Origin of the sequence: Caballeronia sp. LZ028, from assembly GCF_031451415.1 — a bacterium.
Lineage (GTDB): Bacteria > Pseudomonadota > Gammaproteobacteria > Burkholderiales > Burkholderiaceae > Caballeronia > Caballeronia zhejiangensis.
Window position 1 is genome coordinate 1,070,921 of sequence record NZ_JARUXN010000001.1, and the last position, 55,284, is coordinate 1,126,204.

The window sequence follows — 55,284 nt, forward strand, 5'->3', positions numbered from 1 at the left end:
CGCTCAACGTCATCATCGCGACGATTCCGGCCATCGCGCTCGGTCTCCTGCTCGAAAAGCACATCAAGGCGGTGCTGTTCTCGCCGGTGCCGGTGTCGGTCGCGCTGATCGTCGGCGGCATCGTCATTCTCTGGGCGGAGTCGCGCCAGCGCGAGCGGGGCGTCATCACGCGCGTGCATTCCGTCGACGATCTTTCCTATGGGGATGCCTTCAAGGTCGGCCTCGCGCAATGTTTCGCGCTGATTCCGGGCACCTCGCGTTCGGGTGCGACGATCATCGGCGGCATGTTGTTCGGGCTCGAACGGCGCGTGGCGACGGAGTTCTCGTTCTTCCTCGCCATTCCGATCATCTTCGGCGCGACGCTCTACGAAATGGCCAAGTACTGGCGCACGCTGACCGTGAACGATATCGGGCTGTTCGTCATCGGGCTCGTCGCGGCTTTCGTCAGCGCGTTCGTCTGCGTGCGCTGGCTGCTGCGCTACGTCGCGTCGCACGATTTCACGGCGTTCGCGTGGTATCGCATCGGCTTCGGCTTGCTGATCCTGATCGTCGGATACAGCGGCGGATTGAGCTGGGCCGACTGATCCCGCTCTCGCCACGCAAAGCAAAACGCCACGGCTTGCCGTGGCGTTTTGCTTTCTGGGCGATGCCGTTCAGCGGCGGCGGAACATCAGATCCCAGACGCCGTGGCCGAGCCGCAGGCCGCGCCGCTCGAACTTCGTGACCGGGCGGAAATCGGGGCGCGGCGCGTAGCCGTCGGCGGTGTTTTCGAGCGCCGGTTCCGCCGACAGCACTTCGAGCATCTGCTCGGCATAGTTCTGCCAGTCGGTCGCCAGATGGATATAGCCGCCCGGCTTCATGCGCGACACGAGCAGCGCGACGAACTTCGGCTGAATCAGGCGGCGCTTGTGATGGCGCGCCTTGTGCCACGGATCCGGAAAGTAGATGTGCACGCCGTCGAGACTGTCCGGCGCGATCATGTGTTCGAGCACTTCCACGGCGTCGTGCTGGAGGATGCGGATATTGCCGAGCCCTTGCTCGCCGATCAGCTTCAGCAGCGCGCCGACGCCCGGCTCGTGCACTTCGACGCCGATGAAGTCATCGCCCGGACGCGCGGCCGCGATTTCCGCCGTCGTCGCGCCCATGCCGAAACCGATTTCGAGCACGCGCGGCGCGTGGCGGCCGAAGTGCGCGTCCCAGTCGGCGAGCTGCGGCGTGTAGGGCACGACGTAGCGCGGGCCGAGATCGTCGATCGCGCGCTGCTGGCCCGGCGATACGCGCCCCGCGCGCGTGACGAAGCTGCGGATGCGCCGATGCCGCAGCGTGGCGTTTTCGTTGACGTCGGACGGGTGCGTGCCGTTGTCGTCGGCTTCGTCTTGGGGATCGTGGCTCATGAGGCGATGCTGGAACGGATGCGCGAAACTAAAAAGCCGCCCAAACGTGACTTGGGGCGGCTTTCGCTGGGATTCTGGAGCGGGCGATGGGAATCGAACCCACGTCTGTAGCTTGGGAAGCTACGGTAATAGCCATTATACGACGCCCGCAAGAGCCGGCTATTGTAAGCGCAACGCGTCCCGAGGCGCAATTGCGCGCGGGTTTCAGATGCCGAAGAGCGTCATCGAGACGGCGACGCGCGTCACGACCATCAGCAGCACCTGGACGATCACGAAGAGCAGAATCGGCGAAAGATCGATGCCGCCGAGTCGCGGCAGGATGCGCCGCAGCGGATCGAGAAACGGCGCGGTGATCTGATACAGCAGCGGCATCGCCGGCGACTGCGGATTGAGCCACGACAGGAGCGCCATCAGGATCGTCACCCAGATAATCAGGTTCAGCGCCCATTTGACGACGGTCAGCAACGCGACGAGCAGAAGGGTCGGCGCCATGAGCGTCGGATCGACGCCCGCGAGCACGACCATCAGCGTCACGTAGACAGCCGAGGCGATGAACGCCGCGACGATGCTCGCCCAGTCGATCTTCCCGCCGGGAAGAATCTTGCGCAGCGGCAGCACGAGCCAGTTGGTCGCCTGCATCACGGCGTTCGACACGGGGTTGTAGGGCGGCATCCGCACGACCTGGATCCATGCGCGCAGCAGGAGCGCCGCGCCGAACAGGGTGAAAAGGGTGTTGAGCAGAAAACGGGCGATATCGCCGAACATCTCGGGTCCTCTAGGATGCGTGCGCAGTGTTGCGACGTGCGCCGGGTCGGGTTAAGCGAAAGGTGAAGGGAGACGAAAGGCGCTAGCGGGCGCAGAGCCGCCCGCGAGTGATGTCTGGATGGCGGCCGTCCGCGCGGCGCGAATCTTGAATGCTGAGCTTGATCATTGTTCGTTCTCTGGACTGAGTATCTCGTCGAAGTCATCGCGGCGCGCGGCGCATCATGCGCGTTTGCGCGCCCGTCGCACGCACGCCGTTAGACGAAGCTTCGCGTTTTTCTGTTCTCGGCGATTCGAACTCCCCGCCCAACAGGCTTGCCTGATGGGGCGCCGGACGTCACCTTAACATGGCTTTGCAGCCGCTTGGGGACGTTGTCGCACGCGCCGCGCGCGATTGGTCGGGCGATTGTGTGAAAGGTACGCGAAAGTTAATCGCAGGAGACTCATCCGCATGAAACGCCAGTGTCGGAAAACCCTAGTGTTGCCATTTTGAGACGATCGCGAAAAGCGTATTTCACGCAAAACTGGCAGGATATAAAGACGGAAAGCGAAAGGGCCGAGCGCTTCATCGGGCGGGATTGTTTCCCTTCGAATGACTGGGCGAGAAATCGGACAGGACGAATTTTCCGGCCAAAAAGCATGCTTTTCGCTGAATGTGGTTTAACACACATCAATCGCATATCGACGTGAAGGCTTGGTTTCTTTGCGTACATTGAGGAACGAACAGGGCGCTCGATACTAAAGAGAAGACGATTTCAGCGGGAGCGCAGGCGCGGCGGGATGCGGCCGGCTCTCCCATCAAGGTTTCATTCGCTACGTTCGGAGGTTGCCGTGAGCATTTTCTCTTATAGAAAGCATCTGCGATTTTTGAGCCAAGCCCAACGGCGCCGCTGGTGGGATCAGAAAAAGCGACTGACGCCTCGCGTCGTTATCGGCGCGGCTTATGTGCCGCCGAACGTCACGCGTGAATTCGCTTACGTCAAAGTGGGTTGAACGACGCTTCGAGCTTTTAAGAATCTCGCGCATTACATGAGAAGCCCCGGCGGACGCATTGTCCGTCGGGGCTTTTCCGTTCTTTTGTAAATAGACGTTACGCCGTTTTTTAACTTATGGCGTATATCGAGTCGAGCCACCGCGCGCAGGTCCGCCGAACGGTCGATCGGAGCCTGTTTGCGGCCATCGCCCGGCTTTCGGTCTCCTGGCAGCGTTAAGCATCTTGCAATTTGCAACAAATGACTCCGCCGACCGATCTGCTTTTTCGATAAATTCGACTCATACCGTCGCTCGTGAGCCGCCTGGACCGGCCATCATGCGTAGCGGCGAGGAGAACGAAAGTGAAAAAGCTCGGTGGTTTGTTGGTCGCTGGTGCGCTCGGCGTGGGATTCGTCGGTGCAGCGCAGGCGCATGTATCGGTGGGCGTGGGTATCGGGGTGCCGGCTTACCCGGTGTACGCCGCGCCGCCGGCTCCTGTCTATGTCGCGCCGCCGCAGCCCGTTTATGTGGCGCCGCCGCCTGTCATGTATGCGCCGCCGCCCGCGGTGGTTTATGGCGGCTACGGCGGCTATGGTTACTACGGCCGTCCGTATTACCGGCATCACGGTTACTACCGTCACGGACCGGGCTACTGGCGCCGCTGATCGGCCCGAACGGCTTATTCCGAAGGCGATGCATGCATGCATCGCCTTCTGCGTTTACGGGCCGATTTCTGGATTTTTGCGACGGAACTGGGACAATGATGATCCTCCTCACCTCACGCTCTCACGCCGATGTCCACTCTTCCCGCCCCGACTTTCGATGACGTCGCCGACGCCGCCCGGCGCATCGAAGGATTCGCCCATCGCACGCCCGTCCTGACTTCCCGCACCGCCGACGCCATCGCGGGCGCGTCGCTCTTCTTCAAGTGCGAGAACTTCCAGCGCATGGGCGCGTTCAAGTTCCGCGGCGCCTACAACGCGCTCTCTCATTTCGACGACCGCCAGCGCGCAGCGGGCGTCATCACGTACTCGTCGGGGAATCATGCGCAGGCGATCGCGCTGTCCGCGAAGCTCGCCGGCATCCGCGCGACGATCGTCATGCCGGAAGACGCGCCCGCCGCGAAGATGGAGGCGACGCGCGGCTACGGCGGCGAAGTGATCACCTACGACCGCTACACGCAAAATCGCGAGGAAATCGGCCGCAAGCTCGCCGAGGAACGCGGCATGACGCTGATTCCGCCCTACGACCATCCGCATGTGATCGCGGGGCAGGGCACGGCGGCGAAGGAACTGATCGAGGAAACCGGTCCGCTCGATTATCTGTTCGTGTGTCTGGGCGGCGGCGGGCTCATCGGCGGATGCGCGCTCGCGGCGGCGGCGTTGTCGCCGGACTGCAAGGTGATCGGCGTCGAGCCGGAGGCGGGCAACGACGCGCAGCAATCGCTCGCTCGCGGCGAAATCGTGCATATCGACGTGCCGCGCACGATCGCCGATGGCGCCGCTTCGACGCACGTCGGCGAATACAACTTTCCGATCATCCAGCGTCACGTGGACCGGATCGTCACCGTGAGCGATGCGCAATTGATCGACACGCTGCGCTTCTTCGCGCAGCGCATGAAGATGGTCGTCGAGCCGACCGGCTGCCTCGCGGCGGCCGCCGTGCTGCAGAAGGTCGTGCCGGTCGAAGGCAAGCGCGTCGGCGTGATCGTGTCGGGCGGCAACGTCGATTTGCCGAAGCTGTCGCAGTATCTCGCGTGATGGCGGATCGTCACGACGCTGCGTTGACGATCAGATCGCGGTAGCCGTTCACGATCACGCTGTACGCGAAGTACGCGAACAGCACGGCGGACATCACGTGGCACGCGCGCAGGAGCTGCGTGCCGGCGCGCTTTCGGCCGTGGCTCGCTAGCGTGCAGATGAAGATCGTCCAGCCGAGCCCGCCGCCGAAGAAGCCGATCAGAAACACCGACGCGCTGACGGGACTCGTCGCGCCGGCCTTGGCGATGAGCGCGCCGCCGACCGCCGCAAACCACAATATCGCGCTCGGCGACGACACCGCGAGCAGGCATCCGCGCACGAAGCTTTGCCAATGCTTCGGGCGCGGCACGGTGAGATCCGCTTCGCCTTCGACGGGCGGCGCCGACGCCGGATTGAGCGCTTCACGCGCCATCTTCCAGGTGAGAAAGAGCAGCACGACGGCGCCGCCGATCCACACGACCCAGCGCACGGCGGAGAACTGCAAGAGCGCGGACATGCCCGCGAGCGCGAGCGCCGCATAGAACAGATCGCCGAAGCACGTGCCGAGGCCGAGCACCATCCCCGGCTTGAATCCGTGCGACAGCGCGAGCGAAATGATCGCGACGTTGGCGATCCCGATATCCAGACACAACGACAGCGACAGAAAGAACCCATCCGACAGCAACGACCACGAATGCATGTTGTTATTGATGGTTGTGAAGCGTGAAGCTGACATCGAGACGGCCGGTCGGCACGTTCATCGTGTTGCGTGTGGGCGGATTACGGAAGGCGGCGAGCGCATCGCGCTGTGCTTGCGTGCCGATGCCGAGCGCATCGAGCAGATGGACGACGACCGCGTTCACCACGGCCGTATTGCCGTCCTCGACTTTCACCGCGATGCCGATCGGACCTGTCTCGCGGCGCACGCCGATCGCGTAACTCGCGTCCGCGCCGGTCTTGGCGACGAGCGCGCCGCCGAACGCCTGCATCACCAGCGTGCAGAAGCGGCCTTCGCCCGCGACGAGTTCCGGATGCGACGTCATCGCGCGATGGACGCGTGCGAGCGGCGAGCCGTCCGACGCGGCGGCGATGTTCATATAGAGCCGCGCGAGACGTTCGAGCGGGAAGGCGGGCGTCGGCAGATTGCAGCCGTCGATGGCCCATTGCACTTCGTCATCGGCGAGATCGACGGCGCGCGCCACCGTGCGCTTCACATGCGCCTGCAGCGGATGACCGGGCAAGTGGTAATCGGCGAGTGGCGCGTTCATCGCGCGCGCGCCCGCGAGCATGCCGGCGTGCTTGCCGGAGCAATTGCTGCAGACGGCGGTCGGCGTGAAATCGCGCCGGATCCAGTCCTTGTACACGGCGTCTGAAATCGGCGGATGGCCGCCGCAGCGCAGATCGCTTTCGCTCGCGTTCGACTTCGCGAGCATCGCGAGCGCGCGCTCGATATGACGCGGCTCGCTGCTGTGCGATCCGCACATCAGCGCGAGGTCCTCGTCGGTGAAGCCGAAGCGTTCGAGCGCGCCCGTTTCGATGACGGCGAGCGCCTGCGCGGGCTTCGCGGCCGAGCGCGGCAGCGTCACGCGGCGCGGATCGCCGAAAGAATGGATGAGGCGGCCATCGGCATCGACGACCGCGACATGCGCCGCGTGCGTGTTCTCGATGACATCGCCTCGATAGAGCGTGGCCGCGATCGTCATTTGTCGAGTCCGAGTTCGGTCCAGAGCGTATCGACGCGGCGCTTCACGGCTTCGTCCATGACGATCGGGCGGCCCCATTCGCGATTCGTTTCGCCGGGCCACTTGTTGGTCGCGTCGAGTCCCATCTTCGAGCCGAGACCCGCAACCGGCGACGCGAAATCGAGATAATCGATCGGCGTGCTGTCGACCATCACGGTGTCGCGCGTCGGATCGACCCGCGTCGTGATCGCCCAGATCACTTCCTTCCAGTCGCGCACGTTCACGTCTTCATCCACGACGACGATGAACTTCGTATACATGAATTGCCGCAGGAAGCTCCAGACGCCGAACATCACGCGCTTCGCGTGGCCGGGATAGCTCTTCTTCATCTGCACGATCGCCATGCGATAGCTGCAGCCCTCCGGCGGCAGATAGAAATCGGTGATCTCGGTGAACTGCTTCTGCAACAGCGGCACGAAGACTTCGTTCAGCGCGACGCCGAGCACGGCAGGCTCGTCCGGCGGTTTGCCTGTGTAGGTGGAATGAAACAGCGCGTCGCGGCGCATCGTGATCTTCTCGACGGTGAAGACCGGAAACCATTCCTGCTCGTTGTAATAGCCGGTGTGATCGCCGTACGGGCCTTCGAGCGCGTGCTCGTATTTCGCCGACGCCCCCGCCGACGGACGCGGCGGCGCGCCTGCGGGCGCGGGCGGCGGCGCGCCGTCCTGCGGATAGATGAAACCTTCGAGCACGATTTCCGCGCGTGCCGGCACCTGCAATGCATCGACGCCCGGCGTCAGGCATTTCGCGAGTTCGGTGCGCGATCCGCGCAGGAGACCAGCGAACTGATATTCGGACAACGAATCGGGCACGGGCGTCACTGCGCCGAGAATCGTCGCGGGATCGGCGCCGAGCACGACCGCCACGGGATACGGCTTGCCGGGATTCGCGAGCGCGAACTCACGGAAATCGAGCGCGCCGCCGCGATGCGCGAGCCAGCGCATGATGAGCTTGTTGCGCCCGATCAGCTGTTGCCGATAGATGCCGAGATTCTGACGCGGCTTGTTCGGCCCGCGCGTGACGGTGAGGCCCCAGGTGAGCAGCGGACCGGCGTCGCCGGGCCAGCATGTCTGGATCGGCAGCCGATTGAGATCGACGTCGTTGCCTTCCCACACGATTTCCTGACAGGGCGGCGCGCTGACCGACTTCGGCGCCATGTCCCACACGGCCTTCGCGAGCGAGAGCAGCTTGCCGGCATCCTTCAGGCCCTTCGGCGGCTCGGGCTCCTTGAGCGCGGAAAGCAGCCTGCCGACATCGCGCAACGAACTCAGCGCGGCGACGTCGCTGCCGAGACTCACATCGGAACCGCTTTGCGCGTCCGTCTCGATGCCCATGCCGAGCGCGACGCGCCGCGTCGTGCCGAACAGGTTCGCGAGCACGGGCATCGTGTAACCGGTGGGCGCTTCGAACAGCAGCGCCGGTCCGCCCGCGCGCAACACGCGATCGGAGACTTCGGTGATTTCGAGAACGGGAGAGACGGGCTGCCGAATGCGGCGGAGTTCACCGAGCGCTTCAAGGCGGGCGGCGAAGTCGCGCAGATCTTTGTATTTCATCGATGGTCGGAAGTGGACTCGAAGGCGCCCGGAGGCATAACTCGCCGGGCGGGACGGCTGCGCGCTGAACGATTGTCGATTTTACCTGCGTCGGCGTCCGTGCGTTGGGCGACATTCAGCGAAAACCGCTTGGAATCGCCCGGGAGACGTGGTTTTCGGCTGCTGAACACTGTTCAATATAACTGTAAGTAATTGAAACCAAAGTCTATAGCATTGACGGATCATTAAACCCTGTTAGAATCGCTTGGCATCCATTGCAGGTTTTGAAACTTTTTACCTTAGCCTCAGGTCTGTCAGACGCCAATGCGTCGCCTGCGCCGCTCCTGCCCGGCGATTCATGGCTGTTGGTTGTCATTGCCGGCGTTTCACACGCCGGTTTTTCGCGTGGAAAGCCACGTGCGCGTTCAGGGCATGCAGTTCGTGCCGCGCAACCCGGCGGATTTTTGCCGGATCGGCTTTTCAGACGGCGCTTGCCGTATCCCCGATGCCGCTGACGCTTACCGAGAGTGAGCGGTGTCTGATTTGTCTCTCGAGTACGTGCTTCATTCGTATTCATCTGCGCAAATCATGCAACATTGGGAGTATCGATGAATGCTTCGGTTTGGTGGGGTTCCGACTCCCGCGCCGCGCAGGTTGTGCGCGTAGCGCTACGTCGCGGACGCCGTTTGAGTCACCATCTCTTCGTCGTGGTCGGTTGCGCGGCCGTTGTCAGTGCGCTCGCGCTCTGGCTGGCGCCTTCCTGGCGCACGACGTTCGCCGCAAAGATCATGCCGTTCGTGTCGGCCGCGGTCCAGGCCGGTCCGGCGCGTTTGCTCGCCGGCCAGCCGCTGCCGCCGTTCTCGGCGGTGCATCGCGCGCCCGGCGACGCCGCGCTGCCCGTGAACGTGGCCGCTAACACGGCGGCGCCCGAAATTGCCAAGGCGCCGGCCACCGTGACCCCGTCGCTCGGCGCGGCGGCCAGCGACGACGCCAGCACCCGTCAGCTCACCGGCGGCATCAGCCTGGCCGTGTCGCCCAACGGGCTCGATCCGCGCACGATGCCGTCCGTCGGCATGCTGGCGAACCTGATTCCTGCGCAACGCGTCGTCGCGGATGCGCGCGATGACCGCGTGCTCGTCTCGGCGCGTGAGCAGAAGCTCGTCGCGAATTTCATCGCGCGTCGCTATCGCGTGGCGCAAGAGCCGGTCACGGAACTCGTGCGCGCCGCGTTCGATACGGGTCGCGAAGTCGGCCTCGATCCGCTGCTGCTGCTTTCGGTGATGGCGATCGAATCGGGCTTCAATCCGTATGCGGAAAGCGGCGTCGGCGCGCAGGGCCTCATGCAGGTCATGTCGAAGGTGCATTCCGACAAATTCGAGTACTTCGGCGGCTCGCACGCGGCGCTCGATCCGCTCGCGAACATCAAGGTCGGCGCGCTCGTGCTGAAGGATTGCATCGCGCGCGGCGGCTCGGTGGCGGGCGGCTTGCGCTACTACGTCGGCTCGACGACGCAGGACGACGGCGGTTACGGCGCGAAGGTGCTGGCCGAGCGCTCGCGTCTGCGCGATGTCGCGCGCGGCCGCAATGTGCCGATCAACGCGCCGCAGGCGCCGGTCCAGGCCGCGCCGAAGCAGGTTCTCGCCTCGACGTCCGCGGACAAACGCGTTCACGCGACGATCGAATCGCCGAAGAAATCGCAGGACGATGGCGACGTGGACACGAAGCACGTCGCATCGGCGGAGCTGGGCGCGTAAGGCTTTCGGCAGACGTAAAAAGGAAAGGGCACCCGCGGGTGCCCTTTTTTGTTGCGCGTGCCGTCGCGATTATCGACGGAACAGCGTGCCGAGTCGCTGGACCGCTTCTTCCAGCTTCGCCTGCGACGTCGCATATGACAGCCGGATGTAGCGCTGCGGCGCGTGAAAACCGAAATCCGCGCCCGGCACGAGCACGACGCCCGCGTCGTGGAGCATCGAATGCGTGAGCGCATCGCTGTCGCCGGCGGCGGGGTGGTGAACCGTCGTCGTGTCGGCGTAGACGTAGAACGCGCCGTCCGGCACGACCGGCACGCCGAAACCGAGCGAGCGCAGCGCCGGCACGATGTAATCGCGACGCCGCTTGAACTCCAGTCGCCGTGCTTCGTAGATCCCGATCGTCTCCGGCTCGAAGCACGCGAGCGCCGCATGCTGCGCGAGCGCCGACGCGCAGATGAACAGATTCTGCGACAGCTTTTCGACCGCGCTGACCATCGCGTGCGGCACGACGAGCCAGCCGAGCCGCCAGCCGGTCATGTTGAAGTACTTCGAGAAGCTGTTCACGGTGACGACGTCGTCGCCGAAGGAGAGCGCGGACACGGGTTTCGCGTCGTAACTCAGGCCCTGGTAAATCTCGTCGACGATCGTGAAGCCGCCGCGCGCGCGCACCGTGTCGACGATGCGCCGCAGTTCGTCCGGCTCGATCGACGTGCCCGTCGGATTCGACGGCGACGCGAGCAGCACGCCGCGCGTCTTCTCGCTCCAGTTCTCCTCGACATGCTCGGCCGTCAACTGGAAGCGCTCGGCCGGGCCGCTCGCGATGAGCACCGGCTTGCCATCCGCCGCCGACACGAAATGCCGGTTGCACGGATAGCAGGGATCGGGCATCAGGACTTCGTCGCCGTTATCGACGAGCGCCATGCACGCCAGCAGCAGCGCCGCCGACGCGCCCGCCGTCACGACGATCCGCTCGGGGTCGACGGCCAGGCCGAAGGTATCGCGATAATGCTGCGAAATCGCCTCGCGCAGCGCGTGGATGCCGAGCGCGTTGGTGTACTGCGTCACGCCGCGCTTCAGGGCATCGGCGGCGGCGTTCGTGACCGGCTCCGGCGCGGTGAAATCCGGCTCGCCGATGCTCATGTGGATGATGTCGCGGCCCGCGCGCTCGAGCGCCTGCGCCTCTTTCATCAGCTCCATCACGTAGAACGGCTCGATTGCGTCGACGCGCGACGCCAGCCGCACGAGCGGTTCGGCTGTCTGGTTCATTTATGCTCCGCGGCCGCGCGCCTGCGCTTCGGTGGGCCGCATCACGACGGCGAGCTTGTCCAGCACGCCATTGACGTACTTGTAGCCGTCCGAGCCGCCGAAAGTTTTCGTCAACTCGACCGCTTCGTTGATGACGACGCGATACGGCACGTCGATGTGATGCTTGAACTCGAAGGCGGCAACCAGCAGCACCGCGCGCTCGACCGGCGACAGTTGCTCGATCGGACGATCGAGGCACGGCTGCAACTCGGCCGACAGCGCGTCGGATTCCTTGATCACGCCGTGCAGGATCGCATCGAGATGATCCTTGTCGGCCTTGTCGAAACCTTGAGAATTGCGCAACTGCGCGTCGATTTCGCCGGCGGGCGCGCCCGACAGCAACCACTGGTAAAGCCCTTGCGTCGCGAGTTCGCGCGAACGGCGTCGTGCGCTCTTCATGCGCGGTCCTCGTCTTCTTCGTCTTCGTCTTCATCGTCGCCGCCGAGCTGCTCGAGCGCGACGGACAGATTCGCCATTTCGACCGCCACGCGCGCGGCGTCGCGACCCTTTTCGGTCATGCGGGCGACGGCTTGCTCGTCGTTCTCGGTCGTCAGCACGGCGTTCGCAACCGGAATGCCGAAGTCGAGCGCGATGCGCGAGATGCCCGAGCCGCTTTCGTTCGACACGAGCTCGAAGTGATACGTCTCGCCGCGCACGACGGCGCCGAGCGCGATCAGCGCGTCGAACTGGCCGGATTCCGCGAGCTTTTGCAGCGCGAGCGGAATTTCGAGCGCGCCGGGCACCGTGACGAGCAGCACGTCCTGGCCGATCACGCCGAGGCGTTCCAGCTCCTCGATGCAGGCGTCGGCGAGGCCGTTGCACACCGGTTCGTTGAAGCGCGACTGCACGATGCCGATGCGCAGGCCGTCACCGTCGAGGTTCGGCTGGTATTGTCCGATTTCCATGAATGATTTCCGTTGGTTCAGATTGGGTTTGGCGTTCAGGCCGAGCGCAACTGCGTGATGCTCGTATCGGCGGGCGCGGCGGTGGCGGGGCAGCCGGGCATCGGCACGAAGCCTGTCACTTCCAGGCCGTAGCCCGACATGCTGCCGAGCTTGCGCGGATTCGCGAGCACTTCCATCTTGCCGACGCCGATATCGCGCAGAATTTGCGCGCCGATGCCGTAGGTCTTGAAGTCGATCGGGCGGCGCTTGAGTTCCGCCGCCTTGTCCTTCTGGTCGAACGCGCGGAACACGTCGACGAGATGTTCCTTCGTGTCGCCGCAATTGAGCATGACGATCGCGCCGAGATCGCGCGCGGCGATTTCCTTCATCGCGGCGTCGATGGTCCAAGAGTGCGTCGACGAGTCGATTTCGAGCAGATCCAGCACGGAGAGCGGTTCGTGCACGCGCACCGGCGTGTCGCGATCCGGACGCGGCGTGCCGCGCACGAGCGCGATGTGCGGCGAACCGGTGGGCTCGTCGCGATACAGCAGCGCGCGGAACGGACCGTGCGCGGTCTGCATCGTCCGCTCGCAGACTTTCTCGATGATCGATTCGGTGCGGCTGCGGTAGTGGATCAGATCGGCGATGGTGCCGATCATGATGCCGTGCTGCTGGCCGAACTCGATGAGGTCGGGCAGACGCGCCATTTCGCCGTCGTCCTTGATGATCTCGCAGATCACCGCGGCGGGCGTGAGACCCGCGAGCGCGGTCAGGTCGCAGCCGGCTTCCGTATGGCCCGCACGCACGAGCACGCCGCCCGGCTGCGCCATGATCGGGAAGACGTGGCCCGGCTGAACGATGTGCTCGGCGCGCGCATCGTGCGCGACGGCCGCGGCGATGGTTTTCGCGCGGTCGGCGGCCGAGATGCCGGTCGTCACGCCCTCGGCGGCTTCGATGCTCACCGTGAACGCCGTGCCGTACTGCGTGCCGTTGCGATGCGTCATGAGCGGCAGGTTCAACTGCTTGCAGCGTTCCTGCGTGAGCGTGAGGCAAATGAGGCCGCGGCCGTGCTTCGCCATGAAGTTGATCGCTTCGGGCGTGACGAATTCGGCGGCGACGACGAGATCGCCTTCATTCTCGCGGTCTTCTTCGTCGACGAGGATCACCATCCGGCCGGCTTTCAGTTCAGCGATGATCTCAGGAGTGGAGGCGAGCGACATGATGACGTCCCGAGCGGGCTCTGATTTGGGGAAAGCGCGTATTTTACGCCACGGCTGGTGGAGCGTCGGGGAAATCGACTCTCTTCGAGAGGTGGAGGTTTCCTAAGCCATTCGGACGAATGGCGCGACGGGCAAGCGTTTGGGAAACTGTCCTCACTGTAACTTTAAAGCGGATGGATTTTGTACAATGTTGTGTACATTAAACTTAATGGGGCCGAACATGGCTTATAGGGCAAGGGACATCATTCCGCTCTCTCAGGCGCGTGCAAATCTCTCTGAACTCGTCGACGAGGTTCGCGGCGGCAATGAAAAGATCATCACGAAGAACGGAGAAAGCTATGCCGCGTTGATCAGCGCGGAAAAGCTCGAAGCGTTCTACCGCATGGAGAGGTCCCGCATTCATCTGGTCCTGCTGAACGACGCGTTGACCGCTCTGAAGAGCCTCGACAAGAACGAAACGGAAGATGCCGACGAGTACTTCATCCGTCTGAAAGCGCGTCTGGGAGCGCCGCAAACCGATGACGGAGAGTCGGACCGTGAATGATGAACGCAAGCGCACGACCATCCGAATCTCGAGCGAATTCAATGCCCGACTCACGGATATCGAGCGCTACTGGAACCGCGTTGACCGGCCTGAAAGCTTCCTTCGGCTAGTCGAGGCGATCGAAAAGAAGGTCGTGCCGGTGCTTCGGCGCTTTCCGGCTCTTGGACGACGCCTTCTCAATTCGAAGCCGGATACGGTCGATGCTTTGCTGACGATCGAGGAGATCGTGGACGTCACGAAGTCGGGCGCGCCTCATCAAGGCGAGCTACACGAACATCTGTTCGATGACTACGTGCTGCTCTATCTGTTGTCCGGTGACACGATCACTTTCTTGTCGCTCCGGCGCATGAAAGAGACTTCCTCCGAATTCAGGGATCTGTGGGGTCCGGAGCGCTAGGTCAGGACAACGCGAGCATTCACCCCGCACTCATCATCCGCTCCACATACCGCGCGATCAGATCGATCTCCAGATTGACCTTCGCGCCTTTGGCAAGCGCCTTGAGCGTCGTCACTTCGACGGTATGCGGAATCAGATTGATGGAAAACTCGCAGCCGTCGGCGCTGTCGCTGACGGAATTCACCGTGAGGCTCACCCCGTTCACCGTCACCGAGCCCTTGTAAGCCAGGTACTTGCCGATATCCTTCGGCGCCACGATGCGCAATTCGTGCGATTCGCCCACCGGCTCGAACTTCGACACGACGCCCAGCCCATCGACGTGACCGGATACGAGGTGCCCGCCAAGCCGGTCGTGCGCGCGCAACGCCTTTTCCAGATTCACGCCGGCGCCCGCATCGCCGAGTCCGACGGTCTTGTTGAGACTCTCGCGCGACACTTCGACGTCGAACGTGCCGGCCGATTTCTCGACAACCGTCATGCACGCGCCCTGAATCGCGATGCTGTCGCCGAGCTCGACGTCGGCGAGATCGAGATCGCCCGCGGCGACCGTCAGACGCACGCCCGCTTCCGGCTCGGCACCGAGCGGCGTGACTTTTTCGATTCGGCCCACGGCCGCGACAATTCCTGTGAACATCGGTCGGATTCCTCGATTCGGTGCTGGGTCAGCTCGCCACGTTGGCTTCGGCAAAACGCGCAAGTATGCGCAGATCGTCGCCGAGCCGGTCGATGCGATGAAATTTCAGATGCGGCCGCGCATCCAGCGTGTCGGGCGGCGCGAAGTCGAACATGCCGGGCGCGCTGCCGAGCAGGCTCGGCGCGAGATAGATCAGCAGTTCGTCGACGCAGCCTTCGCGCAGCAGCGAGCCGTTCAGCTTGTGGCCCGCTTCGACATGCAATTCGTTGATTCCGCGATCGGCGAGCGCCGTGAGCATCGCGGGCAGATCGACCTTGCCGTACTCGTTCGACAGCTCGATCAGATCCGCGCCTTTCTCGCGCAACGCGTCGATGCGCGCCGGATCGGCGTCGGCGGAATGGAAAATCCAGGGCGGCGCGCCGTCGAGGATGCGCGCGTGCATCGGCACGTCCAGCCGGCTGTCGATCAGCACGCGTTGCGGCTGGCGCGGCGTGTCGACCGCGCGCACGGTCAGTTGCGGATCGTCCTCGCGCACCGTGCCGATTCCCGTGAGAATCGCGCAGGCGCGGGCGCGCCACGCGTGGCCGTCGGCGCGCGCGTCTTCGCCCGTGATCCACTGACTCTCGCCCGTCGGCAAACCGGTACGGCCGTCCAGCGTGGCCGCGACCTTCATTCGCACCCACGGACGGCGGCGCGTCATACGCGACACGAAGCCGATGTTCATCTCGTGCGCCTCGTTCGCGAGCAGTCCGCAACGCACGTCGATGCCGGCGTCGCGCAGCATCGTCAAGCCGCGGCCGGACACCGACGGGTTCGGATCTTCCATCGCGGCGATTACTTTCTCGACGCGCGCATCGATGAGCGCATGCGCGCACGGCGGCGTGCGGCCGAAGTGACTGCACGGTTCCAGCGACACATACGCGGTCGCGCCGCGCGGATCCTTGCCGCGCGAACGGGCGTCCTTCAGCGCCTGCACTTCGGCGTGATCCTGGCCGGCCGGCTGCGTGTAGCCCATGCCGATCACTTCGCCGTTCTTGACGAGCACGCAGCCGACGCGCGGATTCGGCGTCGTCGTGTACATGCCCTTCGAGGCGAGCGCGAGCGCGCGCTCCATGTGCGTGAAGTCGGTTTGCGAGAACATCGGCGCGGCCCGGAAACGTCAGGCGGCGAGCGACGCGAATGCGCCGCGCGCCGCGTCGATCGTCGCGTCGATGATCGCGTCGTCGTGCGCGCTCGACACGAAGCCCGCTTCGAACGCGGACGGCGCGAAGTACACACCGGCATCGAGCATCGCGTGAAAGAACGCATTGAAGCGCCTCGTGTCGCCTTGCTGGATTTGCGCGAAGCTGCCCGGCACGCTGTCCATGAAATACAGGCCGAACATGCCGCCGATCGAATCGGCGGAGAAGGGCACCTTCGCGTCGCGGGCGGCGCCGGTGAGGCCGTCGACGAGCTTGCGCGTCTGCTTGGCGAGATCGTCGTAGAAACCGGGACGCTGGATCAGTTGCAGCGTCTTCAGGCCCGCGGCCACCGCGATCGGATTGCCCGACAGCGTGCCCGCCTGATAGACGCCGCCGAGCGGCGCGAGATGAGCCATGATGTCGCGGCGTCCACCGAACGCGGCCGCCGGCATGCCGCCGCCGATGACCTTGCCGAGACAGGTGAGATCGGGCTTGATGCCGTAGACCTGCTGCGCGCCGCCGAGCGCCACGCGAAAGCCGCACATGACTTCGTCGAAGATCAGCACGGAGCCGTATTCGTTGCAGCGTTCGCGCAGCGCGTTGAGAAACTCGGGCGTCGCGCGCACGAGATTCATGTTGCCCGCGACCGGCTCGACGATCACCGACGCGATTTCCGGCCCGAATGCCTTGAACGCCTCGTTCAATTGCTCGACGTTGTTGTACTCGAGCACGGTCGTGTGCTTCGCGATGTCGGCGGGCACGCCGGCGGAAGTGGGATTCCCGAACGTGAGCAGACCGGAGCCGGCTTTGACGAGCAGGCTGTCCGCGTGCCCGTGATAGCAACCTTCGAACTTGACGATGCGGCTGCGGTTCGTGAAGCCGCGCGCGAGGCGCAATGCGCTCATCGTCGCTTCGGTGCCGGATGACACCATCCGCACCTGTTCGATCGACGGCACGAGCTTGCAGATTTCCTCGGCGATTTCGATTTCGGCTTCGGTCGGCGCGCCGAACGAGAAGCCGTTCGCGAGCACGCGTTGTACGGCGCCGAGCACTTCCGGATGGACATGGCCGAGAATCATCGGGCCCCACGAGCCGATGTAGTCGATATAGCGCTTGCCATCCGCATCCCAGAAATACGCGCCTTCTGCGCGCTCGATGAAGCGCGGCGTGCCGCCGACCGAGCGGAACGCCCGCACCGGCGAGTTCACGCCGCCGGGAATGGTTCGCTGCGCGCGTTCGAAGAGAGCTTGATTCTTGGACATGGATGGAAGCCTGCACTGAAAAGTGGATGCGGGAGTCGCGAGGACACGCGCCCGGCTGCCGCTGCAACGTCTGCACGGCGCGCGAAACGCGCCGTCCGGCGCGAAAAACGATGCTGAAATTGTACCGGAGTCGTTGCAATGCAACCGTGTCCGGCTAGGGTCGCATCGAGCGCCGTCCGGTGCGTGCGGTCCACAGTTTTTCCAGCGCGCCCTCGGCGATCGGCTTGATGAGCGTGCCGGACATCTGCGCGTCCCACGTCTGCACGGAGAACGGATGCGCGCGCAATTCGTCGCGCGTGACGACGACCTGCTCGCGCGCATCGACGAGCCAGTCATAAACGAAGTCGATGCACAGCCGATAGCCGCGCTTGGCTCCGGCATCCGGCACTTCGTACGGCGCGCGCGTCACCCAGCCCGACGCGAACACGCCCCTGGGTTCCTCCGACACGCGATGCACGAAGACCCGGTCGCCCGGCAAGAGTCCGCGCGCGGTGCCGCAGCCCCATACGTCGGCGACGGCATCGCCTGCGGCGACGCGCCGCGCGAACTCGGGCAAGTCGGGCCACGGCCATTTCTTTGGGCTCCAGATCAGCAGAAAGGCGGTCATGGGTTCGGTCGGACGAGAAGAGAGCGATGAGCTTAACGCAGCGTCGCGACCGGGGCCGGATCGCGGCAAGGGCTCGCGTACAATGTTTGCTCCTTGCGCGGTAAGGATGCCGCGCGGCCTCAACGCTTCCCCGTCTCCCGAACTCCATGTCCGACACCACCCGGCGCCGGCCCGATGGCCGTTTGATCCTTCTGCTCGGCGCGCTCGCCGCGTGCGGCCCGCTGTCGATCGACATGTATCTGCCGAGCCTGCCGTCGCTCGCCGCCGCGTTCGGCACGAGCCCGGCCGCCGCGCAAAGCACGCTGACGAGCTTCATGTTCGGCTTCTCGTTCGGCATGCTGCTCTACGGTCCGATGTCCGACGCCTATGGCCGCCGCCCCGTCCTGCTCGGCGGCATCGCGCTGTACGCGCTCGCGAGCATCGGCTGCGCGGCGGCGTTTTCCATCGACGCGCTCGTCTTCGTGCGCTTCCTGCAGGCGCTCGGCGCGGGCGCGGCGTCGGTGCTCGCGCGCGCGATCGCCCGCGACGCCCACGCGCCGACCGACGCGGCACGCGTCCTGTCGATGCTGTCCATCGTCACGTCGATCGGACCGTTGCTCGCGCCGCTGATCGGCGGGCAATTGCTGCTGCTGGGCAGCTGGCGCGTCGTGTTCGTCGCGCTGACGCTCTTCGGCGTGACATGCGCGGTGACGGCGTATCTGCGCGTGCCGGAGACATGGCCTAAGGAAAGGCGCGCGAGCGCGGCGGTCGGCAAATCGTTCGCCGCTTACGGGCATCTGCTGACCGATCCCGTCACCTGGGGCCACATGATGTGCGGCGGCATGGCTTTCGCGTCGATGTTCGCCTACATCACCGCCACGCCGTTCGTCTATATCGATTACTTCCACGTCAGGCCGCAGTATTACGGGCTGCTGTTCGGCCTGAACATCGTCGGCATCATCGCGGGGAATGTGCTCAACACGAAGTTCGTCGGCCGCGTCGGCGCGATGATGATGATTTCGGCTGCATCGTTCGTGAGCGTCGCGGCGGCGCTCGCGGTCGCGTTCGTGGCGCTGACGGGCTTGGGCGGCCTGTGGTCGATCGTCGTGACGCTGTTCTTCGTGGTCGGCGTGGTCGGACTGCTGTCGGCCAATTGCACGACCGAGCTGATGCATCGGTATCCGCACAACGCGGGCGCGGCCGCCGCGGTTTTCGGCGCGATGCAGCTCGCGCTCGGCGCGCTCGCAAGTCTCGCCGTCGGCTTGTTTCACGATGTTTCGCCGCATGGAATGGGCATCGTGATAGGCGTGTGCGGCGTGCTGACATTCGCCGGGCGCACGCTGGTGCTGCGCTCGCACGCGGCGCCCGTGAAGGTCTGAACGGCGCGCAGAAACAAAAAAGCCTCGCTATGTGGCGAGGCTCAACATTTGATGCTCGTTTTTGCGGTCTCGAATCAGATGTGCCTGGGTCAAAGGTGCTTCCTGGGTCGATCGCAGTTGTTTGTCGATTCGGTAACTTACTGGGTCAAAGTTGTTTACCGGCTCGCTTCGGTCGCAGGGGCAATAGGCATGTTCTCCAGATGAGCGATCAGTGGTGCCTGGGTCAAAGGTGCTTCCTGATCGGGTTCGTGTCGATTCGGTTATTCCTCGTTGCCGTTTCAGCCTTGTCGACGAAGCTGGACTGCATCAAGGAATGAGACGAGTGTAGGCCGTCGTCGAACGACGACATATCGAAGGAATTCGAATCGGTGGGCAAGGCCGCGTGACGGCCGAAACGCGCTGTTGCGCGCCGTGAAACCGATGTTCGCCTAAACCGCGCGCGTGATCGTCGGCATGGGCGGCGCGAGACGAATGCCGCGCGCCGCGAGCGCGGACAGCGTGGCCTCGTTGACATCGGAGATCACGCAGAGCGCGACGATCTCATGCAGGTTCGACGTGACGAAGGCGCGTTCGCCGGCGGCGGCGAACGCATCGGGGTCGAGCGTGAAGCGTGTCGGCGGGATCGGTATCGGCATGACTCGGGAAGCGCATTCGAAGGGTCCAGATCCTGCAGAATGCGTTCGCGCTTCTCGATAGGCATCGACTGAAACGTCCCCGCGTGCTGCTATTCGAGCGGGCCGATCGTTGCCGCGAGAAACGTGAAGGCCGCGGCTTCCGCCTGCGCGACTGCTCCGGGTTCGACGCCCGCGCCGTGCCCGCCGTCGCCGGTCTCCTGATACCAGACGTCGGCGTGGCCTTGCGCCTGCATCTTCGCGGCCATCTTGCGCGCGTGGCCGGGATGCACGCGGTCGTCGCTCGTCGATGACGTGAACAGCGCCGGCGGATACGTCACGTCGGCCTTCACGTTCTGATACGGCGAATACGCCATCAGATGATGAAGATCGCCGGCGTCGTCGGGATCGCCGTATTCGTCGATCCACGATGCGCCTTGCAGCAGCAAGTGAAAGCGCGCCATATCGAGCAGCGGCACTTCGGACAGCACGGCGCCGAAAAGCTCGGGCCGTTGGACCATGCACGCGCCGGTGAGCAGGCCGCCGTTGCTGCCGCCCCGAATGGCGAGCTTCTTCGGCGTCGTGACGCCGCCATCGACGAGCGCTTGCGCCACCGCGGTGAAATCATCGAACGAAATTTGACGGTTCTCGCGCAATGCCGCCTGATGCCACGCCGGGCCGAACTCGCCGCCGCCACGGATATTCGCGACCGCGTACAGCCCGCCGCGTTCGAGCCACGCGATGCCCGTGGTTGCGTCGTAGCCGGGGTCGAGCGCGACTTCGAAGCCGCCGTAGCCGTAGAGCAGGCAAGGGCGCGGTTCGGCGGTGGTCTCGATGTCTCTTCCGATCAGCCAGTAAGGAATGCGCTCCCCGTCCGGCGCGATCGCGTGGCGGCGCACGGCGGCGAGACCGGTTGCGTCGAATTGCGCGGGAAGGCGCGCGAGCAGTCGCCAGGGCGCGTCGCTGGCGAGATCGGCGTGATAGAGCGACGGCGGCAACAGAAAATGCTCGACGTGGATGAGCACGGTGTCGTCGCGTTCGCTGTCGATCGAATCGACCCATGACTGGCTCGCTTCCGGCAGCGCGAATTCGCGCGCCTGCCATGCGTCATCGGGATTCGCGTCCGGGCGCAGCAGCGTGACGCGCGGCGTGCCGTCATCCATCTGCGAAACGATGAGGAACTGCTTCGTGAAGTCGATGCCCGCGAGGACGAGGCGTTCCGACGGCGTGAAAAGCGCCGTGAACCGGCGCGAGCCGGCGAGAAACGCGTCGCGGCGGATGACGGTCAGCGTGCCGGGCGCGTAGCGGCGCCCGCCCGCGTTCCAGAACTTGCGCGGCGTGACGAAGAGCCAGCCGTTCCAGTGCTCGATTTCCGCGTGCGACGGCAGATCGTACTGGCGCCATTCGTTGGCGGTTTCGTCGAGCCAGTAGTTGAGCGTGTCGTAGAACGTGACCGCGCGCGACGCGAGATGCAGCTTCTCGATCGGATCGTAGTCCACGCCCGCCGACACGTCGCGCCGATTGCCTTCGAACACGACGGGCGCATCCGCGAGCGGCGTGCCGCGCTTCCAGCGACGCGCCTGCCGTGGAAATCCGGATGTCGTCAGCGCGGGGCTCGGGTTCGTCTTGCTGTCGTCCCAGCCGACGTACACGGTGTCGCGATCGATCCACGAGATGTCGTGCTTGCCGACATCGGGCAATGCGAAGCCATCCGCGACGAACGTTTTCGACGCGATCTCGAACTCGCGCACCATGCACGCGTCCGAGCCGCCCGGCGACAGGCTCACGAGCGCGCGATCGTAGTCGGGATAGAGCATGTCGAAGTCGGCGAGGGCCCAGCGTGTGTCGCCCACCGCGTCGGTGTTCAGGTCGAGCGCGTCGACGTCGAGGATCGTTTCCCATGCGGGCTTGCCTTCGAGCCACGCAGACCACGGCGTGCGGCGTACGATGCCGAGCGGATGCGCGTCGTCCTGCCATGTGTTGTAGCCCCAATCGCCATAGCGCGAACAGGCGACGATGCGGTCTTTCGACGTGTACGCCTTTTCGAGCCGGCCGGCGAGGGCGCGCGCGTCGGGCGTGTTGCCGAACGCGGCTTCGGTGCGGCGGTTCTGGGCGTCGATCCACGACTGCACGCGGGCGTCGTCGAGCGCTTCGAGGCCGATGAAGGGATCGGGGCCGTCGGAGGGCGGCCAGGCGAGTTCGGGATTCTGATCGAGGATGGTCATGCGGAATCGGAGCTTCGAAAGGCAAAACGCCGATTGTGCCTGTTATGGCGGCGCAATGAAAAAGCCGCGCATCAGCGCGGCTTTCAACTTCAACGACCAGGCAGACTCAAGCCAGCCGCTCTTCCGTCTGCGGATCGAACAGCACGGCCTTCGACACATCGAACAGCAGGGTCATGTTCGTCATCGGCTGCGGATTGCTCGCAGGGTGCACGCGCGACACGACGCGCTTGCCGTTCACCTGCGCGAACACGAGCGTGTCCGGGCCGGTCGGCTCGATCACGTCGACGCGCACGTCGACCGGCTGCAGGCTCGCATCCGACACATCGTGCGCGCTGCGCGAATCGGTGATGCGCTCCGGGCGCAGGCCCAGAATCACATCCTGCCCGACCTTGCTGCGCAAACGACCCGCATCGAACGGCAGATTCAGCACCTTCTGCGTGACGCCCGTATCGAGTTGCAAACCGACGCCCGAACCCGACTCGACGAGCTTGCCCGTGATGAAGTTCATCGGCGGCGCGCCGATAAAGCCCGCGACGAACAGATTCGACGGCGAATCGTAAATCTCCTGCGGCGCGCCGAACTGCTGCACGATGCCGTCCTTCATCACCGCGATGCGATCGCCGAGCGTCATCGCTTCGATCTGATCGTGCGTCACGTAGACGATCGTCGTGCCGAGGCGCTGATGCAAGAGCTTGATCTCCGAACGCATTTCGATGCGCAGCTTCGCGTCGAGGTTCGAAAGCGGCTCGTCGAACAGGAACATCACCGGATCGCGTGCGAGGGCGCGGCCCATCGCGACGCGCTGACGCTGCCCGCCCGACAGTTGCCCCGGCTTGCGATCGAGCAGATGACCGATCTGCAGCGTCTCCGACACGCGATCGACGATCTTCTTCTGCTCGTCCTTCGGCACCTTGCGAATGTTGAGACCGAACGAGATGTTGTCGCGCACGCTCATCGAAGGGTAGAGCGCGTAGGACTGGAACACCATCGCGATATCGCGGTCCTTCGGCGAGAGGTCGTTGACCGTCTTGCCGTCGATCATGATGTCGCCACGGGTCACGGTCTCCAGACCCGCGATCATGTTCAGCAGGGTCGACTTGCCGCAGCCCGAGCCGCCGACGAGGATCAGGAACTGACCGTCCTCGATATCGATATTGACGCCCTTGAGAACCGGCACCCCGTTCGGGTAGGTCTTGTACACGTCACGGATGGAAAGGCTTGCCATGTGAATCCTCTATCTCTCGATACTGCTCGTTTAACCCTTCACCGCGCCGGCCGTCAGCCCGCGCACGAAATAACGTCCCGCGATCATGTAGACGAGGATCGTCGGCAATGCGGCGATGATCGCGCCGGCCATGTCGACGTTGTATTCCTTCACGCCCGTCGATGTGTTCACGAGGTTGTTCAGCGCCACCGTGATCGGCATGGAATCCACGCCCGAAAACACGATACCGAACAGGAAATCGTTCCAGATCTGCGTGAATTGCCAGATCAGGCACACCATGAAGATCGGCAGCGACACCGGCAGCAGAATCTTCGTGAAAATGGTGAAGAAACCCGCGCCGTCGATGCGCGCCGCCTTCACGAGCTCGGCCGGAATGCTCACGTAGAAGTTGCGGAAGAACATCGTCGTGAACGCGATGCCGTAGATCACGTGTACGAGCACGAGGCCGGTCGTCGTGTTCGAAAGGCCGAGAAAGCCCTGCAGACGCGCCATCGGAAGAAGGATCGCCTGGAAGGGGATGAAGCAGCCGACGAGCAGCATCGTGAAGATGGCGTCCGCGCCGCGGAAGCGCCAGTGCGTGAGCACGTAGCCGTTGAACGCGCCGATGAACGACGAGATCAGCACGGCGGGGATCACCATGCGGACCGAGTTCATGAAGAACGGCTCCATGCCGTCGCAGCGCACGCCGGTACACGCTTCCTGCCACGCTTTGACCCACGGCGCGAACGTGAAGTGCGTCGGCGGCGTGAGCAGATTGCCCGTGCGAAGCTGGTCGAGATCCTTGAACGACGTCGACAGCATCACGTAGATCGGGAACAGGAAGTAGAGCGCGAAAAGTATGAGCACCGCGTAGATGACGGCGCGGCTCAGGGTCATCTTAGGCTGCATTGCGGGTGCTCCTCGATTCGAGATACATGAGCGGCACGAGCACGGCGACGACGGTGGCGAGCATCATCATCGACGATGCGGCGCCCACGCCCAGTTGCCCGCGATTGAACGAGAACGTGTACATGAAGATTGCCGGCAGCGACGACGACGTGCCCGGACCGCCCGCCGTCAACGCGACGACGAGGTCGAAGGTCTTGATCGTGATGTGGCAGAGGATCAGCAGCACGGAGAAGAACACCGGGCGCATGCTCGGAATCACGATCTTGCGGTAGATGGTCGGCAGCGTCGCGCCATCGACTTGCGCGGCCTTGAAAATTTCGCCGTCGACGCCGCGCAGACCGGCGAGGAAGAGGGCCATCACGAAGCCCGTCGATTGCCACACCGCGGCGATCACGACGCAGAAAATCGCCTTGTCCGGGTCGCCGAGCCAGTTGAACGAGAAACTCGTCCAGCCCCAGTCATGAAACACTTTCTCCAGACCGAGGCCGGGGTTCAGAATCCACTGCCACGCGGTGCCGGTCACGATGAACGAAAGCGCCATCGGATAGAGGAAGACCGCGCGCAATGCACCTTCGTTGCGGATCTTCTGGTCGAGAAGGATCGCAAGGAAAAGGCCGAGGAACACGCAAATCCCGATGAACGGAATGCCGAACCAGCCGAGGTTGGCGGCGGAAGTCCACCAGACGTCGTTGGCGAAAAGCTGTTTGTAGCGGTCGAAGCCCGCGAAATCGTAGCGCGGCATGAGCCGCGATTCGGAAAGCGACAGATACCCGGTAATGGCGATGAAGCCGTACACGAAAACGAGCGCGATCACGACGCTGGGAGCGAGCACCAGCTTCGGAATCATGCGATCGGCGAGCGCCGCCGTCGGTGACGCGCGACGGGGCGGGTTTTGCGGTTTCTTGTCCGCGGCGATGGAGGCAGTCACGACTCGACTCCTGGAAGATGCGCCGGCGCTTTTCGTGCGTTTAGGTGCACTGACTGGCGCTTCTGTGGCGAATGCCTGCTGGCGCTGAAATGTTGCGACGTTACAGATGCAGTCCTGCTCTGTCTTGCCCCGCCCGGCGCATGCCTTTCGCACACGCGCCGGGCGGATGCGGCCTTACTTCGTCTTGGCGGCGTTCGCGAGTGCGGCAACCGCGCTCTTCGAATCCTGCGACGAATTCATGAACTTCGTCACGACGTCGGTCATCGCGCCGGCGACGGCATCGCCCTGAGCCATGCCGTGCGCGAGCGACGGAACATAGCCGCCCGATTTGATCGCCGTCTGTTCATCAGCGTAGGACTTCTTCGCGCAGTCGTCGAACTTATCCATCGGGACGCCGAGACGCACCGGGATCGACCCCTTGTTCAGACTGAACTGCTCCTGGAATTCCGGCGTCATGATGGTCTTCGCGAGCGCGAGCTGGCCCGGCGTCGCGGCCTTCTGGCCCTTCTGCTGGAAGAACACGAACGAGTCGACGTTGAACGTGTAGGCCTTCTCCGTGCCCGGCACCGGCGCGCACACGTAGTCCGTGCCCGCCTTCTTGCCGGCGCCGGCGAATTCGCCCTTCGCCCAGTCGCCCATGAACTGCATGCCGGCCTTGCCGTTGATGACCATCGCGGTCGCGAGGTTCCAGTCGCGGCCCGTGCGGCCGCTATCGAAGTAGCCCTGGATCTTGCGGACCGTATCGAACACCTGAACCATCTTGTCCGAGGTCAAGGTCTTCTGATCGAGATCGACGATCGCCTTCTTGTAGAAGTCCGCGCCCTGCGACAGCACGACGTCTTCCCACAGCGTCAGGTCCTGCCACGGCTGGCCGCCCATCGCGATCGGCATGATGCCCGCGGCCTTCATCTTGTCGGCGACCTGGAAGAACTCGTTCCAGTTGGTCGGGACCTTGCCGCCCGCCTTGTCGAGCGCGGCCTTGTTGATGTACAGCCAGTTCACGCGATGCACCGAGAAGGGCGCGGCGACGTAGTGGCCGTCGGCGTGGATGATCTTGTCGATTTCCGGCGGCAGGTTCTTTTTCCAGTCGCCCGCGACGGAATCGATCGGCACGAGGACGCCTTGCTCGGCCCATTCCTGGATCAGCGGACCCTTGATCTGCGCCGCCGACGGCGCGTTGCCCGAGATGACCTGCGTCTTCAGCGCGGTCATCGCGGCCGCGCCCGCACCGCCCGCGACAGCGAAGTCCTTCCAGGTGTAACCCTGCTTCGTCATGTCGTCCTTGAGCACGCCGACAGCCTTGGATTCGCCGCCGGACGTCCACCAGTGCAACACGGAAACGGCCTCGGCAGCCTGAACCGCCGACGCCGTCGCGCCGCACAGAAGACCTGCGGCGCACAGCGCGCCCATGAGCTTACGGACTTTCATTGTTTATCTCCTCCAGACACCTGACAAGAAACGATTGGCTCCCGATGCAGCCAGAAGCATGGCTAAGAAGCGGTGGTCGAAAAAACGGCAAAACTGGATGGCCGGGAATCGGCGGTGTCGGCGGGGATGCGGCAGGCGCGAGTCACGACGGACGCGACGTGCCGGGCCGGCAGACCGATAGTCGGCCGCACGGCGCTCAAGAGATGAGTGGGTTGAATCGCAACGGCTGTCTCCTCTTTTGATTTTTACCCGTTCGTTCGAGCGTTGCCCCGAAAGACGCACTCGACGGCGAGGCGCGAGGCCTGAACGATCGTGAGCCGCAAGGGGCGCTTTCCGTGGAAAGCGGCGCGCCGCGCGCTCCGTTAACATGCGCTCAGAACGATCATCTGTAAAAAAGCTCGTCACCAGACTTGTCTGATTGACTTTGGCAATTTTCTGTAGATGACATTTCCTCTTGATTTGGATTGTAGTTAAACTACAATTCAGTGTCAAAAAAAATTTTATCGGACTACGCTGTCATCCGTAGTCACCCGGGCGACTCGCCCCGATTCGACTCACATCCGCTCTCGAACCCACGTAGAGACTCATGCAAAGCGACTCGAACTTCACCTTCGTACTCTTCGGCGGCACCGGCGACCTCTCCATGCGCAAGATTCTTCCCGCGCTCTTCGAGGCGCATCGCGCGGGCATGCTCAATCCGGCGGGCAGAATCGTCTCGGTCGCGCGCGAGGCCAAGCAGCAAGAGGAATACCGCGCGTGGGTCGAGGATCACGTGAAGCCGCATGTAGCGAAGAACGGCATCGATGAAGCCGCGTGGCAGAGCTTCATCGAGCGCTTCGAGTACGTCGGGCTGGACCTGGGACGTCCGGAGGACTTCGTCGTCTTGCGCGACGCGCTCGCCCGGTTCGACGGCACGCGCGTCTTCTATCTGGCGACGGGGCCGTCGCTGTTCGTGCCGATCTGCCGGGCGCTGGCCGATGTCGGCCTGAACCAGAACGCGCGCATCGTGCTCGAAAAGCCGCTCGGCTACGACCTGAAGTCGTCGAACGCGATCAACGACGCCGTCGGCGAAATCTTCCAGGAAGAGCAGATCTATCGGATCGATCACTATCTCGGCAAGGAGCCGGTGCAGAACCTGCTCGCGCTGCGCTTCGGCAACGCGCTTTTCGAGCCGCTGTGGCGGCGGGAATGGGTCGAGAGCATCCAGATCACGATCGCCGAGGAACTGGGCGTGGAAGCGCGCGGCGACTTCTACGACAATACGGGCGCGCTGCGCGACATGGTGCAGAACCACTTGCTCCAGTTGCTTTCCATCGTGACGATGGAGCCGCCGCACTCGATGGACTCCGACTCCGTGCGCGACGAGAAACTGCGCGTGCTGCGCGCGCTCAAGCCCATCGACGAGCGCGACATCAGCCGCGTCGCGGTGCGCGGGCAATATCATGCGGGTGTGATCCGCGGTACGGCGGTGCCCGCGTACGTGACCGAGCCGGGCGTGCGCCCCGACAGCACGACGGAAACTTTCGTCGCGCTGAAGGTGGAGATCGAGAATTGGCGTTGGGCGGGCGTGCCGTTTTTCCTGCGCACCGGCAAGCGGCTCGCGGATCGCGTCGCGGAGATCGTCGTGAATTTCCGCGCGGTGCCGCATTCGGCGCTCGGCGCGAACGCATTGCGCGCGGGCGCGAACCGTCTCGTGATCCGGTTGCAGCCGAACGAGTCGATTCGTCTCTACTGCCTGGCGAAGCAGCCGGGCGAGGGCATGAACCTCGCGAGCGTACATCTGGATCTCGCGTTCGATCAGTTCTTCAAGGAAGGACAGATGGAGGCGTATCAGCGGCTTCTGCTCGATGTGATTCACGGCCGCCTCGCGCTTTTCGTGCGGCGCGACGAGCAGGAAGCGGCGTGGCGCTGGGTCGAGCCGATCCTGAACGCGTGGGCATCGGCGACCAGCAAGCCGAAGCCGTATGCGGCGGGCACGTGGGGACCGGCGGCATCGAGCGCGATGCTCGCGCAGGCGGGCACGTGCTGGCTGGAAGAAGAGAATTGAGGGAGTGACGCCGACGCAGCCCGCAAGAGGCGCGCGGCGCGCACGAAGATTCAGGACACCGCTTCGCCCGTCATTGCGACGGCGCGAACAGAAAGCGGATCGATAAACCAGAACAAGCAGGAGGAGCAGTGATCGAGCTTCATACTTTCGACGATCCGCGCGCCCATTCGAACGCGCTGGCGAAAGCCGTGAGCGACGCGCTGAAAGCGTCCCTCGCGGCAAGAGGCGCGGCATCGGCCGATGCCGCCGGACAAACCGCTCACGCCACGCTGGCGGTCTCGGGCGGCACGAGTCCGAAACCGTTCTTGCAGTCGCTCTCGCGCGAGCCGCTCGACTGGGCGCACATCGACGTGACGCTCGTCGACGACCGCTGGGTGCCCGAAACCGATTCCGCGAGCAACGCGCAGCTCGTGCGCGACACGCTGCTGCAGAACGCGGCGGCGTCGGCGTATTTCCTGCCGCTCGTCGATACGGCCAAGCCGCTCGAGGCGCACATCGCCGAACTGAACGCCGATCCGCGCCGCCGTCTGCCGGACGTGGCCGTGCTCGGCATGGGCGAGGACGGCCACACGGCCTCGATTTTCGCCGACGCGCCCGAATGGGATTTCGCGATCTCCACGCCGGACCGGTTCATCGCCGTGCATCCGGGCGCGGCGCCGCATGCGCGCGTGAGCCTGTCGATGTCGGCGCTCAAGCAGATCGGGCAGTTGTATCTGTTCATCGCCGGGCAGAAGAAACTCGACGTCCTGAACGCGGCGCTCGCCGCGCCGCAAAAAAACGCCATCTCGACGCTGGCCCACGCTGAAGGAGTGAAGCTCGATGTCTACTGGTGTGCATAAGACAGCGGCTCAGCACGCCGACGGACCGCGGCTTCTGGCCGACATCGGCGGCACGAACGCGCGCTTCGCGCTGGAGACCGCAACCGGCGAGATCGGGCAGATCCGCGTGTATCCGGGGGCCGATTACCCCGGCATCGCGGAGGTGATGCAGCAGTATCTGAAGGACACGAAGGTCGGCCGCGTCAATCATGCGGCGATCGCGATCGCGAATCCGGTCGACGGCGATCACGTGAAGATGACCAATCACGACTGGAGCTTCTCGATCGAGGCGACGCGCCGCGCGCTCGGCTTCGACACGCTGCTCGTCGTGAACGACTTCACCGCGCTCGCGATGGCGCTGCCGGGCCTGACCGACGCCCAGCGCGAACAGGTCGGCGGCGGCTCGCGGCGGCAGAACAGCGTGATCGGTCTGCTCGGCCCCGGCACGGGTTTGGGCGTCTCCGGGCTGATTCCGGCGGACGATCGCTGGATCGCGCTCGGCAGCGAAGGCGGCCACGCGACGTTTTCGCCGTTCGACGAGAACGAAGACCTCGTCACCCGCTATGCGCGCCGCAAGTTTCCGCACGTCTCGTTCGAGCGCGTGTGCGCGGGGCAGGGGCTGGAGCTGATCTACCGGGCGTTCGCGGAGCGCGACAACGTCACGGTCGCCGACACCTTCACCGCCGCCGATGTCACGACGCGCGCGCTGCAAGGCGAGCCGCTCGCGCTCGAAACGGTGAACTGTTTCTGCGCGATCCTCGGCACGTTCGCGGGCAATATCGCGGTGACGCTGGGCGCGCTGGGCGGCATTTACATCGGCGGCGGCATCGTGCTGAAGCTCGGCGAGCTGTTCCACAAGTCGCCGTTTCGCGAGCGCTTCGAGTCGAAAGGGCGCTTCCAGCAGTATCTGTCGGGCATTCCGACGTACATCATCACGGCGGAATATCCGGCGTTTCTCGGCGTGTCGGCGATTTTGTCGGAACAGTTGTCGAATCGCGCGAACAGCGGTTCGTCGGCCGTGTTCGAACGCATCCGCCAGATGCGTGACGCGCTGACGCCCGCCGAGCGGCGCGTCGCCGATCTCGCGCTGAATCATCCGCGCTCGATCATCAACGATCCGATCATCGACATCGCGCGCAAGGCCGACGTCAGCCAGCCGACGGTAATCCGCTTTTGCCGCTCGCTCGGCTGCCAGGGCTTGTCCGACTTCAAGCTGAAGCTCGCGACCGGCTTGACCGGCACCATTCCGGTGAGCCACAGCCAGGTGCATCTCGGCGATACGGCCACGGACTTCGGCGCGAAGGTGCTCGACAACACCGTGTCGGCGATCCTGCAGTTGCGCGAGCATCTGAACTTCGAGAACGTCGAGCGCGCGATCGATATCCTCAACGGCGCGCGGCGCATCGAGTTCTACGGGCTCGGGAATTCGAATATCGTCGCGCAGGACGCGCACTACAAGTTCTTCCGCTTCGGCATTCCGACGATCGCGTACGGCGACCTGTACATGCAGGCGGCGTCCGCGGCGCTGCTCGGCAAGGGCGATGTGATCGTGGCGGTGTCGAAGTCGGGGCGCGCGCCGGAACTGCTGCGCGTGCTCGAAGTGGCGATGCAGCAAGGCGCGACGGTCATCGCTATTACGTCGAGCAACACGCCGCTCGCCAAGCGCGCGACGGTCGCGCTGGAGACGGATCACATCGAGATCCGCGAGTCGCAGCTTTCGATGATCTCGCGCATTCTGCACCTCGTCATCATCGACATTCTCGCGGTCGGCGTCGCGATTCGCCGTGCCGCGCCGAAGCCCGGCGCGAAGATCAGCGAGACGGTCGCGAAGGCGCGTCAGTCGAGCGACGATGACGCCGCCGCCGTGCTCGACTGGCTGAGCCACGGCGCATCGGGAATGGCGCGCGACTGAAGCGCTTTCGAAGCGCGATGAACGAAGGGCCGCCGATGCGAATCGGCGGCCCTTGGTCTTGCGGATCGAACCGGCGCGTCAGAACGAGTGCTGGATGCCCGCGTACACGCCCGACTGGCTGTGTCCGACGAGCGGGTTGTCCGTCGCCGCCGACGTGCCGTAGTTGTTGGCGTTCAGGCCGTAGTTCGCGGTGCTGCTGTTGCGCACCGTGGCGATCTGAATGTCGAACAGCGTGCGCTTCGAGATGTTGTACGAACCGCCGACCGAATAGATGGTCGCGTTGCCCGCGCCGTTGTTGCCGTTCACGTGATACACCGCGCCGATCAGCGCCGCTGCCGGCGTGGCTTGCCACGTCACGCCGCCCCATTCGTGATCGAGCGTGCTCGGCTGGCCGGGCAGCAGGTTCGTCATGCCGGACGTGCGGATCGCCTGATAGCCGCCCTGCAGCTTGAACTGGCCGAGGAACACGTTGAACATCGCCGTGTATTCGCGCGAGTAGGCGTAGGCACCGTTGCCCGTGCTGTAGTCACCGCCGAGCGTGCCGTTCGCCGGGTTGCGGATCTCGTCGTAGATGCCGCGCACCTGAAACAGCGGCGATGTGTAGGTGATCTGCGCACCGGCCTGACGGCCCTGCGGCGTGGTGCCGTTGCCATTCCAGTTGGTCGCGTTGGACAGCGCGTACTGGCCGTAGAAATCGAAGCCCGCGAACTTCGGCGACTGATACGAAATGTTGTTGCTCGACTGCGGCCAGTTGCGGCCACGCACCAGCGATGCCGACGACCAGTTCGACTGACCGAACGGATCGAAGTCCCATATGCCGTTCGAGATGAAGAGCTCACGGCCGAGCAGAACCGTACCGAACTGATCGTTGGCGATACCGACCGTCGCCCAGCGATTGAAGAGGTTGCCTTGCGCCTGGCCGTTCATCGCGTCGAAGCCGTTTTCCAGCCGGAAAACGGCGCGGTTGCCGCCGCCCAGGTCCTCGGCGCCCTTGATGCCCCACAGGCTCGTGCCCCAATCGCCGCTTTCGGCGCGAAAACGGTGCGTGCTGCCGCCGGCGCCGTCGGGCACGCCGCTCATGTATTCGAGTCCCGCGTCGATGCGGCCGTACAGCGTCACGCTGCTCTGTGCATGTGCCGCTGCGCTGAACGCCATGAGTGCTGCCGACGCGAGCAATACCTTCTTCATCATCCCCTCCAAAACGCTGTCAAAGAAAACATGTGCATGACGAGGCATCGCGATCACGCCGCGATCCGCGTCATTTCTCGAATTCGGAGGGATTGTGAAGTAGAACTACTTTGTCGGATGCCCGGTTTTGTAGTTTTAGTTGCCGAGTTGACAAATGTCGTGCGCGGGCAGGATACCGTCGGCATCGACGTTCGTTATGCCCGAGCTGCAAACGCCCGAAAGTCTCGCGATCCAATAAAAAACGGTGCGATACCCTTTCGGGCACCGCACCGATACGCGCCTCTCGCAGCAGCGTGAAAACCTTCTAAAAGACTTTTCTGTCAGACCCGTTGCTTAGAACGAGTGCTGGATACCTGCGTACACGCCCGTCTGGCTGTGGCCAGGGAACGGGTTGTCCGTCGAAGCAGCCGAGCCATAGTTGTTGGCGTTCAGACCGTAGTTCGCGGCCTTGCTGTTCTGCACCGTCGCAACCTGCAGGTCGAGCAGCGTGCGCTTGGACAGGTTGTACGAGCCGCCGACCGTGTAGATGGTCGCGTTACCCGCGCCGTTGTTGCCGTTGACGTGGTACACCGCCGCGATCAGCGCTGCTGCCGGCGTGGCTTGCCACGTCACGCCGCCCCATTCGTGATCGAGCGTGGTCGGCTGGCCGGGCAACTGGCCCGTCATGCCCGAGCTGCGGATTGCCTGATAAGCGCCCTGTACCTTGAACTGACCGAGGAACAGGTTGAACATCGCCGTGTACTCGCGCGAGTACGCATAGACGCCGTTGCCGCCCGAGCCGCCGTCGATCGGGTTGTACGCGCCGCCGAGCGTACCGTTTGCCGGGTTGCGGATTTCGTCGTACATACCGCGAATCTGGAAGAGGGGCGTCGTGTACGTGATGTACGCGCCCGCTTCGCGGCCTTGCGGCGTCGTGCCGTTACCGTTCCAGTTCGTCGCGTTCGAGAGCGAGTACTGACCGTAGAAGTCGAAGCCCGCGAACTTCGGCGACTGGTACGAAATGTTGTTGCTCGACTGCGGCCAGTTGCGGCCACGCACCAGCGATGCGGACGACCAGTTCGACTGACCGAACGGATCGAAGTCCCATACGCCGTTGGCGATGAAGAGTTCACGACCCAGCAACAGCGTACCGAACTGATTGTTCGCGATACCGACCGTCGCCCAGCGATTGAAGAGGCCGCCGCCGCCCGGGCCTTGACCCGTCATGGTGTTGAAGCTGCCTTCCAACTGGAACACGGCGCGATAGCCGCCGCCCAGATCTTCGACGCCCTTCAAACCCCACAAGCTCGTGCCCCAATCGCCGCTTTCCGCCTTGAAGCGGTGCGAAGAGCCGGTGGCGGGCGCGCCGGCCGGACCGGTCGGCACACCGTTCATGTATTCGAGCCCCGCGTCCAGGCGGCCATACAGCGTCACGCTGCTCTGAGCGTGCGCCCCCGCGCTGAACGCCAGCAGTGCTGCCGACGCGAGCAAAGCTTTCTTCATCATCTCCTCCAACCCTGTCAAGAAATAGAACCCAAGTGCTGCTGTGTGGTTCGATGCGAGCGCACCCAACCGAAAATGTTTTCAGAGGAAGGACACGCGCGGGCTGTAGTGCTAGTGACGATTCGCACGTCGTGGGCGCGAATCTGACCCCGATCCGTCGATCGGTGCCGTTCCTCAGTTTCTTTTGGACTTTTGAAGTAAAACTACTTTTTGTGTACTTCGTTTTGGTACTTTCGTTACCAATTTAACAAATTACGTTATGGTCGCCAAAGAAAAATGACGATCGCCGACCGTTTGTGTCAAAAATGCAATGCCCATGTGCTAGGCAGTCGACCCACAGGATGGGAAATACGCCGCAAAGCCTTATTCCATCAGGGCTTCAGCGGCATGTAAGTTTCGGGGTCAGGTTTGTCGCCTATTGACGCGCGCTCGCCGCGGCGCTAGGTCGAGGCAGGGCGCGAAAGAGGTCTAAAGCCTTGCGGCCGGGCGTAAAAAAAGCGCCTCACGGACGCTTTTTTTGGAGTGGAAGGCTGCTTCCGGCAGCGATCGCTTACTTCAGGCTGCCCGACAGAAACTGCTTCAGGCGCTCGCTCTTCGTGTTGCCGAACACGGCATCCGGATGGCCTTCTTCCTCGATGCGCCCCTGATGCAGAAACACCACATGGTTCGACACGTTGCGCGCGAACGCCATCTCGTGCGTGACGACGATCATCGTGCGGCCTTCCTCGGCGAGCGTCTGCATCACCTTCAGCACTTCGCCGACGAGCTCTGGATCGAGCGCGGAGGTCGGCTCGTCGAAGAGCATGACATCGGGATGCATCGCGAGCGCCCGCGCGATGGCCACGCGCTGCTGCTGTCCGCCCGACAGATGCGACGGGTACTGCTTCTCCACGCGCGGCGCGAGCCCGACTTTCTCCAGATAGGTACGCGCGCGCTCCTCCGCTTCTTTCCGCGAAAGTCCGAGCACGTTGACGGGCGCCTCGATCACGTTCTCCAGCACGTTCATGTGCGACCAGAGATTGAAGTGCTGGAAGACCATCGACAGTTTCGAGCGAACCTGCCGCAATTGCTGCGCGTCCGCCGCCTTCAGCGCGCCGGTCTTGTCCTTCATCGTGCGGACTTCTTTCCCGTCGACGAAGATGCGCCCCTGATTCGGCTGTTCGAGAAAGTTGATACAGCGCAGCATCGTGCTCTTGCCCGAGCCCGACGACCCGATGATGCTGATGACGTCGCCGGCCTTCGCCTTCAGCGACACGCCCTTGAGAACTTCGTTGCTGCCGTACTGCTTGTGAATGTCATCGACGAAAAGCTTGTGCTGCTGGGAAATCATGAACGGTCCTTGAGCGGCGGTGAACTTATTTGCCTTGCGGCCGCAAATAAGCGAGCCAGCGATGCTCGGCGCGGCGGAACAGCCACACGAGCGCGAACGAAATGCAGAGGTAGAGCAGGGCGGCGAGGCCGAACGCCTCGAACGACTGATACGTCGCCGAGTTGACATCGCGCGCGATCTTGAGGATGTCCGGCACGGTCGCCGTGAACGCGACGGTGGTCGCGTGCAGCATCAGAATGACTTCGTTGCTGTAGTAAGGCAGCGCGCGCCGCAACGCCGACGGAAGAATCACGCGCCGATACAGCGTGAAGCTCGACATGCCATACGCGCGCGCGGCTTCGATTTCGCCGTAGGGCGTCGCCTTGATCGCGCCGGCGAAAATCTCGGTGGTGTAGGCGCACGTATTCAGCGTGAACGCGAGCAGCGTGCAGTTCATCCCGCTTCTGAAGAACTCGGAAAGCAGCATGTGATCGCGCACGACCTGGAGGCTATACAGGCCCGTGTAGCAGAGCAGCAATTGCACATAGAGCGGCGTGCCGCGAAACACGTAGGTATAGAGCCACACCGAACGCGAGAGCAGCTTGTTCTTCGACACCCGCGCGACCGCGAGCGGCACCGAAAGACAAAAGCCGAGGCCGATGGAGATGACGAGCAGCCACATCGTGATCGCGAGACCGGTGATGCGGTAGCCGTCGGTGAAGAGGTAATTCTTCCAGTATTCCTGGATGATTTCGATCATGATCCCTGCCGCCCTGTAATGGACCGATTAGAGGTCGGCCTTGCGCACGCCGATGGAATAGCGCCGCTCCAGCCAGATCAGCACGAGATTCGAGATCGTGGTGATCGCGAGATAGATCGCGCCCGCGAGCAGCGTGAAGAAGAAGAAACGCAGCGTGCCCTTGCCCGCGTCCTGCGAGGCCTTGACGACGTCCGCGAGACCGATGATCGACACGAGCGCCGTCGCCTTGACCATCACCTGCCAGTTGTTGCCGATGCCCGGCAGCGCGAAACGCATCATCTGCGGAAACATGATGCGCGCGAAGGTCTGCCACGGCGTCATGCCGTAGGCCGCGCCCGCTTCGAGCTGGCCGCGCGGCACGGAAAGAAACGCGCCGCGGAAGGTTTCGGTGAAATACGCGCCGTAGATGAAGCCGAGCACCAGAATGCCGGCGAGGAACGGATCGATGTCGATCTGATCCCAGCCCATCGCGTCGGTGAAGAGATTCAGCCAGATCTGGATGCTGTAGAAGAGCAGCAGCATCAGCACGAGATCGGGCACGCCGCGGATGAGCGTGGTGTAGACGGTGCCGACGCCCGACGCGACGCGGTTCTTCGACAGCTTCGCCGCCGCGCCGATCAGGCCGATCACGAAGGCGAACACGAGCGACAGCACCGCCAGCTTGACGGTCTGCCAGGTGCCCGCGAGGATCAGCGGACCGTAGCCTTGCAACATGGTGATTCCTTGGTAAGGTGCCTGACGTGCATGGAGTGTGACGAGCGCGGCGGTCGGTATTCTAGATGGCCAAAATTGCGAGCAGCCGCTGCTGCTAACCCTGCCAACGTTTCCGATGCGTTTTTCCGGCGCATCGCGGCGCGTTCCGGCGTCTCGCGGGCGTTCCCGACCCGTCGCCGCCCGGAAAAGCGCGGTATTTTACCCGAAGCCGGCCAGGGCGCGAGTTCGAAGCAGGATGTGTCCGATTACATGCATCAGCGGAACGATGTAGTGCCGTGGCGCGCGTTGTTTCGGAAGGGCGTCGCCCTTACATTCTCTCCATCGCAAAACAACGCCTTGGGCGGGAGCAAATACCATGATCGAGATTCGCCGCAGCAACGAACGGGGTCACGCCAACCACGGCTGGCTCGACTCGTATCACAGCTTCTCCTTCGCCGATTACTACGATCCCGAGCACATGCACTTCGGCGCGCTGCGCGTGATCAACGAGGACCGCGTCGCGGGCGGACAGGGCTTCGGCGCGCATGGCCATCGCGATATGGAAATCGTGAGCTACGTGCTCGAGGGCGCGCTCGCGCATCGCGACAGCATGGGCAACGGCTCGACGATCCGTCCCGGCGATGTCCAGCGCATGAGCGCCGGCACCGGCGTGCGTCACAGCGAATTCAACGGTTCGCCGACGGACACCGCGCACTTCCTGCAAATCTGGATCATTCCGGATGCGCCGGGCGGCGCGCCCGGGTATGAGGAAAAGCGCTTCGCCGACGATGAAAAGCGCGGCCGCCTGCGGGTGATCGCATCGCCGGAAGGCACCGACGGTTCGGTGAAGATCGGCGCGAACGCGCGCATCTTCGCGGGACTTTTCGACGGCGACGAGCGCGCGGACTTCGACGTGCCGGCGGGCCGCCGCGTGTATGTGCATGTGGCGCGCGGCGCGGTGACGGTCAACGGCGAAGCGCTCGGCGCGGGCGACGCCGTGAAGCTCGAAGACGTGTCGAAGGTGACGATCGAGAAGGGCGATAACGCGGAAGTGCTGCTGTTCGACCTCGCCTGATCGTTCCACTGATGTAAAGAAGGCCGCGGAGCGCATGCTCCGCGGCCTTCTTTCATGCGCCGAGACGGCTTACGGCTTGGCCGTGGCGGATGCGCCCGCCGCCGCGCCCGGTGCGCCGTCCGGGCCGCCGCGGTGCTTGCCCCAGCGCTCGTGCATCTTCTGCTCGTGCTCGCGCATCTTCGCGAAGTGCTTCTTCAGCGCCGTGCTGACCGTCGTCTTCTGCTGGTCGTTCAGCGCGTTATAGAAGTTCAACCACGCGGTCGCGGTCTGCTCGCGCAACTGCTCGTTCTGCTGCTCGATCTTCTGATGCGCGGCGTGCATCGCGTTCAGGTCGAGGATCGGCTGGTTTTCCATCGACTTCATCTGATCGTGCATCTGCCTGAAGCTTTCGCGCATCGCCTGACGATTCTGCTTCATCGTCGTGAGCGCGGTCTGCCACAGCTTTTCCTGATCCGCGTTCAGCTTCAACTGGCCGTGCAGTTCGTCCAGCTGCTTCTGCATCCGCATTTCCATGCGGTGGCCGCCGTGACCGCCGGGGCCGCCCATCATGGCCGGACCGCCCGGAGGCGGCGGGGGCGGCGCGTCGTTCGTCGCGGCGTAGGCCGTGCCGAACGTCAGCGCGATTGCGGCAGCGGCGGCGGTGAGGATGCGATATTGCTTGGCCATCTTGGTACTCCCTTGATTGTTTTCGAAGCCGAAGCCGCGAAACCTGCATCGACGTACGGGTTGATGCGTGGAGGTCTCGCGCTTGTCGGTGAGACACAGCGTAGGGGTTCGCCGTGCACGGCGTGTTACGGCATGGTTTAGGCTTGTTACGCAGGTTTACGCCTCGCTTTCGTCGTAACACCCCGTAACCCTTATGGCAGGCCTGTCATCAATCGAGGTCTGACGCACGCGCTAAACTCCATTCCATGACTACGCAAATACTTGTCGTCGACGACGACGCCGAACTGCGCGACCTTTTGCGCGACTATCTGGTCCGGCAGGGCATCGAGGTATCGGTGCTGCATGACGCCGGCGGTCTCGAACGCCGCATCGAACGCGAGCGGCCCGATCTCATCGTGCTCGACCTGATGATGCCGGGCGTCGACGGGCTGACCGCGCTCAAAGCATTGCGCGCATCCGGCGACGACATCCCCGTCATCATGCTGACCGCACGCGCGGACGACGTTGACCGCATCGTCGGCCTCGAACTCGGCGCGGACGATTACCTCGGCAAGCCGTTCAATCCGCGCGAACTGCTCGCGCGGGTGCAGGCCGTGCTGCGCCGCCGCCGCACGATTCCGTCCGCCGCGCCGGAGCAGCGCGAACCGTATTCGTTCGGCCGCTTCAGGCTCGACTTCCAGTCGCGCACGCTGCAACAGGACGACAGGCCGCTCACGCTGTCGGGCAGCGAATTCGCGCTTCTGAAAATTTTCGTGAACAACCCGATGCGCACGCTCACGCGCGAGCGCCTGCTCGAATTGCTCCACGGTCCGGAGTACGACGGCACCGATCGCGGCATCGACGTGCAGGTGTGGCGCCTGCGCCGCATCCTGGAAACCGATCCGTCGGCGCCGCGCTTCATCCAGACGGTGCGCGGACGCGGTTACGTGTTCGTGCCGGACGGCGAGCAAAATGCGCCGGGCAATTGACACGCTGTTCGGCCGGCTGGTCGTCATCGTCATCGGCATGTTGGTGTTGTCGCATGTCGCGTGGTTCGCGATCATCCGCTTCGAGCGCGATAACGTGCAGACGCGCTTCGCCGTCGAGGAGGCCGTGTTCCTGGTCGAGGCGGTGCGCCAGCACATCGCCAATACGCCGGATCAACCGCTGCCGCCGCGCGTGCGCCTCGTGGCGCTCGATAGCCCGGACGTGCCGAAGCAGCCGGACGAGGGCACGCCGCCGCCACTGCAGCGCTTTGTCGAGGATCTGAAAGACCGTCTGCCCGACGGCACCGACGTGCGTCTCAACGAGCCCGGCGGCCCGCCGAGCGTCTGGGTGCACGGCGCGAAGGACGCAGGCTGGGTCGTCGTGCCGGTGCAGCCGCTGCGTCCGCCGCGCTCGCGCGACCGCATGCTCGTCTGGCTCGCGCTGATCTTTTCGACCGCCGTGCTCGCCGCGCTTTTCGGCGCGTGGCAGCTGCAGTCGCCACTGCGCGCGCTCGCGCAGGCGGTCGGGCGCTTCGGACGCGGCCAGCCGACGCCGCCCGTGCCGGAGCGCGGTCCGCGCGAATTGCGGCAGCTCACGCACGGCTTCAATCAGATGGTCCGCGAGGTCTCGCAGACGGAGAACGATCGCGCCGTCATGCTTGCAGGCGTCGCGCACGATCTGAAGACGCCGCTCGCGCGCCTGCGTCTGCGCGCCGAAATGATGGACGACGACAAAATGCGCGACGGCGTCGTGCGCGATGTCGATTCGATGGCGCATATCGTCGACCAGTTCCTCGTGTTCGCGCACGACCGCCCGGACGGCAGCGAGCCGGTTCCCGTCGACGAGCAGTGCGAGCGGATCGCGCGGGCGTATCGTGCGGTGTCGCCGGACGCGCAGCCGATCCGCTTGAAGCTCGAAGCGGGGCCCGCTTTCGCGCTGCCGGCGGCGTCGCTGGACCGGTTGCTGTCGAATCTGCTGGATAACGCCCATGCATACGGCGCGCCGCCGGTCGTCATCGAGACGCGGCGGGAAGCCAAGGGCTGGGTATTGTCGGTGTCCGATCACGGCAAGGGCATCGCGCCGGACGATCTCATCAAGGCGAGCCGGCCTTTCGTGCGGCTCGATCCGGCGCGCGGCGGCAGCGGCCACAGCGGGCTCGGACTCGCGATCGTGGAGCGGCTCGCGCGACGTGCGGGCGGCGAGTGCGAGATCGGCAATCGTGCCGACGGCGGATTGCAGGTCACGATGACCTTTCCGTTCGACAGCGCCACGCGGCCGGTGCAGGAGCGCCGCGCCGGGTCGCAGCACGAAGAGCGCGCGCTGTAACGGCGCGCTCGGTCAGAGAGGCGGAGCGGCGTCAGTCGAACAGGGTTTCGAGCGCGGACGCCGCTTCGCTGTCCACCGTGTTGTACGTCACCGTCGACGCCTCGAAGATGTAGTGCGTCGTGTACTTGCCGAGGCGCGAGAGAATCTCCTCCTGAATCACCTCGGGCGCGAGATCGATCTTCAGGAACCACGTCGTCGACGACAGCCGCGTCTGAAAAGAGCCGTACTCGGCGAGCAGGTGGTCGAACGTTTCTGCGTCCTGATCCCGGCACACGATGACCAGATTTCCCTTCATGCAATCCTCCCGATTCACGCCAGCGGCATTCGATTTCGAACATCGATGATACCTGCGCGATGCGTGCGCGTCGCGGCACGCGCATGACCGTGCGGTGACTCGACGCGCCGGTTCGGCCGGCTACTTGCCGGCCAGCGTGTCTTCGGGATGCCGGGTGGACGGGCCGGGATCGGCGGGGCGCACTTCGCTGCGGTCGCGCCCGCGCGATTTCGCCTCGTAAAGCGCGAGGTCGGCCCGCGAGAGAATCCATTCGAGCGCGTCGTCGGGCGCGAGCTCCGTGATGCCGATGGATACCGACAGCGCCGCGTCGTCCGGCAGATGCGCGCAGTGCTCGTGATGGAAGCGCTTCCGCAGGCGCTCAAGCACGGCGTGCGCGTCGGCGAGCGGGGTTTGCGGCAGCAGGATGCCGAATTCCTCGCCGCCGAGCCGCCCGATCGCATCGCTCGGACGAAGCTGCGCACGGCACACTTCGACGAAATGCTCCAGCGCGCGATCGCCCGACGCGTGCCCGAAGCGGTCGTTGATCTGCTTGAAGTGATCGAGATCCGCGATCGCCACCGACAGCGGGGTGCCGACCGAGCGCGCGAGCTCCACTTCGTGACGCAGCGTGTCGAGGAAATAGCGGCGCGAGAGGGCGCCGGTGAGCGCGTCGTGGCGCGCTTCGGCCGAAAGCAGCGTATTGGCCGACTGGAGCTGTTCAGCGAGATCGCGGGTCGCGCGGTGCAGGCGCCGCTCACGCGAATACGACGTCGCGATCACGATCGCGAGCGTCACGACGCCGAGCATCGTCAGGAACACGAGGAAGCGGTCGCGGCTGTGATTGCGGCTGATCTCCGGCCAGCTCGTGAGCGGATGCACGATATGCGCCGACAGTCCCGAATTGAGACCCGTGCGCTCGTCGTAGAGCGAAGGCACGTTGCTGCCGTTCGCGGCGTAGAAGGTTTGCGCGAGCGCGGGCGCGAGCCAGTGCTCCGAGGCGCGCATCTGCTCGCCAATGTGCGCGATGCGCAGCTCCGGAAACGACTCGCGCCGATAGTGCTCGACGCGTTCGCGCTCCGTCATGCGCGCGATGGGCGCATTGGGCATCGCCTGGTATTCGAGCCGGCCGTCGTGCGCCATCACGACGACGCCGTTTTCATCGGTCACGAAGGTGCCGGCGCGCGACACCCAGTGCCGCAGCCGGTCGATGCTCACTTTGGCGATCACCGCGCCGACCAGGATGCCGTCTTCGTAAGCGGGCGCCGCGATGAAGATGCCCGGCTCGCCGGACAGCCGCCCGACGCCGTACATCTCGACGAAGCCGCCGAGCAGCGCGCGGGCGACATAGCCCCGGGCGCTCATGTCGTAGCCGATGAAGCTGTCGTCGTCGGCGGCGTTGCTCGACGCAATGCAGAAGCCGCGCTCGTTGACGAGCCAGATCGAGTCGAGGCCGGAGAAGCCCTGCGCGTCGTGCAGGAAGTGATTGACCTTTTCGAGCGCGGGGCGCGCGGTCCAGTCCTTGCGGCGTTCGAGTTCCGTCCCGGCCGGGTTCGAGGCATAATTCCGCGACTCCGCGAGCGCGCGCTGCGTGAGGTCCATCTGCGCGAGCGTGGCGGGAATGGCGCGCGACATCGCCAGATCGCTCGCGATGATCTGCGCCATGTTGTCGACGATCGACCCCGCCATCTGACGCTCGGTACGCACCGTCGCCGTCATCTCCTGTTGTACCATTCGGTCCGACAACAAGCCGGCGGCCACCCAGCACGCGCACGCCAACGCGGCGATGCCGAGCGTCGCGATCACACGGTGCAGGATGAGTTTGTTCATCGGACGCGCGCGCATGGGAGGTTCACGCGAGACAAAGGTCGCATGCGCCATGCCGGCCATTCGGCGCGGTGTGCACATGGCGGTCGACGCGGGCGTGTGGATTGCAGCGCGTGATGTCTGCCGTATTCCGGCTTGTGCTCGCAACGGGGCGGCGGGCGCGGCTCAGGCGGTTATTCGGCTCGGATCTGGCGTCTCGCATCGCATCGGCGCTCAAATTATTGTTTGTGATAAGCCCAGATTGGACGATGTTTTTTGCCGCCTATCAAGCGCCATGTCACGGCGTGCGACGTCTGTCCAACACAACGGACGCGCGCCGGGCGCACGCGCTGGCGCTTCTTCGTCGAATAGCGGCGAGCCGCAGCCAAACTGAAAGGAAGCGAAAGCACGAGCGCCGGGCGCATTCGACGCGGGCTGCCCTTCATTTTGCCCGTGCCGTGCCGAAGAGCAACAGAAACATCGCATGATTCGCGTGCCGGACCGCATGAAGGTTGTGCCTGTCACGCGGGTTGGTGTAGTGTCGCGCGGTTCAGAACGGGGATCGTCTGACGCGGCGACTGCCTGGCGCCGCGCTGCGAGCTGAACGTGTCGTCGTTTCGGCGGCTCCGTGCGTTGAGCATGGGGTCGTGCCGGGCAGAGGCTTCTTGCCCGCCTGACGGTTATCTGCCGTCGGAAGCAACATCCCGCGCCCGGCGCGGTCGGAACAAAGCCTTACGGGGAGGGCCTTGCATGGAATTTGGTTTCAATCTGAATCGCACGGCGAATGCGTCGGCGTGGCGGATCCTGCCCAACCGCTGGGATTTCGTCGCGTTCCCGATGATCATCTGCATCATCGCGCTCGCCGCAGTCGGTTTCCACGAGACCCTGGCGCCGATCTCGACCCTGCAGACCCAGGCGATCTCGCTCGACCCCGCGAATCTCCCCGAATACGCGTTGCGCACGACCTTGCGCATGCTGCTGGCGATGGTCGCGTCGCTCATTTTCACGCTGATCTACGGCACGCTCGCGGCGAAGAGCCGGCGCGCGTCGATCGTGCTCGTGCCGATTCTCGACATTCTCCAGTCGGTGCCGGTGCTGGGCTACATCTCGTTCACGGTGACGTTCTTCCTCGCCATGTTCCCGGGGCGCGTGATCGGCGCCGAATGCGCGGCGATCTTCGCGATCTTCACGAGTCAGGCGTGGAACATGACGTTCAGCTTCTATCAGTCGCTGCGCACGGTGCCGCGCGATCTGGACGAAGTCTCGCGCGGTTTTCATCTCACCAACTGGCAGCGCTTCTGGAAGCTCGAAGTGCCGTTCTCGATGCCGGGCCTCATCTGGAACATGATGATGTCGATGTCGGGCGGCTGGTTCTTCGTGGTCGCCTCCGAGGCGATCACGGTCGGCAACCGCACGATCGTACTGCCGGGCATCGGCGCGTATCTCGCGACCGCCATCGGCGAGCGCAATCTCTCCGCGATCGGCTGGGTGATTCTCGCGATGACCGTCGTCATCCTGGCCTACGACCAGTTGATGTTCCGCCCGCTCGTCGCGTGGGCGGACAAATTCCGCATGGAGAACACGAGTTCCGGCGACGAGCCGAAGTCGTGGCTGCTCGACCTGATCCGCCGCACGCGCCTGATTCATCGTCTGCTGGTTCCGGCCGGCTGGATTCTCGCGAAGGCGGCGCGCGTGCCGATCAAGCTGCCGTCGCTGCAGGGCGCGCTGGAAAACGTCGGCCTGCCGCTGCGCGCGAAGGTGCCGTCCACGCGCGCGGGCGATATCGCGTGGGGCACGGCCGTGCTGCTAGTCACGGTGTTCGTCGTGTGGAAGGTCGCGTCGTTCGTCGCGACGGGCGTCACGTGGAGCGAAGTCGGCCACGTGTTCGTGCTCGGCTTCATCACGCTCTTGCGCGTGGTCGTGCTGATCGCGATCGCTTCGGTGATCTGGGTGCCGCTCGGCGTGCTGATCGGCCTGCGCCCCGCGCTCGCCGAGAAGATCCAGCCGCTCGCGCAGTTCCTCGCCGCGTTCCCGGCGAACCTGCTGTTTCCGGTGTTCGTCGTCGTGATCGTGCGCTGGCATCTGAACCCGGATATCTGGCTCTCGCCGCTGATCGTGCTCGGCACGCAGTGGTATATCCTTTTCAACGTGGTGGCGGGCGCGTCTTCCTACCCGAACGATTATCGCGAGGCCGCGACCAACTTCCAGATTCGCGGCTGGCAGTGGTGGAAGAAGTGCATGCTCCCCGGCATCTTCCCTTACTACATCACCGGCGCGATCACCGCTTCGGGCGGCGCGTGGAACGCGAGCATCGTCGCGGAAGCGGTGTCGTGGGGCAAGACGGAGGTTGTCGCGCATGGTCTCGGCGCGTATATCGCCCAGACGACCGCCGCGGGCGACTATCCGAAAATCATTCTTGGCATCGCCGTGATGTCGCTGTTCGTCACGCTGTTCAACCGACTGTTGTGGCGCCCGCTATACGCCTACGCCGAAGCAAGACTCCGGCTGGATTGAGGACGAGTTCCGATGCAGAACCTGAAAACTACGCAGACGTCCGCTGCGCAAGACTCGCGGCGACCCCAGGGCACGCCGCCGCGTCTCGGCGCGGAAATCCTGCGCGTCGCGAACGTGAGCCGCGGCTTCAACAAGACGCAGGGCGAACTGCTCGTGCTCGACGATGCGAATCTCTCGCTGCGCGAAGGCGAGATCGTCGGATTGCTCGGACGTTCGGGCTCGGGCAAGTCGACGCTTCTGCGCATCATCGCCGGGCTGATCGAGCCGACGGGCGGCGAAGTCACTTATCTGAACGAGCCGTTGCGCGGTCCCGCGAAGGGCGTCGCGATGGTGTTTCAGACCTTCGCGCTGTTTCCGTGGCTGACCGTGCTGCAGAACGTGGAAGCGGGTCTGGAAGCGCAAGGCGTGGCCGCGCGCGAGCGGCGCGAGCGCGCGCTGGCCGCGATCGACCTGATCGGTCTCGACGGCTTCGAGAACGCGTATCCGCGTGAATTGTCGGGCGGGATGCGTCAGCGCGTGGGTTTCGCGCGGGCGCTGGTCGTCGATCCGACCTTGCTGTTGATGGACGAGCCGTTCTCCGCGCTCGACGTGCTCACCGCCGAAAACCTGCGCACCGACCTGCTCGATTTGTGGACGCAAGGGCGCATGCCGATCAAGTCGGTGCTGATCGTCACGCACAACATCGAGGAAGCGGTGTTCATGTGCGACCGCATTCTCGTGCTGTCGTCGAATCCGGGCCGCGTGATGGCCGAGATCAAGGTGCCGTTCAAGCATCCGCGCAATCGCCTGGATCCGGCGTTCCGGCGTCTCGTCGACGATATCTACGCGAAGATGACCGCGCGGCAGATGGGCGAAGCGAAGAAGAAGGGGCTGGAGTTGGGAAGCTGGCTGCCCGAAGTCTCGACGAACCTGATGGCGGGTCTCATCGAAACGCTCGCGGCCGAGCCGTACCACGGCCGCGCGGACATGCCGGAAATCGCGCGGTCGCTGCATCTCGAAGTGGACGATCTCTTCCCGATCGCGGAAGTGCTGCAACATCTCGGTTTCGCGGACGTGCGCGAGGGCGACATCTATCTGACGCCGCAGGCGCGCGTGTTCGCGGAGTTCGGCACGCAGGAGCGCAAGATGATGTTCGCGGAGCATCTGCTGCGGCACGTGCCGCTGGCGGCGCGGATCAAGAAGGTGCTGAACGAGCGGCCTGGGCATCGCGCGCCGCGCTTGCGCTTCGAGCAGGAACTGGAGGACTTTCTCTCCGACAAGGCCGCGCAGGAAACGCTCGATGCGGTTATCGACTGGGGCCGCTACGGGGAAATTTTCTCGTACAACGATCAGACCGAGATGCTGAGCCTGGAGGACGTGGAGGCTTGAGTTTCCTGTGGATGCAAGCACGCGAAGCGCGGTTGCCGGCGACGGCGCCGCGCTTTTTCTTTGCGCGTTGGCCGTTTGGCTGAATGTTCGCGCGGTGCGTTGAATCGTACCGTTTTCGTCTTGAACAGTGTTGCTGCGTGTGTAAAGCTACACACGCAGCGTTCGGAGACGAGATGGATTCATCGCGCTTGATACGAATGCTGCTGGATGACGGGTGGCACTTGGACCGAATTGTCGGCAGTCACCATCATTTCAAACGTCGGGGAAATATGAGCTTGGTCACGGTGCCTCACCCCCGAAAAGATCTTTCCATTGGAACGGTAAGAAGCGTCCTCAAGACGGCCGGGTTGCTCAACCGGCTGTACTCTTCATAACGGAGATTCGAAAGTGGAATTCCCAGTCGCCATTCACAAAGACCCGGACAGTTGCTACGGCGTTACCGTGCCTGACATTCCCGGCGTTTTTTCTGCGGGAGAGACGGTCGACGAGGCAATTAAAAATACGAAGGAGGCAATCTACAGCCACGTCTCGATTCTTATAGAGGACGGTTTGGACGTTTCGCTGGTGCCTTCCCCGATTGAAGATCTGATGCCGAACCCCGACTTCGCCACGGCAATCTGGGCCTACGTCGAAGTCGATCTCTCGAAGCTCGACTCGCGTCCCGAGCGCATCAACATCAGCCTGCCGCGATTCGTGCTGCGCAAGATCGACAGCTACGTCGAGGCGCGCCACGAAACCCGCAGCGGCTTTCTGGCGCGGGTCGCGCTCGAAGCGATCGCGAACGGCTGAGACCGCAAAAAAGCGCGGCGCTCGTGACGAGCGCCGCGCGTTCGATATCCAGCCGCGGGAAACCTACTGCAGATTCCCCCAACGCTCGACGGCCGGTTCCGCCGACGCCCATTTCCATCCTTCGGATTGCTGGCAGGCCGTAGCGACGAACCACTCGGCGGGCGCTTTCGCATCGTCGCCATCGACGACCGAGAACGCGAATTCCTTGCAGCTCGCGAGCGCGCTATTGAACTCGCGCAGCACGCGCACCTCGCCGTGGCCGTTCTCGACCGGCAACGTATGCTTGACCTTCCATGGCCGCGTTTCGCCGACCTGCGACATGCCCGCCGTCACCGCGATCATGACCTGCTGATCCTGATGCAGCGATTTCATCGTGCGCGCGACGAGTTCGTCGGTGGCGGCCTGCACCGCGATGCCGACGCCCAGGCCCACAGCCGGGTTCGTCGTGAACGCGCCGGTCGCGACGCCCGCCACCGCACCCGTCGCGGCGCCGATCGATGCGCAGCCGCTCATCGTCAGGCACGCGGCCGCGCCGGCAGCGACGAGCCCAAGACGCAGCGCAAAAGATACGTCGAAAGACAGCGTCATTGCAGGGCGCCCCAGCGCGGCGTAGCCGGTTCGGCCGACGCCCACTTCCACTTGTTGCCGTCGCGGCAAACCGATGCCACGTAGAACGCGCTGTCGGCGGGGCGGTCCTTGGTCGCGTCGCGATCGACGGAAAACACGATCTCCTTGCATTCGAGCACGCCGCTGCTGATGGTGCGGCTCACCGTCACGCGGCCTTTTTCGTCGTCCTCGATCGGCACTGAATGCACGGCCTTCCACGGCGCAACCGCGCCGACCGCAAGCGGACCGGCGACCGTCGCAATCTGATCCTGCGAGTAGGTATGCGCGACGCGCTGCGTGTACTGCACGCCCGCGCGCGCGGCGGCGACCGCGCCGAGGCCGATGCCCGTTGCGACGGCGGCGTTGCTGGTGACACTGTTTGCCACCGCGGCGCCCGCGATACCGGCGCCGGCCGTCGCGCCTTCGCTGTAGAGCGAGTTGCATCCGCTGAGACTCACGCAAGCGATGGCGCCCGAAACGATCGCGGCGAGCGCGGCGGCACGCGACCCGCGCCGATGAACCCTGATCTGCATGTTGCTTTTCCTTCGTCTTCCGTTTCCCGACGCTTGCGATCGGGGTCGAGGGGCTCGAATCTACTTGAGGTTCCGCCCTCAAGTCACCGCCCGGCAACGCGCAGAGACGAAACGCGCACGCGGGCTCCGCGCATTTTGAAGCATGCTTCTAATTACCGGTTTGAGAAAATTGCAAGAAATTGCAAGCGTGAAGAGCACGTTTCGATCCACGTATCGCTCCGTGCGCGAAAAAAAAGCGAGCGCGGATGTCTGCGCTCGCTTCCCGGTCATGCGGATATCGCCTCGGATACGCTTCAGCTTTCGCTATTCGACGACGCGTCGCTGCCCTCGGTGTCCTCGTTTTCGTACGCGCCCAAGCGGTTGTACAAAGTCTTCAGGCTCACCCCGAGCGCTTTCGCGGCGCGCCGCTTGTCGCCGCCGCAGTGTTTGAGCGTGCCGAGGATGATCTGCTTCTGCGCATCGGCGAGCGGCGTACCGACCCAGACGTTCATGGCGTCGCCTTGCGTGACGGGCTTCTTCACGCGCGATGCGAGATGCGGATGCGCGATCTCCACCGTCTTCTCCGCCAGAATGAACGCGCGATAAACCGTGTTCTTCAGTTCGCGCACGTTGCCCGGCCACGAATACGTTCGCAGCACGTCGAGCGCGCGTTTGCTGAACACTTTGTTCGTGCCTTCCTGCGCGTTCATTTCGGACAGGAAATGCTGTGCGAGCAGTTCGCGATCCGAATCGCGCTCGCGCAACGGCGGCGCGCGCAGCGGGAATACGGCGAGCCGGTACATGAGATCCTCGCGCAGGCCGTTTTCCTTCACGGCCGCGACAGGATCGCGGTTCGTCGCTGCGATCACGCGCACATCGGAGCTGATGAGATCGTTGCCGCCGACGCGAAAGAACGTGCCTGTTTCCAGCGCGCGCAGCAGCTTGACCTGGCGCACGGGCGACATCTCGGTCACTTCGTCGAGGAAGAGCGTGCCGCCGTTCGCATGCTCGAAATAGCCGATGCGTCCCTGCACCGCGCCCGTGAAGCTGCCTTTCTCGTGGCCGAAGAGCTCGGCCTCGATGAGATTGTCGGGAATCGCACCGCAGTTCACCGCGATGAACGGCGCGTCCTTGCGCGCGCTGTGGTCGTGAATCGTACGGGCGACGAGCTCCTTGCCTGTGCCCGACTCGCCGATGATGAGCGCGGTCGCATCGGTCGCGGCCACGCGCTCGATTTGCGCGTACAACTCCTGCATCACGGGCGACGAGCCATAGAGCAGTCCATAAGACTTCAAGCCCGGCACTTCCCCCGTGTTGCGTTTTCTTTGCGCGGGTGTATCGCCGACCGCGGCGGGCGGCTGATCCAGATCGGTTGACGCCATGTGTCCTGATCGTTCCTGAGTGCTGCGTATGTAGTGGGCGGGCGGCGGACTCGCGCGGGCGCTTCCGGTTGCGGTCGGCCTGGCGCGGCTCGGCGCGCGCGAGCGGCGCAACCGTGGATGACCGCGCGCATCGGCATATGACGCGCCCTTGCGCGCTGCCCTTGAGACTCACGCGATCCGTGAGCGTCGTTCCTGGTTGAGCGTCGGTCCAGGCGCGTCTGCATCGGCTGCTTGTTCAGAGCCGGTTCGTTGCAAACGCACCTATCTCATAAACGCTATTTAACCATTCGCAACGACATTGCGGCAATGCGCGGGCCGGCCGTTCGGCGCATTTTGTCTGCATCGCGCGGGCCCTCGCGGCGCTTCCGGAAAGGTTCTCCTTGCCGTACTGAAAATTTACAAGGCGACGGCGTAATTGTTACCCGATCGTCGGCGGGTTCGCCTCCCATCGGCAGTCCTGCGCGGTGTCGCCGGATCTGGCACGAAAGCTGCATGATAGGGCTCACATCGTGACTCATATTCGAAAAATTGCCGACGGGCGCGGTCTCGGAGGCGCACACACGAGGATGGGCGAGAGAGGCAACGCATCATGGAAGACATTTTCAACTTCGACGGGGGCGCACATCCGCGCTCGATTCCCACGCGGCCGGCCCGGACCCGGAAGGAACTCACGGCCGGCGAGCCGATCGACATCTATCACTGGGCCGCTGTCGCGCTCGTGACCGCGCTGATGTGCGCGGTGCTAGGCTATGCGGCGGGCACGCCAGCGCTCGCGCGTGCCGCGAACGTGACGAGCCTCGTGTTCGGCGCGATGGGCGGCGCGTTGATGGCGAGCGGCGTCGTGCGCAGCCTGCGCGCGCGGAGCGCGGCGGGCGAGCGCCTCCGCGTCGCGGGCGTGCCGGTCGCCGAAACGCGCTGACGCGCGCCGACGATCCCGACAAACCCACTTGGGCGAGGACTACATTCCATGAGTCAAACGACTGTCCAGCTTGCGTTGGGCAAGCAAAAGATCATCGAAGACATCAAGGTGCTGCTGAACGACGCGGAGGAATTGCTGCGCTTGTCGGCGACGCTGCCAGGCGAGGGCGTCGATGCGCTGCGCTCGCGTCTGCGCGATCACGTCGATTCGGCGCGCGGCGCGCTCGAAGATGCACAGGCGAGTGCGCAAAGCCGATACCGCGCAGGCGTCGATTGCACCGAGAAATACGTGAAGGACAATCCCTGGCAATCGCTCGGCATGGCGGCGGGCGTCGGTTTTCTGGTGGGACTTCTGGTTTCGCGGTGATTTACAGCTTTATCGCTCCGGCCGGCTTTCCTGACAGCGGCGATTTTCATTAGACGAAGGAGAGAACACAAATGGCACGGCCTTCAATCGGAATTTTCGGCGCGCTGTTCGCGCTAGGCGGCGTTCTCGCATGGAAGTGGGTGCAGTCTCAGGACGCCGGGCGGCGCACTGCACGCGATCTGAGCCGTTGGGAAGACGAGGGCGGCAAGGTGCTCACGCCCGCCACCGGCGCGAGCGGGCAGGCCGTAAATGGCCACGGTGCGGTCGGCGGCACCGCCGATGCATGGCATTTTCCGCGGAGTTGATTCACTTCAGACATTCGGCCGAATTAATGGTCCGATCAATCACACGCACGCTGGGCCAGCGTGCGTTTTCATCTTGATAAACGCTTATAATCAGTGAAACTTCGGCCATAAGTTGCCTAAATGGAAAAACTTACTTGGACCGAATCAAGCGTGCAGAAATCGGAAATTATTTTATTTTTCGCGCATTCTGCGTGACGCCGATTATCTTTTTTCGGCCGTAACCGCGAATCGCACCGGCCCGTGCGGCAGCGCCGCCGCGCGGAGAAGACCACGCCGCCACCTGGCGTGTGACCCTGAAACGCTTAGGAAGAATTCGAAACGCAATGCCACACGTATTGATTGTCGATGACGATCCCAGTACCCGCGAGGCGCTAGCCGCGATCATCGGCGAAGACGGATTGACGACGGCCACCGCCAGCGATCTGCGCGAGGCGCGCATCCAGCTCGTGCGGCAAACGCCGGACGTCGTATTCACCGATCTCAAACTGCCCGATGGCACGGGCGTCGACCTGTTCGAGGATCTCGATCCGCGCTCGGGCGTCGAGTTCATCGTCATTACGGGACACGCGACGGTGGAATCCGCCGTCAGCGCGCTCAAGATGGGCGCCGCCGACTACCTCGTCAAGCCGATCAACATGCAGCGCGTGAAGGCCATCCTTTCGCGCCTGCCGCGCGCCGGCGACCTGAAAGCGGAAATCGGCACCTTGCGCGGCGAATTGCGCCGCATGGGCCGCTTCGGTCTGATGCTGGGCAATTCACCTGCCATGCAGACCGTCTACGACCAGGTCGGCCGCGTCGCGCCGACGGCGGCATCGGTGCTGCTCATCGGCGAGTCGGGCACCGGCAAGGAAGTCGCCGCGCAGACGCTGCACGAGCTCTCGCTGCGCCGCAAGCATTCGTTCATCGCGGTGAACTGCGGCGCGATCTCGCCGAACCTGATCGAATCGGAGATGTTCGGCCACGAGCGCGGCTCGTTCACGGGCGCGGATCGGCAGCACAAGGGTTATTTCGAACGCGCGAACGGCGGTACGCTGTTCCTCGACGAAATCACGGAAATGCCGATCGAGCTTCAGGTGAAACTGCTGCGCGTGCTGGAGACGGGCATGTTCATGCGCGTCGGCACGACCAAGGAAATCGAGACGGACGTGCGCCTGATCGCCGCGACCAATCGCGATCCCGAGCAGGCCGTGCTCGAAGGCAAGCTGCGCCTCGACCTTTATCACCGTCTGAACGTGTTCCCGATCAACCTGCCGCCGCTGCGCGAGCGCGGCAAGGACGTCGAGCTGCTCGGCCAGGCGTTTCTCGACGAACTGAACGCCCGGTACAACACGAAAAAGGATTTCCCGCCCGCCGTCCGCGAGATGCTGGCGTCGTACAACTGGCCCGGCAACGTGCGCGAACTGAAGAACTACGTGCAGCGCGCGTACATCATGTCGGCGTCGGACTCGGACAGCACCGCGACCGTGCCGCTGCAGATTTCGCTTTCGAAGCCGTCGGCGGGCACGGCGGTAACGATTCCGTTCGGCACGTCGCTCGCGCAGGCCGACCGTCAGCTCATTCTGGCGACGCTCGATCAGTGCGGCGGCGTGAAGACGCGCGCGGCGGAAATCCTCGGCATCAGCCTGAAAACGCTCTATAACCGGCTCGTCGAGTACGGCGAGGATGCGAACAAGGCTGCCGTCGGCGAAGGCGGCGACATAAGCGATTCCGACAGCGAAAATCCCTGAACTTCGCGTATCTTTAGACAAATCGACGCCTGCGGCTTGTAAAACCGCAGGCGTTTTTCATTGGCAGGCGCGTTTTCTACGCCGATAATGTCTCAGAAGCGAACGTAGCCGATGTGTCTCAGGGGCATGGCCCTTGCTGCCGATCGAATGACATCCGCGCAGTCGCGCCAGTGCGTGTCGCGGATGGGAAAAGTACGATCACAAGACCGCAAGGAGCCCATCATGTCACTCAACATGTCGATCCGCGCTTCCGACGATGCCCGTTTCGAAGCTCAGACGCCGCAGCCGCCGGACCCGCCGGTGACGCCGCCGGACCAGCCGCCGCCCACGCCGATTCCGCCCGACACCAATCCGGACCCGACGCGCGAGCCGCCCGAACCGCCGTCGCAGCCGATCGGCGATCCGCCGCCTGGACCGGGCGATCAGCCGCATGTGCAGTAGCGTGTCAGAACGATGTTGAACCGCAGACGTTGGACAATGCCCAGAATTCGTGCAAGGTTTGAATAAGTTTCCATCCCGGACGTAGGGATTACAACGGATGACGCAACGATGACCGGCGACACGTTCTGTCGCCGGTCGTTTTTTCTGAAGCCGCGCTCATCGCAGCGCATCGGTCCGACGCCGCCGACGTCACTATCGCGACGGCCTTCTTACCTGGAGGCATCATGAGGCATCCCGCACTTCGACGCTCCGCGCGTCATTCTTCCAAGCGCGAAGCGCGCGCCGAAGCCGCCAAGTCGGCCGGCACGCAGAGCGCGTCCGCACCGCCCGCCGAACACGATCCCGCCTCGCAGAACCGCCCCGCGCCTGGCGTTCCGCCCGATGGCGAACACAATCAGGGCGGCGTGCGGCGCGAAGGAATCGACTATCAGCGCGATTTGGGCTCCGAGCAGGACTCGTGATTTCAGCCGGCGGCAGCATCCGGCAAAAGAACAAAAATTTCTACGCGGCGCGCCTTCGCCGCGTGTTTTCGTTCGTCCGTAACATCTCCATACAAACTTTCGTTTACAAAAACCAACAAAAAGGCACAGCTTTTGCATACCCTTGATCGCCAATTCGAGCATGCAACGACAACTGAGAGGTGATGCTGTAATGAGCAGATTGATCGTGGTATCGAATCGCGTCGCACCGATCCAGGAAGGCAAGCCCAGCGCGGGCGGCCTTGCGATCGGCGTTCTGGACGCGCTCAAGGAGACTGGGGGCGTGTGGTTCGGATGGAGCGGCGAGATCGTCGGCGAATCGGGCGCGCCTGTTCTGGAGAACAGCGGAAAAGTGACCTACGCGACCGTCGGCCTGACGCGCCGCGATTACGACCAGTATTACCGAGGTTTCTCGAACGCCACCCTGTGGCCGACATTTCACTATCGCAACGACCTCTCGCGCTTCGATCGAGAGGAGTACGCGGGCTACATGCGCGTGAACGCGAGTCTTGCGGCCAAGCTGAAGACGCTGCTCAAGCCCGACGACATCATTTGGGTGCACGACTATCACATGCTCCCGTTCGCGCAGGAGCTGCGCAAGCTCGGCGTCGCGAATCCGATCGGCTTCTTCCTACATATTCCGTTTCCGGTGCCGGAGATGATGCGTACGGTTCCGCCGCATGAGGAACTGATCGCGGCGATGTGCCAGTACGACGTCGTCGGCTTTCAGACGGATGCCGACAAGCAGTCGTTCATCGATTACGTGGAACGCACGAGCCGCGGCCACTACAACGACGACGACGGCATGCTTCAGGCCTTCGGCCGCATGCTCAAGGTGGGCGCGTATCCAATCGGCATTTATCCGGACGCCATCGCCAAGGCCGCCGAGCAGTTCTCGAACCGCAAGCCGGTGAAAAGCCTGCGTGACAGCATGCGCGGCCGCAAGCTCATCATGAGCGTCGATCGTC

At 64.0% G+C, this 55,284-nt stretch carries 55 protein-coding genes and 1 tRNA gene (2 of these 56 only partly in view); 25 read left to right on the forward strand and 31 right to left on the reverse strand.

The window, feature by feature from the left end; translation table 11 throughout:
- Window positions 1–584, forward strand: partial view of an undecaprenyl-diphosphate phosphatase gene (locus QCE58_RS05030; protein WP_175981786.1) — the 3' portion only. It extends 250 nt beyond the left edge of the window; the window shows 584 of its 834 coding nt (coding positions 251–834); the start codon falls outside the window, past its left edge; its stop codon occupies window positions 582–584.
- A gap of 69 nt (window positions 585–653) precedes the next feature.
- Here the strand turns inward: QCE58_RS05030 and trmB are convergent, their stop codons facing one another.
- The 3 genes from trmB to QCE58_RS05045 all read right to left on the reverse strand — a co-directional run bounded on the left by trmB (window position 654) and on the right by QCE58_RS05045 (window position 2,159).
- Window positions 654–1,394, reverse strand: a complete 741-nt coding sequence (trmB, locus tag QCE58_RS05035) for a tRNA (guanosine(46)-N7)-methyltransferase TrmB (protein ID WP_008350880.1) — start codon at window positions 1,392–1,394, stop codon at window positions 654–656.
- 75 nt (window positions 1,395–1,469) lie between these two features.
- Window positions 1,470–1,544 (reverse strand) — tRNA-Gly (locus tag QCE58_RS05040).
- A gap of 54 nt (window positions 1,545–1,598) precedes the next feature.
- On the reverse strand, window positions 1,599–2,159 hold the full coding sequence (locus QCE58_RS05045) for a YggT family protein (RefSeq protein ID WP_008350879.1): 561 nt from the start codon (window positions 2,157–2,159) through the stop codon (window positions 1,599–1,601).
- Between the two features lie 1,331 nt (window positions 2,160–3,490).
- On the opposite strand from QCE58_RS05045, the gene QCE58_RS05050 reads away from it, so the two are divergent.
- Both QCE58_RS05050 and QCE58_RS05055 read left to right on the forward strand, forming a co-directional pair.
- Window positions 3,491–3,793 carry a hypothetical protein gene (locus QCE58_RS05050; protein WP_034471336.1) on the forward strand — a complete coding sequence of 101 codons (303 nt, stop codon included), beginning with the start codon at window positions 3,491–3,493 and terminating at the stop codon, window positions 3,791–3,793.
- 129 nt (window positions 3,794–3,922) lie between these two features.
- A complete protein-coding gene (locus QCE58_RS05055; protein ID WP_175981788.1) occupies window positions 3,923–4,888 on the forward strand; it encodes a threo-3-hydroxy-L-aspartate ammonia-lyase in 966 nt (321 codons plus the stop codon).
- Window positions 4,889–4,898: 10 nt separating this feature from the next.
- On the opposite strand, the gene QCE58_RS05060 is transcribed toward QCE58_RS05055, so the two are convergent.
- From QCE58_RS05060 to QCE58_RS05070, 3 genes are read right to left on the reverse strand one after another with little or no spacing between them, the layout of a single operon-like run.
- Window positions 4,899–5,567, reverse strand: coding sequence for a LysE family translocator (locus QCE58_RS05060; RefSeq protein WP_250521016.1), 669 nt, complete (start codon window positions 5,565–5,567; stop codon window positions 4,899–4,901).
- A 4-nt stretch (window positions 5,568–5,571) separates the two neighbouring features.
- On the reverse strand, window positions 5,572–6,570 hold the full coding sequence (locus QCE58_RS05065) for an asparaginase (RefSeq protein ID WP_250520996.1): 999 nt from the start codon (window positions 6,568–6,570) through the stop codon (window positions 5,572–5,574).
- The gene (locus QCE58_RS05070) at window positions 6,567–8,162 is read right to left on the reverse strand and encodes a UbiD family decarboxylase (protein WP_309779261.1); all 1,596 of its coding nucleotides are present in this window, start codon (window positions 8,160–8,162) and stop codon (window positions 6,567–6,569) included. The genes QCE58_RS05065 and QCE58_RS05070 overlap by 4 nt, the downstream gene beginning before the upstream one ends.
- A 587-nt stretch (window positions 8,163–8,749) precedes the next feature.
- On the opposite strand from QCE58_RS05070, the gene QCE58_RS05075 reads away from it, so the two are divergent.
- Window positions 8,750–9,895, forward strand: coding sequence for a transglycosylase SLT domain-containing protein (locus tag QCE58_RS05075; protein WP_250520998.1), 1,146 nt, complete (start codon window positions 8,750–8,752; stop codon window positions 9,893–9,895).
- Between the two features lie 69 nt (window positions 9,896–9,964).
- On the opposite strand, the gene QCE58_RS05080 is transcribed toward QCE58_RS05075, so the two are convergent.
- Genes QCE58_RS05080 through ribBA form a run of 4 tightly spaced genes read right to left on the reverse strand, consistent with a single transcriptional unit; the run spans window position 9,965 to window position 13,301 of the window.
- Window positions 9,965–11,158, reverse strand: a complete 1,194-nt coding sequence (locus tag QCE58_RS05080) for a pyridoxal phosphate-dependent aminotransferase (RefSeq protein WP_008350867.1) — start codon at window positions 11,156–11,158, stop codon at window positions 9,965–9,967.
- On the reverse strand, window positions 11,159–11,596 hold the full coding sequence (gene nusB, locus QCE58_RS05085; RefSeq protein ID WP_008350865.1) for a transcription antitermination factor NusB: 438 nt from the start codon (window positions 11,594–11,596) through the stop codon (window positions 11,159–11,161).
- The gene (gene ribH / locus QCE58_RS05090) at window positions 11,593–12,102 is read right to left on the reverse strand and encodes a 6,7-dimethyl-8-ribityllumazine synthase (protein WP_008350863.1); all 510 of its coding nucleotides are present in this window, start codon (window positions 12,100–12,102) and stop codon (window positions 11,593–11,595) included. Before ribH ends, nusB begins: the two co-directional genes overlap by 4 nt.
- Before the next feature lie 35 nt (window positions 12,103–12,137).
- Complete coding sequence (gene ribBA / locus QCE58_RS05095; RefSeq protein ID WP_033536677.1) at window positions 12,138–13,301, reverse strand: bifunctional 3,4-dihydroxy-2-butanone-4-phosphate synthase/GTP cyclohydrolase II; 1,164 nt, start codon at window positions 13,299–13,301, stop codon at window positions 12,138–12,140.
- Between the two features lie 187 nt (window positions 13,302–13,488).
- Between ribBA and QCE58_RS05100 the strand changes: the two genes are divergently transcribed.
- Window positions 13,489–13,845: a type II toxin-antitoxin system Phd/YefM family antitoxin gene (locus tag QCE58_RS05100; RefSeq protein WP_409014093.1), complete on the forward strand. Its 357-nt coding sequence runs from the start codon at window positions 13,489–13,491 to the stop codon at window positions 13,843–13,845.
- On the forward strand, window positions 13,838–14,242 hold the full coding sequence (locus QCE58_RS05105; protein WP_250520999.1) for a hypothetical protein: 405 nt from the start codon (window positions 13,838–13,840) through the stop codon (window positions 14,240–14,242). Before QCE58_RS05100 ends, QCE58_RS05105 begins: the two co-directional genes overlap by 8 nt.
- A gap of 19 nt (window positions 14,243–14,261) precedes the next feature.
- On the opposite strand, the gene QCE58_RS05110 is transcribed toward QCE58_RS05105, so the two are convergent.
- The 4 genes from QCE58_RS05110 to QCE58_RS05125 all read right to left on the reverse strand — a co-directional run bounded on the left by QCE58_RS05110 (window position 14,262) and on the right by QCE58_RS05125 (window position 17,926).
- The gene (locus QCE58_RS05110; protein WP_175981801.1) at window positions 14,262–14,876 is read right to left on the reverse strand and encodes a riboflavin synthase; all 615 of its coding nucleotides are present in this window, start codon (window positions 14,874–14,876) and stop codon (window positions 14,262–14,264) included.
- Window positions 14,877–14,904: 28 nt separating this feature from the next.
- Window positions 14,905–16,017 (reverse strand): bifunctional diaminohydroxyphosphoribosylaminopyrimidine deaminase/5-amino-6-(5-phosphoribosylamino)uracil reductase RibD, encoded by a 1,113-nt coding sequence (gene ribD / locus QCE58_RS05115; RefSeq protein WP_034471322.1) that lies wholly within the window; start codon window positions 16,015–16,017, stop codon window positions 14,905–14,907.
- A gap of 18 nt (window positions 16,018–16,035) precedes the next feature.
- Window positions 16,036–17,319: a glutamate-1-semialdehyde 2,1-aminomutase gene (hemL, locus tag QCE58_RS05120; protein ID WP_008350851.1), complete on the reverse strand. Its 1,284-nt coding sequence runs from the start codon at window positions 17,317–17,319 to the stop codon at window positions 16,036–16,038.
- Between the two features lie 154 nt (window positions 17,320–17,473).
- Window positions 17,474–17,926 (reverse strand): hypothetical protein, encoded by a 453-nt coding sequence (locus QCE58_RS05125; RefSeq protein WP_250456524.1) that lies wholly within the window; start codon window positions 17,924–17,926, stop codon window positions 17,474–17,476.
- Between the two features lie 146 nt (window positions 17,927–18,072).
- Between QCE58_RS05125 and QCE58_RS05130 the strand changes: the two genes are divergently transcribed.
- Entirely contained in the window at window positions 18,073–19,284 is a 1,212-nt protein-coding gene (locus QCE58_RS05130) for a Bcr/CflA family multidrug efflux MFS transporter (protein WP_309779264.1), read from the forward strand.
- Between the two features lie 428 nt (window positions 19,285–19,712).
- On the opposite strand, the gene QCE58_RS05135 is transcribed toward QCE58_RS05130, so the two are convergent.
- The 6 genes from QCE58_RS05135 to QCE58_RS05160 all read right to left on the reverse strand — a co-directional run bounded on the left by QCE58_RS05135 (window position 19,713) and on the right by QCE58_RS05160 (window position 26,589).
- Window positions 19,713–19,919, reverse strand: coding sequence for a hypothetical protein (locus QCE58_RS05135; protein ID WP_250439375.1), 207 nt, complete (start codon window positions 19,917–19,919; stop codon window positions 19,713–19,715).
- An 89-nt stretch (window positions 19,920–20,008) separates the two neighbouring features.
- The gene (locus tag QCE58_RS05140) at window positions 20,009–22,120 is read right to left on the reverse strand and encodes a prolyl oligopeptidase family protein (RefSeq protein WP_244807816.1); all 2,112 of its coding nucleotides are present in this window, start codon (window positions 22,118–22,120) and stop codon (window positions 20,009–20,011) included.
- 106 nt (window positions 22,121–22,226) lie between these two features.
- On the reverse strand, window positions 22,227–23,345 hold the full coding sequence (locus QCE58_RS05145; protein WP_008350840.1) for an ABC transporter ATP-binding protein: 1,119 nt from the start codon (window positions 23,343–23,345) through the stop codon (window positions 22,227–22,229).
- A gap of 30 nt (window positions 23,346–23,375) precedes the next feature.
- Window positions 23,376–24,233, reverse strand: a complete 858-nt coding sequence (locus QCE58_RS05150) for a carbohydrate ABC transporter permease (RefSeq protein ID WP_008350838.1) — start codon at window positions 24,231–24,233, stop codon at window positions 23,376–23,378.
- The gene (locus QCE58_RS05155) at window positions 24,223–25,080 is read right to left on the reverse strand and encodes a carbohydrate ABC transporter permease (protein WP_235366287.1); all 858 of its coding nucleotides are present in this window, start codon (window positions 25,078–25,080) and stop codon (window positions 24,223–24,225) included. Before QCE58_RS05155 ends, QCE58_RS05150 begins: the two co-directional genes overlap by 11 nt.
- A 255-nt stretch (window positions 25,081–25,335) precedes the next feature.
- Window positions 25,336–26,589, reverse strand: a complete 1,254-nt coding sequence (locus QCE58_RS05160) for an ABC transporter substrate-binding protein (RefSeq protein ID WP_008350833.1) — start codon at window positions 26,587–26,589, stop codon at window positions 25,336–25,338.
- Window positions 26,590–27,175: 586 nt separating this feature from the next.
- Between QCE58_RS05160 and zwf the strand changes: the two genes are divergently transcribed.
- From zwf to QCE58_RS05175, 3 genes are all read left to right on the forward strand, one after another.
- Complete coding sequence (zwf, locus tag QCE58_RS05165; protein WP_008350831.1) at window positions 27,176–28,636, forward strand: glucose-6-phosphate dehydrogenase; 1,461 nt, start codon at window positions 27,176–27,178, stop codon at window positions 28,634–28,636.
- Window positions 28,637–28,764: 128 nt separating this feature from the next.
- Entirely contained in the window at window positions 28,765–29,475 is a 711-nt protein-coding gene (gene pgl, locus QCE58_RS05170; RefSeq protein WP_175981807.1) for a 6-phosphogluconolactonase, read from the forward strand.
- On the forward strand, window positions 29,456–31,366 hold the full coding sequence (locus QCE58_RS05175; RefSeq protein WP_033536676.1) for a bifunctional transcriptional regulator/glucokinase: 1,911 nt from the start codon (window positions 29,456–29,458) through the stop codon (window positions 31,364–31,366). Before pgl ends, QCE58_RS05175 begins: the two co-directional genes overlap by 20 nt.
- Before the next feature lie 78 nt (window positions 31,367–31,444).
- On the opposite strand, the gene QCE58_RS05180 is transcribed toward QCE58_RS05175, so the two are convergent.
- The 5 genes from QCE58_RS05180 to QCE58_RS05200 form a co-directional block, all read right to left on the reverse strand.
- Window positions 31,445–32,554 (reverse strand): porin, encoded by a 1,110-nt coding sequence (locus tag QCE58_RS05180; protein WP_250521000.1) that lies wholly within the window; start codon window positions 32,552–32,554, stop codon window positions 31,445–31,447.
- A gap of 333 nt (window positions 32,555–32,887) precedes the next feature.
- Complete coding sequence (locus QCE58_RS05185; protein WP_008350822.1) at window positions 32,888–34,036, reverse strand: porin; 1,149 nt, start codon at window positions 34,034–34,036, stop codon at window positions 32,888–32,890.
- A 550-nt stretch (window positions 34,037–34,586) separates the two neighbouring features.
- A complete protein-coding gene (locus QCE58_RS05190) occupies window positions 34,587–35,366 on the reverse strand; it encodes an ABC transporter ATP-binding protein (RefSeq protein WP_008350821.1) in 780 nt (259 codons plus the stop codon).
- 25 nt (window positions 35,367–35,391) lie between these two features.
- Entirely contained in the window at window positions 35,392–36,105 is a 714-nt protein-coding gene (locus tag QCE58_RS05195) for an ABC transporter permease (protein ID WP_008350819.1), read from the reverse strand.
- Window positions 36,106–36,132: 27 nt separating this feature from the next.
- Window positions 36,133–36,819, reverse strand: a complete 687-nt coding sequence (locus tag QCE58_RS05200) for an ABC transporter permease (protein WP_008350817.1) — start codon at window positions 36,817–36,819, stop codon at window positions 36,133–36,135.
- Between the two features lie 355 nt (window positions 36,820–37,174).
- Here QCE58_RS05200 and QCE58_RS05205 point away from each other — a divergent pair, with 355 nt between their 5' ends.
- On the forward strand, window positions 37,175–37,873 hold the full coding sequence (locus tag QCE58_RS05205; protein ID WP_008350815.1) for a pirin family protein: 699 nt from the start codon (window positions 37,175–37,177) through the stop codon (window positions 37,871–37,873).
- 69 nt (window positions 37,874–37,942) lie between these two features.
- Here QCE58_RS05205 and QCE58_RS05210 read toward each other — a convergent pair whose 3' ends face one another.
- On the reverse strand, window positions 37,943–38,539 hold the full coding sequence (locus QCE58_RS05210) for a periplasmic heavy metal sensor (protein WP_034471310.1): 597 nt from the start codon (window positions 38,537–38,539) through the stop codon (window positions 37,943–37,945).
- 245 nt (window positions 38,540–38,784) lie between these two features.
- Here QCE58_RS05210 and QCE58_RS05215 point away from each other — a divergent pair, with 245 nt between their 5' ends.
- Both QCE58_RS05215 and QCE58_RS05220 read left to right on the forward strand, forming a co-directional pair.
- The gene (locus QCE58_RS05215; protein WP_008350810.1) at window positions 38,785–39,507 is read left to right on the forward strand and encodes a response regulator; all 723 of its coding nucleotides are present in this window, start codon (window positions 38,785–38,787) and stop codon (window positions 39,505–39,507) included.
- Window positions 39,491–40,831 carry an ATP-binding protein gene (locus QCE58_RS05220; protein ID WP_008350808.1) on the forward strand — a complete coding sequence of 447 codons (1,341 nt, stop codon included), beginning with the start codon at window positions 39,491–39,493 and terminating at the stop codon, window positions 40,829–40,831. The genes QCE58_RS05215 and QCE58_RS05220 overlap by 17 nt, the downstream gene beginning before the upstream one ends.
- Before the next feature lie 31 nt (window positions 40,832–40,862).
- Here QCE58_RS05220 and QCE58_RS05225 read toward each other — a convergent pair whose 3' ends face one another.
- The gene (locus QCE58_RS05225) at window positions 40,863–41,126 is read right to left on the reverse strand and encodes a hypothetical protein (RefSeq protein ID WP_008350806.1); all 264 of its coding nucleotides are present in this window, start codon (window positions 41,124–41,126) and stop codon (window positions 40,863–40,865) included.
- Between the two features lie 120 nt (window positions 41,127–41,246).
- Window positions 41,247–42,932, reverse strand: a complete 1,686-nt coding sequence (locus tag QCE58_RS05230; RefSeq protein WP_034471417.1) for a diguanylate cyclase — start codon at window positions 42,930–42,932, stop codon at window positions 41,247–41,249.
- Between the two features lie 113 nt (window positions 42,933–43,045).
- Between QCE58_RS05230 and QCE58_RS05235 the strand changes: the two genes are divergently transcribed.
- From QCE58_RS05235 to QCE58_RS05255, 5 genes are all read left to right on the forward strand, one after another.
- Window positions 43,046–43,396 carry a hypothetical protein gene (locus QCE58_RS05235; protein WP_250478674.1) on the forward strand — a complete coding sequence of 117 codons (351 nt, stop codon included), beginning with the start codon at window positions 43,046–43,048 and terminating at the stop codon, window positions 43,394–43,396.
- A 262-nt stretch (window positions 43,397–43,658) separates the two neighbouring features.
- Window positions 43,659–45,422, forward strand: coding sequence for an ABC transporter permease subunit (locus tag QCE58_RS05240; RefSeq protein WP_008350803.1), 1,764 nt, complete (start codon window positions 43,659–43,661; stop codon window positions 45,420–45,422).
- Between the two features lie 12 nt (window positions 45,423–45,434).
- Window positions 45,435–46,790, forward strand: coding sequence for an AAA-associated domain-containing protein (locus QCE58_RS05245; protein ID WP_033536675.1), 1,356 nt, complete (start codon window positions 45,435–45,437; stop codon window positions 46,788–46,790).
- A 173-nt stretch (window positions 46,791–46,963) separates the two neighbouring features.
- Entirely contained in the window at window positions 46,964–47,164 is a 201-nt protein-coding gene (locus QCE58_RS05250; protein WP_075644177.1) for a type II toxin-antitoxin system HicA family toxin, read from the forward strand.
- A 13-nt stretch (window positions 47,165–47,177) separates the two neighbouring features.
- Window positions 47,178–47,579: a type II toxin-antitoxin system HicB family antitoxin gene (locus QCE58_RS05255; protein WP_033536674.1), complete on the forward strand. Its 402-nt coding sequence runs from the start codon at window positions 47,178–47,180 to the stop codon at window positions 47,577–47,579.
- Window positions 47,580–47,642: 63 nt separating this feature from the next.
- Here the strand turns inward: QCE58_RS05255 and QCE58_RS05260 are convergent, their stop codons facing one another.
- The 3 genes from QCE58_RS05260 to QCE58_RS05270 all read right to left on the reverse strand — a co-directional run bounded on the left by QCE58_RS05260 (window position 47,643) and on the right by QCE58_RS05270 (window position 50,079).
- Window positions 47,643–48,167 (reverse strand): hypothetical protein, encoded by a 525-nt coding sequence (locus tag QCE58_RS05260; RefSeq protein WP_244807820.1) that lies wholly within the window; start codon window positions 48,165–48,167, stop codon window positions 47,643–47,645.
- A complete protein-coding gene (locus QCE58_RS05265) occupies window positions 48,164–48,718 on the reverse strand; it encodes a hypothetical protein (RefSeq protein ID WP_008350798.1) in 555 nt (184 codons plus the stop codon). The genes QCE58_RS05260 and QCE58_RS05265 overlap by 4 nt, the downstream gene beginning before the upstream one ends.
- Before the next feature lie 293 nt (window positions 48,719–49,011).
- Entirely contained in the window at window positions 49,012–50,079 is a 1,068-nt protein-coding gene (locus QCE58_RS05270; RefSeq protein WP_008350797.1) for a sigma-54-dependent Fis family transcriptional regulator, read from the reverse strand.
- Window positions 50,080–50,668: 589 nt separating this feature from the next.
- On the opposite strand from QCE58_RS05270, the gene QCE58_RS05275 reads away from it, so the two are divergent.
- From QCE58_RS05275 to otsA, 7 genes are all read left to right on the forward strand, one after another.
- Window positions 50,669–50,998 carry a hypothetical protein gene (locus QCE58_RS05275; RefSeq protein WP_008350796.1) on the forward strand — a complete coding sequence of 110 codons (330 nt, stop codon included), beginning with the start codon at window positions 50,669–50,671 and terminating at the stop codon, window positions 50,996–50,998.
- Window positions 50,999–51,046: 48 nt separating this feature from the next.
- A complete protein-coding gene (locus tag QCE58_RS05280; RefSeq protein ID WP_008350795.1) occupies window positions 51,047–51,364 on the forward strand; it encodes a YqjD family protein in 318 nt (105 codons plus the stop codon).
- 71 nt (window positions 51,365–51,435) lie between these two features.
- Entirely contained in the window at window positions 51,436–51,669 is a 234-nt protein-coding gene (locus QCE58_RS05285; protein ID WP_008350794.1) for a hypothetical protein, read from the forward strand.
- A gap of 323 nt (window positions 51,670–51,992) precedes the next feature.
- Window positions 51,993–53,396: a sigma-54 dependent transcriptional regulator gene (locus tag QCE58_RS05290; RefSeq protein WP_008350792.1), complete on the forward strand. Its 1,404-nt coding sequence runs from the start codon at window positions 51,993–51,995 to the stop codon at window positions 53,394–53,396.
- A 222-nt stretch (window positions 53,397–53,618) separates the two neighbouring features.
- Window positions 53,619–53,837, forward strand: a complete 219-nt coding sequence (locus QCE58_RS05295; RefSeq protein ID WP_008350790.1) for a hypothetical protein — start codon at window positions 53,619–53,621, stop codon at window positions 53,835–53,837.
- 224 nt (window positions 53,838–54,061) lie between these two features.
- Window positions 54,062–54,298 carry a hypothetical protein gene (locus QCE58_RS05300; RefSeq protein WP_008350788.1) on the forward strand — a complete coding sequence of 79 codons (237 nt, stop codon included), beginning with the start codon at window positions 54,062–54,064 and terminating at the stop codon, window positions 54,296–54,298.
- 190 nt (window positions 54,299–54,488) lie between these two features.
- Window positions 54,489–55,284, forward strand: the 5' portion of a protein-coding gene (gene otsA, locus QCE58_RS05305) for an alpha,alpha-trehalose-phosphate synthase (UDP-forming) (protein WP_008350786.1). 659 nt of this gene lie beyond the right edge of the window; only the first 796 of its 1,455 coding nucleotides appear in the window; the start codon lies at window positions 54,489–54,491; its stop codon lies off the right edge, out of view.

Bases quoted from the DNA above. Each gene is read 5' to 3' on its own strand.
- QCE58_RS05135 (WP_250439375.1), bottom strand. From the start codon at position 19,919: ATGCCGATACCGATCCCGCCGACACGCTTCACGCTCGACCCCGATGCG.
- QCE58_RS05245 (WP_033536675.1), top strand. From the start codon at position 45,435: ATGCAGAACCTGAAAACTACGCAGACGTCCGCTGCGCAAGACTCGCGG.
- QCE58_RS05180 (WP_250521000.1), bottom strand. From the start codon at position 32,554: ATGAAGAAGGTATTGCTCGCGTCGGCAGCACTCATGGCGTTCAGCGCA.
- QCE58_RS05100 (WP_409014093.1), top strand. From the start codon at position 13,489: ATGTTGTGTACATTAAACTTAATGGGGCCGAACATGGCTTATAGGGCA.
- QCE58_RS05080 (WP_008350867.1), bottom strand. From the start codon at position 11,158: ATGAACCAGACAGCCGAACCGCTCGTGCGGCTGGCGTCGCGCGTCGAC.
- QCE58_RS05205 (WP_008350815.1), top strand. From the start codon at position 37,175: ATGATCGAGATTCGCCGCAGCAACGAACGGGGTCACGCCAACCACGGC.
- hemL (WP_008350851.1), bottom strand. From the start codon at position 17,319: ATGTCCAAGAATCAAGCTCTCTTCGAACGCGCGCAGCGAACCATTCCC.
- QCE58_RS05075 (WP_250520998.1), top strand. From the start codon at position 8,750: ATGAATGCTTCGGTTTGGTGGGGTTCCGACTCCCGCGCCGCGCAGGTT.
- QCE58_RS05060 (WP_250521016.1), bottom strand. From the start codon at position 5,567: ATGCATTCGTGGTCGTTGCTGTCGGATGGGTTCTTTCTGTCGCTGTCG.
- QCE58_RS05290 (WP_008350792.1), top strand. From the start codon at position 51,993: ATGCCACACGTATTGATTGTCGATGACGATCCCAGTACCCGCGAGGCG.
- QCE58_RS05230 (WP_034471417.1), bottom strand. From the start codon at position 42,932: ATGAACAAACTCATCCTGCACCGTGTGATCGCGACGCTCGGCATCGCC.
- QCE58_RS05285 (WP_008350794.1), top strand. From the start codon at position 51,436: ATGGCACGGCCTTCAATCGGAATTTTCGGCGCGCTGTTCGCGCTAGGC.
- QCE58_RS05250 (WP_075644177.1), top strand. From the start codon at position 46,964: ATGGATTCATCGCGCTTGATACGAATGCTGCTGGATGACGGGTGGCAC.
- QCE58_RS05190 (WP_008350821.1), bottom strand. From the start codon at position 35,366: ATGATTTCCCAGCAGCACAAGCTTTTCGTCGATGACATTCACAAGCAG.
- QCE58_RS05200 (WP_008350817.1), bottom strand. From the start codon at position 36,819: ATGTTGCAAGGCTACGGTCCGCTGATCCTCGCGGGCACCTGGCAGACC.
- QCE58_RS05300 (WP_008350788.1), top strand. From the start codon at position 54,062: ATGAGGCATCCCGCACTTCGACGCTCCGCGCGTCATTCTTCCAAGCGC.
- QCE58_RS05145 (WP_008350840.1), bottom strand. From the start codon at position 23,345: ATGGCAAGCCTTTCCATCCGTGACGTGTACAAGACCTACCCGAACGGG.
- trmB (WP_008350880.1), bottom strand. From the start codon at position 1,394: ATGAGCCACGATCCCCAAGACGAAGCCGACGACAACGGCACGCACCCG.
- QCE58_RS05225 (WP_008350806.1), bottom strand. From the start codon at position 41,126: ATGAAGGGAAATCTGGTCATCGTGTGCCGGGATCAGGACGCAGAAACG.
- QCE58_RS05130 (WP_309779264.1), top strand. From the start codon at position 18,073: ATGTCCGACACCACCCGGCGCCGGCCCGATGGCCGTTTGATCCTTCTG.
- QCE58_RS05185 (WP_008350822.1), bottom strand. From the start codon at position 34,036: ATGAAGAAAGCTTTGCTCGCGTCGGCAGCACTGCTGGCGTTCAGCGCG.
- QCE58_RS05195 (WP_008350819.1), bottom strand. From the start codon at position 36,105: ATGATCGAAATCATCCAGGAATACTGGAAGAATTACCTCTTCACCGAC.
- QCE58_RS05155 (WP_235366287.1), bottom strand. From the start codon at position 25,080: ATGATTCCGAAGCTGGTGCTCGCTCCCAGCGTCGTGATCGCGCTCGTT.
- QCE58_RS05260 (WP_244807820.1), bottom strand. From the start codon at position 48,167: ATGACGCTGTCTTTCGACGTATCTTTTGCGCTGCGTCTTGGGCTCGTC.
- QCE58_RS05070 (WP_309779261.1), bottom strand. From the start codon at position 8,162: ATGAAATACAAAGATCTGCGCGACTTCGCCGCCCGCCTTGAAGCGCTC.
- nusB (WP_008350865.1), bottom strand. From the start codon at position 11,596: ATGAAGAGCGCACGACGCCGTTCGCGCGAACTCGCGACGCAAGGGCTT.
- QCE58_RS05240 (WP_008350803.1), top strand. From the start codon at position 43,659: ATGGAATTTGGTTTCAATCTGAATCGCACGGCGAATGCGTCGGCGTGG.
- QCE58_RS05235 (WP_250478674.1), top strand. From the start codon at position 43,046: ATGTCTGCCGTATTCCGGCTTGTGCTCGCAACGGGGCGGCGGGCGCGG.
- QCE58_RS05265 (WP_008350798.1), bottom strand. From the start codon at position 48,718: ATGCAGATCAGGGTTCATCGGCGCGGGTCGCGTGCCGCCGCGCTCGCC.
- QCE58_RS05210 (WP_034471310.1), bottom strand. From the start codon at position 38,539: ATGGCCAAGCAATATCGCATCCTCACCGCCGCCGCTGCCGCAATCGCG.
- QCE58_RS05275 (WP_008350796.1), top strand. From the start codon at position 50,669: ATGGAAGACATTTTCAACTTCGACGGGGGCGCACATCCGCGCTCGATT.
- QCE58_RS05140 (WP_244807816.1), bottom strand. From the start codon at position 22,120: ATGACCATCCTCGATCAGAATCCCGAACTCGCCTGGCCGCCCTCCGAC.
- QCE58_RS05150 (WP_008350838.1), bottom strand. From the start codon at position 24,233: ATGCAGCCTAAGATGACCCTGAGCCGCGCCGTCATCTACGCGGTGCTC.
- ribD (WP_034471322.1), bottom strand. From the start codon at position 16,017: ATGTTCTCGCAAACCGACTTCACGCACATGGAGCGCGCGCTCGCGCTC.
- QCE58_RS05175 (WP_033536676.1), top strand. From the start codon at position 29,456: ATGTCTACTGGTGTGCATAAGACAGCGGCTCAGCACGCCGACGGACCG.
- ribBA (WP_033536677.1), bottom strand. From the start codon at position 13,301: ATGTCGCTCGCCTCCACTCCTGAGATCATCGCTGAACTGAAAGCCGGC.
- QCE58_RS05220 (WP_008350808.1), top strand. From the start codon at position 39,491: ATGCGCCGGGCAATTGACACGCTGTTCGGCCGGCTGGTCGTCATCGTC.
- QCE58_RS05295 (WP_008350790.1), top strand. From the start codon at position 53,619: ATGTCACTCAACATGTCGATCCGCGCTTCCGACGATGCCCGTTTCGAA.
- QCE58_RS05065 (WP_250520996.1), bottom strand. From the start codon at position 6,570: ATGACGATCGCGGCCACGCTCTATCGAGGCGATGTCATCGAGAACACG.
- ribH (WP_008350863.1), bottom strand. From the start codon at position 12,102: ATGGAAATCGGACAATACCAGCCGAACCTCGACGGTGACGGCCTGCGC.
- zwf (WP_008350831.1), top strand. From the start codon at position 27,176: ATGCAAAGCGACTCGAACTTCACCTTCGTACTCTTCGGCGGCACCGGC.
- QCE58_RS05270 (WP_008350797.1), bottom strand. From the start codon at position 50,079: ATGGCGTCAACCGATCTGGATCAGCCGCCCGCCGCGGTCGGCGATACA.
- QCE58_RS05045 (WP_008350879.1), bottom strand. From the start codon at position 2,159: ATGTTCGGCGATATCGCCCGTTTTCTGCTCAACACCCTTTTCACCCTG.
- QCE58_RS05125 (WP_250456524.1), bottom strand. From the start codon at position 17,926: ATGACCGCCTTTCTGCTGATCTGGAGCCCAAAGAAATGGCCGTGGCCC.
- QCE58_RS05160 (WP_008350833.1), bottom strand. From the start codon at position 26,589: ATGAAAGTCCGTAAGCTCATGGGCGCGCTGTGCGCCGCAGGTCTTCTG.
- QCE58_RS05055 (WP_175981788.1), top strand. From the start codon at position 3,923: ATGTCCACTCTTCCCGCCCCGACTTTCGATGACGTCGCCGACGCCGCC.
- QCE58_RS05215 (WP_008350810.1), top strand. From the start codon at position 38,785: ATGACTACGCAAATACTTGTCGTCGACGACGACGCCGAACTGCGCGAC.
- QCE58_RS05110 (WP_175981801.1), bottom strand. From the start codon at position 14,876: ATGTTCACAGGAATTGTCGCGGCCGTGGGCCGAATCGAAAAAGTCACG.
- QCE58_RS05280 (WP_008350795.1), top strand. From the start codon at position 51,047: ATGAGTCAAACGACTGTCCAGCTTGCGTTGGGCAAGCAAAAGATCATC.